This is a genomic window from Acinetobacter sp. 1542444, from assembly GCF_000581835.1.
GTDB classification, from domain to species: Bacteria; Pseudomonadota; Gammaproteobacteria; order Pseudomonadales; family Moraxellaceae; genus Acinetobacter; species Acinetobacter pittii.
On record NZ_JEYA01000004.1, the window covers coordinates 403,701 to 461,371 of the forward strand.

The window sequence follows — 57,671 nt, forward strand, 5'->3', positions numbered from 1 at the left end:
TTGAAATTAAATGCGTGGTTCGTGAAACAATCCAGTCGCTATCCCTGTCTCCATACGGGACATATTTCGAGTCAGCGAAATAGATAATATCTTCATTCGGAAGGGCCTGCCGAATATGCTTAAAGAGAGACAACCCACCTAAACCAGAATCAATCATTCCAATCGGGTTGTTATTGTTATTCATGGTTTGTCCTGCATTTCATATATTTAGAAAAATTCTTTCATGGTTGCCAAGTCATTGAGCACGACTTTGGGCTGAATGGTTTTTAATTTTTCGGCCGATGTATAACCCCAACCTACCGCAGCAAAATCAATACCTGCTTTATGTGCAGCTTCGCCATCAGTGGTTTGGTCGCCGACATAAATTGCTTGGTTTTTACTTACATCTAAAATATTGAGAACACGCTTAATTCGTTTAGCTTTGCCAAATATAGACGAGCCACCATCAATATGGCTAAAAAGTTCACATAGTTCTGTACCGAGAATACTTTGACAGTTTTCTTTAGAGTTTGAAGTAATAATTGCGAGCGTATATCCCCGATTATGTAGTTCAATTAAGTGGTCCCGCATGCCTTCAAACATGTAAACTTCTTGGTCTCTTTCTTTCATTAAACGAATGAAATCTTTGGCAATCCAAGGCAGTTTCCATCTGGAGACTTTCATCTCTTTCATAATTTCTTTTGGTGAAAGATGTTTGTACTGCTCTACTTCATGTAGCTCTACAGATTTAAATTTATACTTCTTGGCAAGCTGATTTAAAGCACCTAAAAAGAAGCTAAAGGAGTCGACTAAAGTACCGTCCATATCAAAAATAATAGCTTGGTATTCTTTTAAAGATTTTTCCATTTTAAAGTTCTGAAATAAAATATATTTTTTATAATTATATTCTGTTTTCTATTGGTTTTTAAATCAGGCCCAATGAGGACCTGACCTAAATTTCGATTTTTGTTTTAAGCTGCCACTTTTTGTTCCTTTATCCAATTTTTAATACGTGCATCCAGAATATTTAAAGGCAATGTTCCTGCATTTAAAATCATGTCATGGAATGCTTTGATATCAAAACGATCTCCAAGCTCATGTTTCGCGAGCTCCCGTAGCTCTAAGATTTTTAACTGGCCCATTTTATAGGCTAATGCTTGGGCAGGAATAGCAATATAGCGATCTGTCTCTGCCTGAATATCTGGTTCATCTAAAGCAGAATGTTCTCGCATAAAATCAATCATTTGCTGACGGGTCCATTTTTTATAATGTACCCCAGTGTCAACCACTAGACGACAAGCACGGAACAACTCACTCGATAGTCTTCCATAGTCTGAAAGCGGGTCTTTATAGAAACCAACGTCTTTGCCCAGTTGCTCTGCATAAAGTGCCCATCCTTCAATATAAGCTGTATGGTTGGGTTGCTTTCGGAACATCGGTAAATTTGGCAGATTTTGGGCAATATCAATCTGCATATGGTGCCCAGGAATCGCCTCATGATAAGCGGTCGCTTCCATTGATATTTTGGAACGTTCAGAGAAGTCGCCAGTATTTACATACACCTGTCCGGGACGTGAACCATCAGGCGTGCCTTGGTGATACTCCGCACCTGCCGCTTCTTTTTCTCGATATTGCTCTACAGGTAAAACTTCGACTTTATTTTTTGGTAATAAACCAAAGAGCTTCGGCAACTCTGGCTGCATTTGGGCAATATATCCTCGATAAATCTCTAAAATTTCTTCACGGGATTTTGGGAAAACAGCGGGATTTGTTTTTAAGGATTGTTGGAAACTTTTTAAGTCATTGAAACCTTTCGCTTTGGCAATTTTCAGCATTTCCGCTTCTATACGAGCAACTTCTTTTAACCCAAGCTGATGAATATTTTCAGGGCTTTCAGAGGTTGTCGTATTGTTTTCTACATAAAAGCGATAAAGCTCGTCACCGTTTGGCAAGCTCCATATACCCTCATGTTGTCGGCCATGGGGTAAGTAATCTTTCTGAATAAATGTTCCAAGTTTTTGATAAGCAGGGCGAACATTCTGATCTATGGCCTGTAGGATTTCGCGGCTTAAACGTTCTTGTTCTGCTTTCGAAATGTTGTTTGGAAATTGCTTTAATGGAGAAGCAAAAACACTGTCTGTCCCTGCGGGAGTTGCAATGCTATTAATCTGCTTTGCCACCTTTTCAATTAAATATTTGGGTGGCATCAAACCATCTTTTTGGCCTTGTTTCGCTAACTGAATACCTTGATCAAGAATAAGAGGAATTTGTTTTAAACGAGAAATATAGTCTTGATATTGCTTAGCATTATCAAATGGAATCGAACTAATAAATCCCGGAAATTGCAAATGTAGCCCCCACATTTGATTAAAAGGCATCTCATACAATTTCAAATCATAATTTTTAAGTGTTTCTTTCAACTGATAAATCATTAAATCTTTATTTAATTGATCAGTTGCTGAAAACCCAGTGCTATCAATTGCTTCAAAACGTTTTAAAAAATTTTGCGTACTTTTTTTATCTTTCTCGATCTGATTTTTTGAAAGCTCAGTCCATCGATTGTTGTAGCGTAAATCTCCTAAAACGGTTGCAGTTTCAGGACTATTTTTCAAAGTATATTCCCACTGTTCCTGTAAAAGTTGGTTTAAAGCTTTCACCCGAACAGAGACATTACTGTTTTGTTTAGATTGTGATTTTTCGATGCTATTTGTATTTATTTCGGGGGATGCAGCATTAGAAGAATGAGACATCCAAAATAAAACACTGATACAAGCCAATTGTAAGGTTCTGTTTTTCATTTAATTATCCAGAAATATTTAACAAAGGTTAAAATAAAGACAAAACAAATTACGTGCCAAACAGCATATAAAATGGTGTAAAAATCGAGTATTTTTTTAACTCAATGATTTTATAAATTAATTTTCTTTTTAATTATATTATTTATAGTTGCTATCTATATTCCACATCTGACTTTAATAGACCAAGAACTTAAAAAAGTGCACATGAACGATCTCAGTGCACTTTTTAATTTTTACATTAAAAATTGTTTCTCAAGAAAACAAATATTGATAAACAATATAGGCAGCCAGTTTTGCTGTTCTATTGTCTAAATCAAATTTTGGATTGCATTCAGCAATATCTAAAAGTTTAATTTTTCCAGTCTCTTGAATATGCTTAAAAATTGCTTCAAAAGTCGCTAAATCAATTCCTTTTACAGCAGGTGCACTGACTCCCGGTGCAACCGCAGCCGTGAATACATCTAAATCAATCGTAACGTACAAACAGTCTACTTTTTCAATAAAAGCATCAACCGCCGCGAGCACATTGTTTAGGTTAAAAATATTAACCTCATGATCGCGTAAATATGAACAATTCAGCGCATCGGCTGTATCAAACAAAACTTTAGTATTGGCATGGTTGGCGACCCCAATACATAAATAATTAAATTGTTTTTGATGCTGTTCTGAAAGTCGAGCTGCCTGTAAAAATGGTGTTCCAGAGGTGGCATGTTCAGCTTCACGCAAATCAAAATGGGCATCGAAATTAATAATGCCTATTTTTTTATCTGGCGCGTGGGTTTGTACATATTGGAACAGACCGCTAAAGCTGCCAAATGCAACCTCATGTCCACCACCAAGTACAATCGGTTTTAAACCATTTTGTAGGCTAGTTGCGACTTGCTCCGCCAACTCAGTTTGGGCTTGCTCTAAATTGTCATATTCGCAAGTCACTGTACCCAAATCGACAATACTGACTGGACGATGAATCGGTAAGTTGGCAAGCTGATTACGGATTGCATCTGGTGCATCGGCAGCACCGACTCGGCCTTTATTACGTTTCACGCCTTCATCCGAGCTAAAACCAATCAACGCAAATTCAGCATGTTGGGTTTTATTCATAATATGGTGAATACGTTGGTGTGCTTCACCCTCGCCATCATGTCGGCCTTGCCATTTAAATGTGTGATTCATGTGCCACCGTCTAAAAAATAACTTCTTGTCCATGCTGAACGACACGCTTAGGCAAATCTCCGCCCAGCCAGTAAACAATTTCAGATGGATGCTCAATATCCCAAGCCACAAAGTCAGCGACTTTACCCTGCTCCAAACTACCGTGTGTTTGCTCTAAACCGAGCGCTTGTGCAGCATGAATAGTGACACCTGCTAATGCTTGCTCAGGCGTTAAACGGAATAACGTACTGCCCATATTGAGCATTAAACGTAAAGAAAGTGCTGGAGATGTACCCGGATTTAAATCACTCGATAGCGCAATATGCACGCCATGTTTAATCAGGCTTTCAATCGGTGGGTATTGTGTTTCACGCAATAAATAAAACGCACCTGGTAGTAACACTGCAACCGTGCCCGACTCTGCCATCGCTTTAACATCATCTTCGGTCATGTACTCTAAATGGTCAGCCGACAAAGCATGATAACGTGCTGCCAAACTTGAACCACCTAGCGATGAGAGCTGCTCAGCATGAAGCTTAACGGGCAAACCTAATGATTGTGCCATTTTAAAAACACGTTCAACCTGAGCTGGTGAAAATGCCAAATGCTCGCAGAACGCATCTACAGCATCGACTAAACCTTCAGCATGTAGTTTAGGCAACATCTCTGTACAGATATGCTCGATATAAGCATCGCTTTGGTCTTTGTACTCTGGCGGTAACGCATGTGCAGCCAAGCAAGTGCTTTTTACCGTCATTGGTAAAGCTTCACCAATTTGACGGATCACACGCAGCATCTTGCGCTCATTTTCGTAATTGAGTCCGTAGCCAGATTTGATCTCGATGGTTGTAACGCCGTCTTGTTGCATACAGCGAATACGCTTAAGAGCTGATTTCAGTAATTGTTCTTCGCTGGCTTCACGCGTTGCACGTACTGTACTGGCAATGCCACCACCGCTTGCTGCAATTTCAGCATAGCTCACACCTTGCAAGCGTTTTTCAAACTCAACACTACGGTTGCCACCAAAAACACTATGCGTATGACAGTCGATCAACCCCGGGGTTACCCAAGCGCCATTTAAGTTAACTGTTTCGGAATAAGTGTCGGCAGGAAGTTGTTGTTGTTTTCCAATCCAGTGAATCAGATGCCCTTCTGTGACTATTGCTGCATCTTCAATATAGGAATATTGCCCATTTTGCATGGTCGCAATGTGGCAATTTTGCCAAAGTTTTTTCATTCGCCTTTCCTCAAAACTGCCCAACAGTAAAGCTATTGGGCAGTTGACTTGTTAGCTTTCTATCTCGATATTTTGCGGAATTGAATTATTTTGCTTTCCCGAATTTTGCTGAGGTTTGACCCAAATACGATAAGCGATCATTAACAGAACAAGCCATGTGATTCCCACATAAATTGCAGGGCGTGAATCTGGGAAATAACCCATCATGACTAAAATGAATACCATAAAACCAATTGCAAACGCAGGAGCATACGGCCAACCAATAACGGGGAAATCCAATGCCTTAATTTCAGCAGTAGACAACTTACGGCGCATCGCGACTTGCGAAAGCAAGATCATGAGCCACACCCAAACGGTTGCGAAAGTTGCAATTGAGGCAATGATCATGAATACATTTTCAGGAATCAGGTAGTTCAGCACTACACCAATTAATAGCACGCCAGCCATAACCACTACAGTCATCCATGGCACACCATTACGTGATAATTTCTGGAAAACTCGAGGCGCTTGACCACGGTTTGCCATGCCATAAAGCATACGACCAGCACCAAATACATCACTATTAATCGCTGAAACAGCAGCAGTAATCACGACAATATTTAAAATTGTAGCTGCTGATTGAATGCCCAAATTCTCAAAAATCTGTACAAATGGACTACCTTGGCTACCAATTTGATTCCATGGGAAAATCGACATCAGTACAAAAATGGTCAACACATAGAAAAGTAAAATACGTACTGGAACTGCATTAATTGCTTTAGGTAAGGTGGTTTTCGGATCTTGTGATTCACCAGCTGTAATACCAATAATTTCGATACCACCGAAAGCAAATACAACCACAGATAAACATGCAACTAAGCCTGCAATCCCATGCGGCATAAAGCCATCATAAATCCATAAGTTTTGAATACCCGGTACCACACTGCTATGGTCAGCATGGAAGCCGTAGAACATTAAACCGATTCCACCTAAAATCATGGCAACAATAGCGCTCACCTTGACAATAGACAGCCAAAACTCGAGTTCGCCAAAGACTTTAACGTGAATGAGGTTAATTGCACCCAAGAACATAATCAGGGATAAAATCCAGATCCACCGTGGTACATCGGGATACCAGAACCCCATATAAATACCAAAAGCAGTGACATCAGCCAACGCCACAATGATCATCTCAAAAACATAAGTCCAGCCTGTCGTAAAGCCAGCCAATGGACCAATGTACTGTGAAGCATAGTGGCTAAATGAACCAGAGACAGGGTTTTGGACAGCCATTTCACCCAATGCGCGCATAACGATATAAATTGCAATCCCTGCAACGATATACGCCAGTAATACTGAAGGCCCTGCCATTTTAATTGCAGTTGCCGAACCATAGAAAAGCCCAGTTCCAATTGCTGAGCCCAATGCCAAGAAACGAATATGGCGGGTGTTTAAACCCCGCTGTAGTGTGGAGTTTTGTGACATTATAATCTCCAATCCTTGAGGATATTTAGTTAGATTCGGCCACTCCATGTGACCGTTTTATCAATCACACTTCAGATAAACTAGGGAGTAGTTTTGGAATAATTAACTCGTTTAAGCAGCCGCTTGAGAGTAATTCACTTGCTTGCTCAATATCAGGAGCAAAGAAACGGTCTTCACTGTAGTAAGGCACTTGAGCGCGCAAGATTTTACGAGCTTGTTCAAGTTTAGGCGAGCTTTTTAGGCCTTCACGGAAGTCTAGACCCTGACAAGCGCCTAACCATTCAACAGCTAAAATGCCACGGACGTTGTCAGCCATATACCAAAGACGTTTACCCGCATTCGGAGCCATTGATACATGGTCTTCTTGGTTGGCAGAAGTCGGTAAGCTATCAACACTTGCTGGATGAGCAAGCGCTTTGTTGTCACTTGCAAGAGCAGCAGCGGTTACCTGAGCAATCATAAAGCCCGAGTTAACACCACCATTTGCCACCAAGAACGGTGGAAGTTGCGACATGTGACGGTCCATCATCATTGAAATACGACGTTCAGACAATGAACCAATTTCTGCAATTGCTAATGCTAAATTATCAGCCGCCATTGCAACAGGTTCTGCATGGAAGTTACCACCAGAAATCACGTCACCTTGTTCAGCAAAAACAAGCGGATTATCAGATACAGCATTTGCTTCAATTTCTAATACTTCAGCAGCCTGACGGATTTGGGTTAAACATGCGCCCATCACCTGTGGTTGGCAACGTAAAGAGTATGGGTCTTGAACTTTGCTACAGTCTTCGTGTGAATGTGCAATTTCACTCGAGTCTGTTAATAGATCACGATAAGCCGCAGCCACATCAATTTGGCCACGTTGACCACGTACTTCGTGAATACGAGCATCGAATGGTGCACGTGAACCCAGCATTGCTTCAACGCTTAAGCCACCACAAACTGTTGCAGCTGCAAATAAATCTTCCGCTTCAAATAAGCCGCGTAAAGCATAAGCGGTTGAAACTTGTGTACCATTTAAAAGTGCTAAACCTTCTTTAGCTGCTAAAGAAATCGGTTCTAAGCCTGCAACTTTTAAAGCTTCAACTGCTGGTAACCATTCACCTTTATAACGCGCCTTACCTTCACCAAGTAACACTAAAGACATGTGTGCAAGTGGTGCCAAGTCACCTGAAGCACCGACTGAACCTTTAAGTGGAATGTGTGGGTAAACTTCGGCATTAATTAAGGCCAACAAAGCATCAATCACTTTACGACGAATACCAGAGAAACCACGCGCCAAGCTATTTGCTTTCAATAGAATAATTAAACGAACCATTGCATCATCGAGTGCTTCACCAACACCTGCGGCATGTGAAAGAACCAATGAACGTTGTAACTTTTCTAAATCTTCAGGAGCAATTTTGGTTGAAGCAAGTAAGCCAAAGCCTGTATTAATGCCGTAAGCTGTACGTCCTTCATTTACAATTTTCTCAACGCAAGCCACGCTTGCATTAATTGCAGATGAAGCACTTTCATCTAATTTAACTTTGATCGGGTTGAGGTAGGCTTGACGTAAATCGGCTAAGGTCAGTTTTCCCGGTTGGATTAATAATTCCATGTTGGCTTCCTAATTTTTTGCACTATATTCTGCTGAGACGGTGCTTTTCACAATTGCAAAAAGCACCGCTAGTTCTTCCGTGTATTTTTATTGCGTGATCATTGGCAAGTGTAGGCCTTGCTCTTTCGCACAGTTAATCGCAATTTCATAACCTGCATCGGCATGACGCATAACACCTGTTGCAGGGTCATTGGTCAGTACGCGAGCAATACGTGCAGCAGCTTCATCTGTACCATCACACACAATCACAACGCCTGAGTGTTGAGAGAAGCCCATACCTACACCACCACCGTGATGTAAAGACACCCAAGTTGCGCCGCCTGCCGTATTGAGCAACGCGTTTAATAAAGGCCAGTCTGATACTGCATCTGAGCCGTCTTGCATTGCTTCAGTTTCACGGTTTGGACTTGCAACCGAACCTGAGTCTAAATGGTCACGACCAATCACAACTGGAGCTGATAATTCACCGCTACGAACCATTTCGTTAAATGCCAAACCAAGTTTTGCACGTAAGCCTAAACCAACCCAGCAAATACGCGCTGGTAAGCCTTGGAAGCTAATACGTTCACGTGCCATGTCTAACCAGTGATGTAAATGTTCATCATCAGGAATTAACTCTTTAACTTTGGCATCTGTTTTATAAATGTCTTCTGGATCACCAGAAAGCGCTGCCCAACGGAATGGACCAATACCACGGCAGAACAATGGACGAATGTATGCAGGTACGAAGCCTGGGAAATCAAAAGCGTTTGCTACACCTTCTTCTTTCGCCATTTGACGGATGTTGTTGCCATAGTCAAATGTTGGAACACCCATTTTTTGGAAATCAAGCATCGCTTGTACGTGCTTCGCCATCGACTGTTTTGCAGCTTTTACAACAGCTTCTGGTTCAGTTTTCGCACGTGCACGGTATTCATCCCAAGTCCAACCTACTGGTAAGTAGCCATTAAGGGGATCGTGCGCACTTGTTTGGTCAGTCACCATGTCTGGACGTACACCACGGCGTACAAGCTCAGGTAAAATTTCAGCAGCGTTACCATGAAGCGCAATTGAAATTGCTTTACCTTCTTTTGTATAACGGTCAATACGTGCTAAAGCGTCGTCTAAATCAGTCGCTTGTTCGTCTACATAACGGGTACGTAAACGGAAATCGATACTTGCTTGTTGGCATTCGATGTTTAAAGAACACGCACCTGCAAGTGTTGCAGCTAAAGGCTGAGCGCCCCCCATACCACCTAAACCTGCGGTAAGAACCCAACGGCCTTTTAAATCACCGTTGTAGTGTTGGCGGCCTGCTTCAACGAAAGTTTCATAAGTACCTTGTACAATACCTTGGCTACCAATGTAGATCCATGAACCTGCTGTCATTTGACCGTACATCGCCAAAGCTTTTGCATCTAATTCGTTGAAGTGTTCCCAGTTTGCCCAGTGCGGTACAAGGTTTGAGTTTGCAATTAAAACGCGTGGTGCATCTTTATGAGTTTTAAATACACCTACTGGCTTACCTGATTGAACTAATAACGTTTCATCAGTTTCAAGATTTTTTAAAGTATCTATAATTTTGTCGAAACATTCCCAGTTTCGTGCTGCACGGCCAATACCACCGTATACAACCAACTCTTTCGGGTTTTCTGCAACGTCCGGATCAAGGTTATTCATCAACATACGTAATGGAGCTTCAGTTAACCAACTTTTAGCCGTCAATTCAGTGCCGCGTGGCGCACGAATTTCTACATCACGAAATTTTGTTGTCATTGTTGTCACAGGCGGACTCCTTCCTTTGAGCTTACATCAGCAGAACATCACTTGTTTCTGCATTTGTATAGTAATGTATTAACTTGTATATACATCCATATACTACACAAATATTTTTCGGCGTGAAGAGGGTGACTGATATTTTTTTAATAAAATTGAATAAGCTTATGAATTAAATTAGTTTATTTTTATATCAAGCATAAAAAAAGCACATATCTTTTCACGAGACATGTGCTTTTGAATAAGCAAATTACTTAAGTTTTAACGTTGAATTAGCTCCATGACATAGCAGCTTTTGAGTTGTTTTTTGGGAAAACTAATCGATGTCACGCCAGCGTTTTTCTCAATTTTTAGTGTTTCTTGAGCAGCAAGCTGAACGGAATGATCATCAACGTTCACTTCCGTTTCACTACCCTGATTAAAAATGAAAATCAGGTCTGCCGAACTGATAAATGCCTGCTCCGCTGTATCATTCAACCACTGAAAACGAGCATGAAACTTTGCAGGATCATAAATTAAATTTAAATCTCGAATTGCACCGTCGACCAGTTCACTTTGGACCTGACTCTCGCCATGGAAAGCAAAAATATCACCTTGGTTCAGCGTTTTGGCAGGAAGATCATCGACATGCAATACCATACCCTGTCCATCGAGTACGCTAATAATGCGCTGCTTATTGGGAAATAGCGAAAATGGCCCAGAAGTGGTCACATCTGCCATCGAAATACGCCAATCGAAATCAGCTTCACCTTGGCTTCTGGCAATTTCTAAAGTAAAACCTGCACCATTTTTCCAAAGCATTTTTGTATATTGATCGGCCCTGATCAATTCAATCATGGGTTAAATTTCCCTTCGAGATAGTAGCGGCTACCCGGATAAATCAGACGCGCACTTGAAATGAGTTGTTTGTTTGACCATGTACGGCGACGGATCAGTAAGCATGGTTCAGCTTTGGTAATCTTTAACCACCTACACTCTTGAGGAGATGCTAAAACTGCCTCAACAATATGCTCACCTTCTGACACAGGTGCTTTTGCCATGAGGTAAGCATTCGGGGTAATGGTTTTAAAATCTTGTTCTAAATAATCTGGAATCAGTGCTGCATCAACTAAACGATCTTCGACCTGAACAGGTACATCATTTTCATAATGCACAATAATCGAATGAAATAATCTTTGCCCTTCACGAGTCTGCATTAACACGCTTTGCTCTGCATTTGCATAAATTTGTTCTAAGACTAAAACTTCAGCGTGGTGCTTATGGTTTCGTGCAATAATCTCATCGGCAATATTATTAATTTGAAAAAGTGCAGTTCGGCCTTGCCCTTCAGCTACGAAAGAACCAACGCCCTGAATTCGAACGAGTAAGCCTTCTGTTGTTAACTCACGTAGCGCACGGTTTACCGTCATACGGCTACAGCCAAGTTGATTAACTAGTTCACTTTCCGAAGGAATTTTTTTATTTACAGCCCACGAGCCTTCATAAATCTTTTGTGAAATCAGCTGTTTTACGCGTTGATATAAAGGAACTGGACTATCAGCTTCAATCGAAAGCTCAGCATGTTCTTGTTTTGATGTTCTGGGCATAACAAATACTCAAAAAGGCGGCAGGCAAAAAAGTATTTTAGTTGACATGCTATGTATATACAACCACATACAACATGTTAATTTATGAAATAAATAGATTGTAAAAGTTTAAAAAATAAACATAGTTCGTAAGAGCTAATTTAAAGTTTTATGTAGAGAAATTCAAATATATTAGGATTTTATCAATATTTATTTAATAGTTGTGTCTGCTAAGCCTGTGCCCTATCCAAGAATATAAAAATATTATCCTTTCGGGTTTACGAAATGATGCTTAAAATTTTTATTTAAAATAACTGATCGATAGTATTCTTCTGCCACACAGTATATTAATAAAACTGGAAGCACATCGAATGCGTAATTATAAAATAGATATTCTTCGAGGAATCTCTATCCTTTTGGTTCTTTTACATCATTTTAATATTCCCTATAAACTCAAAGATACATGGTTAGGTTTTGACTTCTTAGGTGAAGCATTTAGCACAGTCATCGCAAGAAACGGAAATTATGGCGTGACCATGTTTTTTGTAATTTCGGGGTTCTTAATTACTCATCACACCTTAAAAAGAGATAAACAATTTTCCGCAATTAACCTCAAGCATTTTTATATCCGACGCGCAGCGCGTATTTTACCGTGTCTGATATTACTTATTTTAGGGGTAAGCATACTTGGTTCATTTGACTTAAAACCCTTTATGAACCAAGCACCGAATGGCATTGAGGTCTCTTATCCTTTAACCATATTTGCAGCCTTAACCTTCTGGATGAATATCCTGATTATTAAATTTGGTTGGGTAAACTACGCTTTGGGAGTGCTGTGGTCGCTCTCTGTAGAAGAAGTTTTTTACTTTGTTTTTCCATTATTGTGCTTACTTACGCGTAGTAATAAGGTCTTTGTTGCTGTACTAATTGGCGTAATTTTATATGGGCCTTATTTTAGGTCTTTGCATTTTGGAGAAGAAAGCGGTGCCTACTTATATCATTATTTTTCAAGTTTTGATGGTATAGCAATTGGCTGTTTAACTGCCATTTTCTCTCATAAATATCAGCCAAATTGGCCCTATAAAAAACCTCTTTCATGGTTAATTATTTTGAGTATGACCGCTCTATATTTATATGCACCAATTAAAGAAGTCAGTACATGGGGTATCAGCTTATTTGCTTTTGCTACAGGTCTACTCATTTTGTGTTTTCAGCATCCTTCCGAAACGCAAGCGCATAACCTATTTACCAAAGTGATGGTCTGGTTAGGGCAAAGAAGTTACGAAACTTATTTGTTTCATCTGGTTGTATTGGGCCTTATGAAGGTTGCTTTTATTCCGGCCCAAACCGACTCTAGCATCAAAATTATGCTTTTAATTGGCTATTTGGTTCTGACTTTTATCATCAGCGCAGCGATTGAAAAATATTATTCCACACCGCTTAACAGCTACATTCGAAAGGTTTTTATTAAAGACAAATCATAAAAATAAGCCCCTTTAAAATAGGGGCTTATTTAATTAAGCGATCAACATGGTTTCATCTTCTTGTTTAAAAGGATTAGGCCAGTTCTGCCAAACTTGTGGTCCTAAAGCCATTTCTTCATCACTTAACAAGCAGCGATCCAAGCGTTGTATTAAAGCTTGCTCATCCATTTGCATACCAATTAAAACCAGTTCCTGACGTGCATCTCCTGTGCGTGCATCCCAATTTTTCTTAATTTCTTCAATGCTGGCTAGGTCACTCGGCCAGTCTTCTTCTGCAACGGCGGCCCACCAATAACCTGCCAAGCCGTGTCGAGCCATTGCACCTGCTTGTGACCATGAATAGGCCAATGTCGGTTCGGCAGCCAACCAGAAAAAGCCTTTAGAACGCACGACTCCCGGCCATTCAGCCTGAACCAAATCATAAAAACGCTCTGGATGGAAAGGTCGACGCGCACGGTAAACAAAGCTACTGATTCCATATTCTTCAGTCTCAGGGGTATGCTCGCCGCGTAACTCTTTTAACCAACCTGGTGCTTGTGCAGCTTCATCAAAATCGAAGAGCTGTGTATCTAAGATTTTATCTAAGGCAATCTTTCCAAATTGAGCAATTTCAATTCGGGCACGCGGATTTAATGTTTTTAAAATTGCGATAAGCTGGTCTTGCTGAGCCTGATCAATCAAATCAATTTTATTCAGCACGATTACATCACAAAACTCGATTTGATCAATAAGAAGATCGACTACAGTTCTTTCATCTTGCTCACCTAATGATTCGCCACGTTGTTGTAGGGAGTCAACTGAACTGTAATCTTTAAAGAAATTAAAAGCATCGACTACCGTGACCATGGTGTCGAGTCGAGCGAACTCATTGAGTGAGTTTCCATCTTCATCTTCAAAGGTAAACGTCTCTGCCACAGGTAACGGTTCAGAAATGCCTGTCGACTCAATCACCAATTGGTCAAAGCGCCCTTCGTCAGCTAAACGTCTCACCTCAACCAATAAATCTTCGCGTAACGTACAACAGATACAACCATTGCTCATTTCAACCAGCTTTTCATCCGTTCTTGAAAGCTCTGCCCCACCTTCGCGTACTAATGCCGCATCAATATTCACCTCAGACATATCATTGACAATCACGGCAATACGGCGGCCTTCGCGATTATTTAAAATATGGTTGAGTAATGTGGTTTTTCCTGCACCCAAAAAGCCTGATAAAACAGTGACGGGAAGCTTGGCAAATGAGTTGGCGATTGCAGTGCGCATGGCTTGATCTCTTCGAATAATATTTAAACTGATCATGGCTGGCCATCTAGGTATGGCCAGATCACAGGCGTAATCTATTTCTAAACCAAAATAATGTTATGTTATAACATAACTATTGATCAAGTTTTTATTTCGCTTTTATTTAAATCAATTTACTTAGTCGTTGAAAAAATTGCTTTTATAGTCCCTGACAAATTGAGGTTTTGTAGTGATGGTCAGGCCCCCATGCACGGAATCCTTGGCTATCAATATGGATTTGTCCTGAAGCATAAACACCTAGTCCCATATTAAGCGCTTGGCCTTTTGTGGCCCAAAACTGACAAAGTTTGGTTTTGGTTTGTTGAATATTAAACTGGTCTAAATCACTCGGCTGTTCTGGGCCAATTCTAAAATCAAGCGCTGCATTAAAGACATGTCGGGAAGCATCAGCACCACCTGCACAGCGGTTTAGAGACAACGCCCGGTAGACCGAAGTCACTTCAAAATCATTAATTACGCCATCCTCAACTAACGCTTTTAAAATACTAAGCGTCGGAACAATATTGGACCAAATCTCCCGTGGTGGCACCGCATAAGGCTCAACTCCACATTTTTGCCAATCTCGAGCTGAGCTTAATAATTCATGGTCTGGCACTAAATCTGCAAGTCCCTTTTGCTTAAGAAATTGCTTGTAAGCTTGTACAGCCTGTCGATGGTCTGCTGAAGCTAACCACGCAACATACGCCTCGGGTTGAGACTTTATTTTGACCACTGGTTTTGTAGGTTGAGGTAAAGGTGTTTGGGTATGCAGAGGGGTTGTTGGCTTGGGTGTTTGAGTGCTACATGCTGTGAGAGATAATAAAATTAAACCGAAATAACGCTTCATAAATATGCTCTATCTTCACCAAAAATGGGAAAATTGCTCATCATTAAATTAATGAAATGTTATATTATAACAATAATAAAATCCTTTAATTTCTGTTGCTAAATTTTAAAAATAAAAAAAGGACGCCTGTCAGACGTCCTTTTTAGATACAACTCAATAATTTATTAAATATCTGCTTCTAAGGCAGGTACAGACTGCTCAGCTTTTAATTTTCGGCGTTTAAATTGGTAAGCCACCATCAAACACAAGATCCAGCCAGGAATCATCATGACCGCAACACGCATATCTGGTGTTAAAGACATCACGATCAAAATGCCAAGCATAAATAATATGCATAAATAGTTGCTAAACGGATACATAAAGCTTGGGAACTTCGTTGTTTGCCCTTGGCGCTGCATATATTTGCGGAACTTTAAATGCGTCCATGAAATTACTACCCAGTTAATTACAATCGCTGCAACCACGAGCATCATGAGTAAACCAAATGCTTTTTCAGGGAAAATATAGTTTAACAGTACACATAAAATAGTGACTGCCGCTGAAAGGATCACTGCATTGGTTGGAATACCACGTTTATTAATACGTGCAAATACTTTTGGTGCATTTCCTTGTTGCGCAAGGCCTAACAACATACGGCTACTGCAATAACTTGTGCCGTTATAAACTGAAACCGCTGCTGTCAAAATGACAAAGTTCAATAACGTTGCAATGCCTTGGCTATCTAAAGAAGCAAATACCATCACAAAAGGGCTTCCGCCTTGTGCCATTTGGTTCCATGGGAATAGCGAGAATAAAACAAAAAGCGTCGCAATATAGAAAATCAAAATACGGTAAATAATTTGATTCACAGCTTTAGGTAAAGTTTTATCAGGGTCACGTGCTTCAGCTGCAGTAATACCGAAAAGCTCAATACCACCGAAAGCAAAAATAATGACTGCCATTGCCATTACTAAGCCTTCAACACCAAATGGGAAGAAACCACCAAGTGCCCAAAGGTTCGAAATGCTTGCCTGTGGACCTGCTGTACCTGTTGCAAGTAAATATGAACCAAAGCCAATCATTGCAAGAATTGCTAAGATTTTGACAATAGAAAACCAAAATTCCATTTCGCCAAAAAACTTAACGTGTAGCAAATTAATGCCATTAATTAAGACAAAGAAGGCTAAAGCAGACGCCCACGTCGGAATTTGCGGCCACCAATATTGAATATAAAGACCAATTGCGCTTAGTTCTGCCATACAGACGAGTACATTGAGTACCCAATAGTTCCATCCTGACATGAACCCTGCAAATGGTCCCCAATATTTGTAGGCAAAATGACTAAAAGATCCACTGACTGGCTCTTCTACCACCATTTCGCCAAGCTGACGCATCATTAAAAAAGCAATAAATCCTGCAATGGCATAACCGAGGATGACCGATGGACCTGCTAATTTAATCGATTGTGATATACCAAGAAAAAGCCCTGTGCCAATCGCCCCACCCAATGCAATAAGCTGGATGTGCCGATTACTCAAACCATGTTTCAGGTTTCCTTGCTCTTGTGCTGACATATGATTATTCTCATCCGTGTCACGTAATTTTTTTCCAATAAATTACGTATATCATAAATTGATCAGATTTTCATAGAGATTCATGAAAAAAATAATTGCGTGACTTTTCTCATAAGCGCGAATGAAAACAGAAAATACAAGAAATGACAATTATTATGAAATGTGTAATTAAATTATGTATTGCGTAATTTGATGAATTCAGTATTATAGAGACTTGAAGCAATTGGTTGTGCTCGGTCTATATCAAACTCATAAGACAAAAGATGATCTAAGCAAAGGTTAAAACTTATTGAGTAGCTCAGTCCTAGACCGAACTTTTATTTGTATAAGACCCGAGATAAAGACAAGGAAGCGAAAATGGAACAAAAACTAAACTCTTTTATTGAAGTTTCACCTCAATCAGATTTCACTATTCATAATTTGCCTTACGGTGTTTTTAGCAGAGCTAACGAAAGTGAGCGTCAAGTTGGTGTAGCTATTGGTGATTGGGTGATTGATCTCGCTGCTCTTGAAAAGCACGGTCTTTTAAAACTTTCAGAACAAGACACATATTTTAACCAGCCAACACTCAATAAATTTATCGAGTCTGGCAAAGCCAACTGGTCAAAAGTTCGTAAGACACTACAGTCTCTTCTCTCGGTTGAAAATTTAACGCTTCAAGAAAATGAAGCATTGCGTCAGGAAGTTTTGGTTAAGCAAGACAGCGTTACGTTGCATTTACCACTTCAAGTACCTGGTTATACCGATTTCTATTCTTCTAAAGAACATGCCACCAATGTAGGCTGTATGTTCCGCGATCCTAAAAATGCTTTACTGCCAAACTGGACTGAATTGCCTGTTGGTTATAATGGTCGTGCTAGTTCTGTGGTAGTCAGTGGCACTCAAGTCGTGCGTCCATCTGGACAAATTAAACTTCCAAATGAAGAGCGCCCAGTTTTTTCTGCATCGCGTAAACTCGATTTTGAACTTGAAACAGCATTTGTTATTGGTAAGCCAACGGCGCTTGGTCAACCGATCTCGATTGAAAATGCGTGGGATCATATTTTTGGAATGGTATTACTCAATGACTGGTCAGCACGCGATATCCAGCAATGGGAATATGTGCCTCTAGGTCCATTCAATTCAAAATCATTTGCCAGTGCCATCTCACCTTGGGTAGTCACACTTGAAGCACTTGAGCCATTTAAAGTTGAGGGTCCAAAACAAGAGCCTAAACCTTTAGCTTATTTACAAGAAAATATCGCCAACAGTTACGACATTAATTTGAGTGTTGAAATTCAAAGCCCGAAATCGGCACAAGCTGACGTGATCTGCAAAACCAATTTTAAATATATGTATTGGTCTATGGCTCAACAGCTTACTCACCACACCATTGGCGGCTGTAATGTTCAGGTTGGCGATTTAATGGGTTCAGGTACCATTTCAGGTTCTACACCAGATTCGTATGGTAGCTTGCTTGAGCTTACATGGAACACCACCAAGCCTTTAACACTTGCCAATGGCGAAACTCGTGGTTTCTTGCAAGATGGCGATACCCTGATCATGAAAGGTCATTGTGAGAAAAATGGTATTCGCATTGGCTTCGGTGAAGTTCGAAATACAGTCCTTCCTGCATTAAATTTCGATTTTGCAGAAACTTCGGAGCCTGACTATGAAGCTGTATAGTTACTTTCGTAGCTCTGCAGCCTACAGAGTACGTATCGGTCTAAACATTAAAGGTTTAGCTTATGAGACTGTTCCAGTTCATCTGGTGAAAAACGAACAGCAAAGCGAAGACTATTTAAAGTTAAACCGTAGTGCTCTAGTTCCGACTTTAATTGACGGCGATTTAACCTTGTCTCAATCGTTAAGTATTTTGGAATATCTAGATGAGCAATATCCAGAAACCAAACTACTTCCAAGTGATGTGCAAGAGAGAGCAAAAGTTCGCGCTTTTGCCCAAGCAATCGCTTGTGATATTCACCCGTTAAACAACTTACGCGTACTGAAATATTTAAAAAATGACTTAAATGTTTCAGATGAGCAGAAAAATTATTGGTATCAGCACTGGATTATTGAAGGCTTTCAAAATCTCGAGCAGCAACTTCAAGATTCAAATGGACAATTTTGCTTTGGACAACAAGCAACAATTGCTGATTGCTGCCTGATTCCACAAGTCTACAACGCGAAACGCTTCAAGATTGATTTATCTGCGTTTCCAAAAATTGAATCGATTTATCACCATTGTTTGTCTATCCCAGCCTTTTATAACGCGGCGCCAGAACAACAACCAGATTGGGAATAGTAAAAAGGAGTTTTAATATGACATTTGCCATTAAAAAAATACATCACGTTGCATATCGTTGTAAGGATGCGAAAGAAACTGTTGAGTGGTATAAAAAAATGCTCAATATGGACTTTATTTTAGCTTTTGCTGAAGACCATGTGCCGTCAACTAAAGCCTTTGACCCATATATGCATTTATTCTTAGATGCTGGTCAAGGCAACGTTTTGGCATTTTTTGAATTGCCAACTCAACCAGAAATGGGCCGAGACGAAAATACGCCTCAATGGGTACAACATATTGCTTTTGAAGTTGAAGACTTAAATGCGCTGATGGCTGCCAAGCAACATTTAGAAGAAAATGGCGTGAAAGTCTTAGGTGTGACTAACCATGGCATTTTCCACTCAATTTACTTCTTTGACCCAAATGGCCATCGTTTAGAACTGACTTATAACGATGCTCATGCTGAAGAAAAAATTGCAAAAATTACTGAAGAAATGAAAACTGAAATGCTAGAGGAATGGAGCAAAACCAAACGCGCTCCGCACCATACTCATTTCTTGCATGAAGAAGAGTTAGGAACCTAATTTTTAAAGAGCACACTAAAAAATCGGCATTGATTAGAATTGTTTTAAGAGCAGTTCTATATCAATGCCGATTTATATTATTTAAAACCGCTAAATTTCTAGAAAATTGCGCTATAAATAAGAGCATAGTGATTTTAGAAAATTGTTGGTTATTAAACATGTCAATTTCGCTAATAGAAAAAGGTGATTTCTATTTTTCACTAGGCTCAGGCATGATGTAAAACGCGCCAATTTCAATTTATGTTTTGATCGTCACTGTTTAACAGCTGAAGTAAATTTATTAAGGGTATTTAAATGATTGAAGAAAAAGTATCTGGGGGGGTTCAATCACTTGAAGTCGGTTTATCTGTACTAAACGCCCTTTTGGAACACAATCAACCTATTATTCTCAAAGATCTGTCTAGCAAGCTAGAAATGCATCCTGCCAAGGTTCACCGCTATCTGGTTAGTCTTATTCGAATGGAATATGCAAAACAGCTTGATGATGGACAATATGCTTTAGGTGATCAGGCATGGCGCTTAGGTCTCAACTGTGTTCAGCATAGCGACACACTACAGCTAGTACAGCATTTAATTTACGACCTACAAAACAAAATTGGTTGCGGCATACAAATTAGTAAATGGTCGCCTAAAGGCCCTGTCGTGGTACAATCGATTGAATCAAACCACCCTATTTCGATTGTGACTAAAGTCGGCTCGATTATGCCTTTAGTCAATTCTGCTGCGGGACGTCTATTTGCCTCTTATCTACCAGAACATTTCGTTCGTCCCTTAATGGAAGCAGAATGGCAAAAGCATCAAGAACTTGGTCTGCACATCGCACCACAAAACTGGCAAGCATTTACAGAGCTTAAAGACACCATTCGCCAGCAACAAATGTCGGCAGCGAAAGGTGATTTACTGACGGGAATTAATGCGGTAGGTTTACCTGTATTTAACTCAAACCAGAGCATTGAGTTTTGTATTGTCGCACTGGATAGTGAAATGTTTTTACCAGTCGACCCTCACAGTAAAACGATTGAAATCTTGAAAAATGAAGTGCAGCTCATCAATCAATATATTAAAAGCCGCTAATCAATAGCCATAAAAAAACCAAGAGATCAAACTCTTGGTTTTTTAAGATCAGGAATAAAGCTCAGCTTATTTATTTAGTTTCTAAAACACCACGGCGAATCTGGTCACGTTCAATCGACTCAAATAATGCCTTGAAGTTACCTTCACCAAAGCCATCATCATCTTTACGTTGAATAAATTCAAAGAAAACTGGACCAATCATGTTTTCAGAGAAAATTTGCAATAACAGTTTCTTCTGACCATCTTTAGTGTTGCCATCTAACAGAATACCACGCTGTTTTAACTCTTCAGTCGGCTCACCATGATCAGGTAAACGTTCTGGTAGCATTTCATAATACGTATTTGGCGGCGGTGTCATAAATTTCAGACCAAGACCTTTTAACTTATCCCAAGTCGAGATTAAGTCATCACAAATAAACGCGATATGCTGAATTCCTTCGCCATTAAAGTCAGATAGAAACTCTGCAATTTGGCCGTTTCCTTTGTCTGAATCTTCGTTTAACGGAATACGGATCTTACCGTCTGGCGCTGTTAATGCTTTAGACGTTAAACCGGTATATTCACCTTTAATATCAAAGTAGCGAATTTCTTGGAAGTTAAAGATTTTTTCATAGAAGTTTGCCCAATACTCCATACGGCCTTTGTAGACGTTATGAGTTAAGTGGTCAATCTCGTTTAAGCCGGCCCCTACTGGACGTTTCTCAGCATCATCAAAGAAAACAAAGTCATTTTCATAAATATCACGGTCAACTAAAAAGATTGGCATACCACCAATACCTTTAATTGCCGGAATGTTGAGCTCCATTGGCCCAACTTTTGAATACATTGGTTCAGCGCCAAGCTCTACTGCTTTTTGGAAAGCTTTTGCTGCATCACGTGTTTTAAAACCCATCGCACAAGCAGATGGACCATGTTCATTAAAGAAGAATGAAGCATAAGATTCTGGCTGATAATTCAGGATAATATTGATATTTCCTTGACGCCATAAGTACGCTTCTTTCGATTTATGCTTGGCTACTTTTGAAAAGCCGATTGTTTCAAAAACTGGATCTAATTCATTTTCTTTTGAAACAAACTCAATAAATGCAAAACCGCATAATTCTAATGGGTTCTCTAAAATATCCATCTAGTTTCCCTCTGGTGATTACCTGTTCCGTTTATCTCTATTGCTGATGAACTCAGCTCCTTTCTCTATAGAATACGTTGCTATTGGGTGAAGACTTGAACCGTCAAATTGGCTTAACCCAACGCATCCTATGAGAAAAAAACGAGTCATTAAAACGAAGATATGATGAGCGTAGAGCCTTTAATGATTAATTTCCGTTCCATGTGGTGTTTGTTTTCCATACACACTGTCCTTTGTTATCTAAAAGTACGATTGAGATTTTTCAATAAACCCTTAAAAATCGTCTTTTCCTAAAAATCATTTATAGATTTATGGAGACCAACATCCTTGTTGAATCTCCAATGGCCATTTACCTTGAATTAGATGCTACTAAAAACAATTAAATTATGCAATACATAATTTAATTATGAATTGCATAATTTTAGTAATCTTTTAATTTGCCTGTTTTTTAAAATCAATTGTCATATTCGATATTCTGTTTATGATGCTTTATCTTCAAAAATCTCTCTTGCTTTGAGTTTGGAAAACTATGCTTTTAGTCAGCGCATGTTTAATTGGTGAACCTGTTCGATATGATGGTAAATCCTGTCCAAATACTTTACTTAAGCAGCTATTAATCAATAAAAAAGCCCAAGCATTATGCCCAGAGCTATTAGGTGGTTTTACCACTCCCCGTTTACCCGCAGAAATTGTGGGAGGAACAGGTCAAGATGTGCTTGATGGCAAGGCAAGAATTACTGATTCATCTGGTTTAGATGTGACAGAGTTATATTTAAAAGGTGCTTACCGCACCCTAGAAGTTGCGCAGCAAATAAAAGCGACTTGTGTGGTTTTAAAAGAGAATAGCCCATCTTGTGGTAGCCAAAAAATTTATAACGGTACTTTTCAAGGTGAGAAAATTACGGGAGTTGGAATCACCACGGCGCTTTTGCAGCGCCACGGCTTTGAAGTAATTTCTGAAAACGAGATTGAAGATTGGGTAGTAGAACATCCTCTTTAAGAGTGTGTTGATCTACCTAATCAAAAACCTCTTAATTGTTTTCTAAAATGGAAACAGATGGCACTAAATAAAAAAGCCACTAAATAACTTATGGCAGCCATCCACCAGAAACCATAAATTCCCATCGCAGAAATCGAGATATCCTGCCAATACAGTCCTTTGTAGGCCATCCACCAACCACCGCCTAATCCGAAACATAACACCACGACCAAGAAAATCAGCATTGGTAAAATCGACACATCCCAACAACGCAGCAAAGAGGTCAATAACGTCATTAAGCCATCTAGAAAGTGAGACATACAGACAATCAACAGCAGTGATGCGGCCAAAATCTGCACAGCCAAATCATCAGAATAAAAGGTGACAATTAAGTCCCGCTCCAACCATAAACACAGGGATAGACTGCCACTCACTGCCATAATCACCCATATACTTTGTCTGGCAATTTTGTTTGCTTCTTCCATGTTCCCGCTGCCCATAGATCGTGACACCAAAATGCTATAAGCCGAGGCAATTGACGAAGGAAAAATAAACATGAAGCCGCCAGTACTCGCGACAATTTGATGTGCCGCTGACACCACACTCCCAAAAGGCAAAATCAGAATAGCAACCGAACAAAATGCAACAACGTCCATCAACGCCATGATCGCAGTCGGTATACCTATTTTTAAAATCATCCGCAGACTTTCTCGGCTATCTTCAACTGACCGTTCGGGATGCTCAATAAAGATGTATCTTTTCTCCAGAAAAAACAGGTAGTAAACAGCCAACATAAACCACCGTACAATGAGAGTGGCTAATAAAGCCCCTATGGCACCGAGTGGCGGAATTGAAAATAAAGCGACGCCATAAATCAAAAGATAGGACAAAATAATTTTAAAAATGAAGAAAACACTATCTGATAATAAAACCTTATGCGCATTTTCAGTGACTTGGGACAAAGCTGTAAATAAACGCATCAGTAAATGCGCAGGTAAAATAAATACCAAAGCCCACATACAGTTTTTAGTAATTGAAACGACATGTTCAGATGCACCAAATAATTTTGGTAAATCACGGAACAAGTAAAGCAAGCCAATACTAACCAATGCCGAACATAACATCAGCCAAATGCCTTGAATAAAAATTTGACGAATATGGGGTATGTCATGGCAACCATAAGCTTCCGAGAGCTTGAGGATCACACCTTGCAGAATACCCATCCCAATGACATAAATCACTGTATATAAAGATAAAGTCACCGATAATGCTGCTACATGATCGTTACTAAAATGCCCTACATAAGCAATATCAACCAATCCACTTAAAACTAGAATTAAATTGCTTGAGAGCATGGGAATAAATAATTTAAAAATCTGGTTCATCAAGGAAATGCCTTATTTTTCTTTACGATTTATACTCATATTCACGTTATTTTTAGTGCATCAATTCAAAGCAAAAGACATACCAGTTCTACCTTTAGCTCCCATAAAATGTGCTTTAAATGAAAAGGCCAAACTATTCGTTTGGCCTTCTTTCCTAATGAATGTTGTTTATACAGTTATTCTTGTTTATGTTTACTTGCCCAATAAGTCGCAAGTGCAGGCCCAGAAATATTATGCCAAAGACTGAAAATCGCGCTTGGTACTGCTGTAATTGGAGAAGCAGCAAAATGGACTGCTGCAAGTGCAACACCTAAGCCTGAGTTTTGCATCCCCACCTCAATAGCAATGGCCTTACTGTCCGCATAAGGTAGTTTAAAGAAACGTGCCGCGGTAAAACCTAATAAATAGCCAAGCCCGTTATGTAAGATCACTACGGCTAAAATGAGCAAGCCCGACTGTAAAATTGCTGCTTTGCTTCCACCAATAATCGCGGCCACAATCGCTACAATTGCAATGACCGAAACTAAAGGCATGACTTGAATATAAGATTCGACCTGACGTTTAAGCCATGTTCTTAAAATCAAACCAATCACAATAGGCAGTAGCACCACCTGCGAAATCGAAATAAACATTGAAGCTGCATCAATCTTTAGCCATTGGCTGGCAAGCAGATAGAAAATCGCAGGGGTTAATACAGGTGCTAAAAGTGTTGATACCGATGTGCAGGCTACCGATAACGCCACATTGCCTTTGGCCATATAGGTAATCACATTTGAAGCGGTTCCTCCTGGGCAACAACCTACCAAAATGACCCCAACCGCAATTTCAGGCGGTAAATTAAATAATTTACATAGAACATATGCCAAGCCAGGCATCACCACAAACTGCGCAACCACCCCAATCAATACCGCTTTAGGGCTTTGTAATACCCCTTTAAAGTCATCGACGGTCATGGTCATTCCCATACCAAGCATGATAATGCCCAAAATCCATGGAATGTATGCTTTGAGCCAGACAAAAAGTTCAGGCTGCCATAGCGCTAGCGCTGCAAAAACAATCACCCATAGAGCAAAAGTTTTTTGAATAAATTGGGTAAAGCGTAGGAATGCAGCCATACTTTCTATCCCTAAAAATTAAAATATAAAAGTAAAAACTAGAGCAATATACTTAGTGCTTACTCAACAGATCAGTCGACTGAATACAGACAACACCTTGCTGCTGCATGGTTTGCCAAGCTTGTTCTAACGAACCATTCAGATTAATCCCTTTACAAGCATCTTCAACCACTAAAGTTTTAAAACCTTGTTTAACTGCATCCAAAGCAGTCCATGCCACGCAAAAGTCCGTGGCAATTCCGACCACATAAACCGTATCAATACCGCGCTCTTTTAGATAACCCGTTAAACCCGTCGTTGTAGAGTGATCAGCTTCTATAAAAGCCGAGTAGCTATCAATATGAGCGTGAAAGCCTTTTCGGATAATCAGTTGAGCTGTCGGAATATTTAAATCTGGATGAAACTCGGCATCTTGAGTACCTTGTACACAATGCTTAGGCCAAAGCACCTGTGGTCCATAGTCGAGTTCAATGGTTTCAAATGGCTGCTTGCCAAAATGATTGGCTGCAAAAGAGATATGATTATCCGGGTGCCAGTCCTGAGTCAGGACGACATTTTCAAAACAACCAGCAAGTTGGTTAATCGTTGGAATAATTGTATCGGCGTCGGCAACTGCTAAATTTCCACCCGGTGTAAAACCATTTTGTACATCAACTACGATTAAAACCGCATTTTGTGGTTGTTTATTCATTTTCATGTCATCTTCAATCCCAACTGGGAAATTGCATTCTATCTTGCCACAAAAAAAGCCCATATTAAGTAAGGCTCAGTCGAATCAAGCCGTATTGTTAAGTTTACTGGGTATTCTTAGCGCGCAATAATGAAAACATCCTATCTTTTCCTCAAGTTTACATCGCGATTATCCGTTAGGCGTATTGTTCTTATGCGTCTGATCAGTCATAATTTGCATAATTGTCATTCAACAATCTGTTATTGTTAGAACTGGACAATCAAAATACTGCAACCATCCCACATTTTGTTTTTCTTACCTCAGATTCGGATGGATAAATAGGATATTTTTAAAAATGACTCAGCAAGCACAGACCATTCAAGGCTCAATCGTCGCAATCGTCACACCCATGTTGAAAGACGGCGGTGTAGATTGGAAGGGTCTTGAGAAGCTGGTTGAGTGGCACATAGAACAAGGTACAAACAGTATTGTAGCCGTCGGTACAACCGGCGAAGCCTCAACATTGAGCATGGAAGAGCACACACAGGTTATTAAAGAAATTATTCGTGTAGCCAATAAACGTATTCCAATTATTGCCGGTACTGGTGCAAACTCAACCCGTGAAGCAATCGAATTAACTAAAGCTGCTAAAGACCTCGGTGCTGATGCAGCTTTACTTGTAACGCCATATTATAACAAGCCAACCCAAGAAGGCCTTTACCAACACTATAAAGCGATTGCTGAAGCTGTTGAATTACCGCTTATTCTCTATAACGTACCTGGTCGTACTGGCGTAGACCTTTCAAACGACACAGCTGTACGTTTAGCAGAGATCTCGAATATTGTTGGCATTAAAGATGCAACAGGTGACGTACCTCGTGGTAAAGCTTTAATTGAGGCATTAAACGGCAAGATGGCTGTGTACTCAGGTGATGATGAGACAGCATGGGAACTTATGCTTCTTGGCGCTGACGGCAACATCTCAGTTACTGCAAATGTTGCACCTAAAGCAATGAGTGAAGTATGTGCTGTTGCGATTGCCAAAGATGAACAACAAGCGAAGACGCTTAACAATAAGATTGCAAATTTACACAATATTCTATTTTGCGAATCAAACCCAATTCCTGTGAAATGGGCACTACATGAGATGGGACTGATTGATACTGGTATTCGTTTACCACTCACTCCTCTCGCTGAGCAATATCGCGAACCTCTCCGCAATGCCCTAAAAGATGCGGGAATTATTTAATAAGAGCAATTTATGATGCAATTACGTCTTGGTTTAGTCCTTGCAGTTTCAGCCTTAAGTTTAGCTGGTTGTGGTCGCTTCGCAATTAATAATCACTCTTTAGATTATAAAAATGCCAAGCAACTCGCCCCGCTTGAATATCCTGCCGATGCAACTGTACGACCAGCGACACCTTTGTATCCTGCACCAACTGTAGAACAGCGCGCTATCGATAACGCACCGAAGTTTGAAAATAAGCGTGGCAACCGTTATGCCTTGCCACGCCCTGAACAAACCCAAGGTAATGCGACACTAGATGCCTCTGCTCAAACGACGACTGCGCTTGGACGTCCTCAGCTTGTGACTGACGGTAATAAAAACCCGTTGTTAAAAGTTGATGGAAATACAGCCGAGATCTGGCAATACACCAAAGCAACTTTAAGTACTTTAAATTTCAACATCATCGCTCAAGGCAGTAATCAAGCGACGATTAAAGTAAATGACAATACTTATGTGCTTAAACTTACTGGTGTAGGTTCTAGTCATACTCTTGCTCTATTTAATGTAGATAACACTTTTGCAAGCCCAGATGTGGCTGCTGAAGTGCTAAACCAGATTTACCAAAATTGGCCAGCCTAGTCGTTTACTAGGCATTTTTTTTAAAAAGGTTCCCTCATGTTAAAACAAACCTTGCTCTATACTGGTAAAGCAAAATCTGTATATGAAACAGACAATGCCGACCATCTGATTTTAGTCTTTCGTGATGATGCCTCTGCGTTCAACGGCGAAAAAATCGAACAACTAGATCGTAAAGGCAAGGTGAACAACCGTTTTAACGCCTTCATCATGGAAAAACTTGCTGCTGCGGGTATTGAAACGCATTTTGAAAAATTGCTTTCTCCAACTGAAGTGCTTGTTAAAAAACTTCAAATGATTCCTGTTGAATGTGTAATTCGTAACTACGCAGCTGGTTCTCTATGCCGTCGCTTAGGTGTAGAAGAAGGTAAAGAGTTAACTCCTCCTACATTTGAATTGTTCTATAAAGATGACGGTCTAGGCGACCCAATGGTTAACGAATCTCAAGCGATTGCTTTAGGTTGGGCGACTGCTGAACAGTTAGAACAAATGAAAGTTTTAACTTATAAAGTAAACGATGTATTAAAAGCATTATTTGCTGAAGGCAACATGATTTTGGTGGACTTCAAGCTTGAATTCGGTGTTTTCCATGACCGCATCGTGCTTGGTGATGAGTTCTCTCCAGACGGCTGCCGTTTATGGGATAAAGACTCTAAGAAGAAACTCGACAAAGACCGTTTCCGTCAAGGTTTAGGCGGTGTTGTTGAAGCTTATGAAGAAGTTGCTGCTCGTTTAGGCGTAGATTTATCTGACATCTAATCAGTAAAACTTCATAAAAAAACCGGGCTTTAGCCCGGTTTTTTTATATTCAGCGCCATGCGCCCCAAACAATGTAGACAGATTTGTCTATTTCAATAAATTAACACTTGCATAAGCTTAATTTAAAACACTAAAATCTAAAAAAACACAAAGCACTTCACAATAATTAAATTTAAAAACTAGGATAAACCTATGGAATTATCTAAGCTTGAAAAGAGATTAATGAATCATCCAATCCATTTTGGTGAAAATCCTTTGGTCTTATTAAACAACTTTAGCACTTCTGCCTTAAAACAAGGATGGAGTCAGGCAGAGGTTGAATCTGTTATTGCTAAAGCCTCTCAAGGCGACTATATGGCGCTCATCCGTACTTTAAGAGCTTATACTTTTCTTTAATCTTGTTATTGATGATCCAGCCATTGTGCATTCAATTTATAAAAAGACACATAAAGCTGTTATGAATAGACTAGATTTATCCTGAACACTGCCTTAACAATAAATAAAACAATAAATATAAGATATTTATTCAGTGAGGAGTAAACCTGATGGACCATGAAATAGAGGAAAAGAAAGTCGAGAAAACTTTAAGCTGGCGTGAAAAAATGGCAGTCGAAGAACATGAGAAACTGTCACCCCGTCTGGTTTATGAAATTATCCGCCGTGATGGTGCCGAAGAGCTTGATCGTCCAACAACTGCACTGATCTTTTCAGGGATTGCCGCGGGTTTAGTCATCAGTTTTTCATTTGTATTTAAAGGGATTATTGATGCTTATCTCCCAGCTGATGCAGTCTGGACCGATTTAATCACTAATGTTGGTTATACCATTGGGTTCTTGATCGCTATTTTGAGTCACATGCAACTCTTTACCGAGAATACTATCACCACAGTTGTGCCTTTATTTAATCCCTTTACTTTCGATAAATTACGAGCAGTGGGCCGCTTATGGGGCATTGTGATTCTATGCAACATTATTGGAACAGCTTTGGCGAGTTTATTTTTCCTAACTACTCACCTGTTTACTCCGGATATTGATAAAGCACTAGACGAACTCGCACATCATGTAGGTTCCTTTTCTGCCACTCAGAATCTGCTCAAAGGCATTATGTCAGGGCTGTTAATTGCTGCCTTGGTCTGGATGATGCCTTCAGTCAGTAATAAGTTTCTGCTCATTTTTTTCATGACGTATTTGATAGGACTGGGTGACTTTACTCATGTAGTGGTTGGTTCTACAGAAATGTCCTATCTAGTCTGGCAAGGAGAAGCTTCTATTAGCAAGTATCTGTTTACTTTCCTCATCCCAACCACTATCGGCAATATTATTGGCGGTACAGGCGTGTTCACGCTACTGATTTATGGTCAGGTCACTAAAGAGCTGGAATAGCATAAAGCAGGAACTATTGTTCCTGCTGCCATCTGCGTTGCTGCAAACGCTCGCCTTCAACCTCACGCTTATTTCTTGCAGACTCATAGAGTTTGGTCCCTTTTAACTCAGGCGGCAAATAGTCTTGCAGCACAAAGTGCTCAGGGTAATCATGAGGATAGAGATAATTAATACCATAGCCCTGCTGCTTCATAAGCTTGGTCGGCGCATTTCTCAAATGTAAAGGCACAGGTAAATTTGCTGTTTTTTCAGCAAGTTCAAGAGCCTTATTAATCGCTAAATAAGTACTATTACTTTTTGCACTCGTTGCTAGGTAAACTGCTGTTTGGCCTAGAATAATTCGAGCCTCAGGCATACCTACAGCTTGTACAGAGCGGAAACACTCACCTGCAAGCAATAGCGCATTTGGGTTGGAGTTTCCGATGTCTTCTGAGGCTGCAATCAACATACGTCTTGCAATAAAAACCGGATCTTCTCCGCCTTTAAGCATACGTGCCATCCAATATAGCGTTGCATCTGGATCACTGCCTCGAATTGATTTAATAAAGGCAGAAACAAGGTCGTAATGCTGCTCGCCCGATTTGTCATAACGCGCAATATTTTGCTGAGCGACTTTCACTACTACCGCATTGGTAATCGTGTTTTCAATTTCTGGTTCAAAAGTACTTGCGATCAAGTCCAGTAAATTAAGCGCTTTACGTGCATCACCTGCTGCGAACTGGATGAGCGCATCATATTCTTCTATATGAATGTAACGTTCTTTTAAGAATCTATCGCTTTGAAGTGCATTGTTGAGTAGTGTCTGAATTGCCTCACTGTCTAAACTATTTAAGGTATAGACCTGACAGCGTGATAAAAGCGCGCTATTCACCTCAAAAGACGGGTTTTCAGTTGTCGCGCCTATTAACGTAATTTTGCCTTTTTCAACAGCACCCAATAAAGCATCTTGCTGTGATTTATTAAAACGATGGATTTCGTCAATAAAAACTACAGGTGTCAGTAAATCACCACTTTCTGCAATCACTTCACGTAATTCTTTTACGCCCGTATTCAGCGCAGACAAGCTCACAAATGGACGGTCTATCGCCTGTGCCAAAAGTAAAGCAATCGTTGTTTTACCAACGCCTGGTGGTCCCCAAAAAATAATAGAAGGCAAATGTCCCTGATCAATCATTTGACGTAAGGGCGCATGTTCACCTAATAAATGATCTTGCCCAATAATTTCAGACAAGTCTCTTGGGCGCAGGCGTTCGGGAAGTGGAATATGGGTGTCTGACATCTCAAATGGCTTTATCGTCTTTTCACTATAGTCTATTGTGTCTCACAGAAATCTACAATTTGAATCTATGAGACACGTTCTTTATTTACAGGCTCTTGCTTAGCATTAAGAGGGTTTCTTACTCAGCTTGAGTAAACGCGCATTTGAGCCATCTTCAATCACCCAAATCGAACCATCTTGTGCTTCATGCAACCCACGAATACGTTTTTTCATATCCAATCTTTGCACTTCTTTCACGGGCTTATGCTCTAAATCCACCACAATAATCGCTTCGGAAGATAACCCGCCAATTAAGGCTTTATTTTGCCATGCAGGAAATTGTTGTCCGCGATAAATGATCATACTCGATGGAGAGATAACAGGAGTCCAGTCAATTTCGGGTGCTTTAAACTCTGGCCGAGTGTGATGATCTGGAATAGGTTGGCCCGAATAGTGGTCTCCATTTGAAACGATTGGATAACCATAATTTTCACCTTTGGTAATAATATTAAGCTCATCACCACCTTTAGGCCCCATCTCAACCACCCACAGCTGTCCTTGGCGGTCAAAAGCCATACCTAACGGGTTACGGTGTCCCAGTGACCATATTTCAGCAGTGACCCCGCCTTGCTTATAAAAAGGGTTACCTACAGCCGCGGTGCCATCCTCATTTAAACGCAAGATTTTACCTAAGTTACTTTTCATGTTTTGGGCAGGATCAAACTTTTGTCGCTCACCTGAACTGACCCACAGCTTACCATCTGTACCAAAAAGCATGCGATGTCCATAATGGCCTTGTCCCGAGACTTTAGGTACTTGCTGCCAAATCTGCTTTATATCGGTGAGTTTTGGCTGATTAGGATGAGATAAATCTAGTTTCGCACGTGAAATCACTGCGCCAGATCCACCTTGCCCTTTTGTAGCATAGCTGAGATAAACCCAATGATTCTTGGCAAAGTCAGGGTGTAAAATGACATCTCCTAAACCACCCTGTCCTCCATAGTTCACCGCTGGAACACCTTGCACGTCCAACATTTGCTTATTTTTAGGGTTAAAAATTTTTAATTTACCTTGCCGTTCAGTCACTAATAAACGCTGATCAGGCAGACTGGTCACAGCCCAAGGCTCATTAAAATGTGCGACTGCTTCAACCTGATAAGTTTGTTTGACAGCAACAGACTGATCTGCTTTTGCAGCCGTATTTTGTTCAGGATTTTTTGAATTGGTATTATTAGACCCACAGGCCATTAACAAAAAAAAGCTACTACATAATAAGGGGGCTGCTAATCGTCTCATCATTTTTATCTCCTTTTGTTTTTATTGTTATATTACGGAGATGAGCAAAAAAATTACGATAAAAGTGTTACTTTATTATACGCTGTAATCAAACATTCTCTTTTAAGACTAAATTAGCGCACCCACCGCACAATATAATCTTCAAGATCATCTTCATGGACATCAACCTCAGAAATACAACGTCCTGCAACTGACTTTTTCGCCTTAACCACGCTTTGTCTCGAACCCGTATTTAAATAATGCCAAGAAGGTAAATTCTTTCCTTCATTCAAGCGCTTATAGGCACAGCTTGATGGCAACCAGTGGATTGTTTTTAAAGACTCTACCGTTAATTGCAGGCAGTCAGGTACTTGCTGCTGACGATTCGGATAGTCCGTGCAACGCCCTGTACCACAATCAAGTAACTTACAGGCCACCTTGGTATAAGCCACCTCATGCGTATCTTCATCTTCTAGTTTTACCAGACAGCATAAACCACAGCCATCACATAAAGCTTCCCACTCAGCCTGAGTCAGTTGCTCTAAGGGATAGTTTTTCCAAAAGAGTGGTCGAAGTGAGGTCTCGGTAGACATAATCTTTTAACAGCTGATGAGATAAAACGATGTATCAGTATAGCATTGAAGTGGTCTGTACTAAAAAAGAAGCTGTATTTATGACATCACAAAATGATTGTTTAATATACATTTCAACCACATAAACGACACATTCCGAGTAAAAAACACGCTATATAGTTAAATGACAATGAAAAATAAGGAGGACAGCATTATGTTCCGTTGGGCGATAATTTTTGCAGTAATTGCACTCATTGCCAGTCTATTAGGGTTTGGTGGTGTTGCAGGGCTATCTAAAGACTTTGCCGTGATTTTATTAGTTGTAGCTGTAATTCTAGCTGTAATTGGGTTCATTTCGCGAGGCCGAACTTAATTTAATCATGATCACATAAAAAGAAGGAACTGGTTTCCTTCTTTTTTATTGCTTATAGTTTTGTATCTTTTTCTTTTGATGTAGATTTTTACATAGTTATTTATTTTACTTCTTAATTTTTATGCTTTAATCAAGCGTATTTAAATCGATTTAAATTTCAGGATTAATGTCATGAGTACTGCAATTAAAACCCGTGAAATTCAATATACTGCACCAGATGGTAGCCATTTAATTGGTTACTTTGCGGCTCCAGATAGCGAAACACCTGTTGCGGGTGTGATTGTTGCTCCTGAGTGGTGGGGACGTAACGAATATACAGAGCAACGCGCACGTGAACTTGCTGAACACGGGTATGCAGCTCTTGCTATTGACATGTATGGCGATAAAAAAGTCACGACAACAGCAGCTCAAGCCTATGAATGGATGATGCAGACATTTGAAGATTTAGACACGGTGACTGATCGTGCCAATGCAGGGCTTCAAACTTTAGCTGCTCAGCCGGAAGTAAACAGTGAGAAAATTGCTGCTGTAGGTTATTGCTATGGTGGTAAAGTCGTATTAGATCTTGCGCGTTCAGGTGCCCCACTAAAAGCAACTGCAACTTTCCATGGCACATTAACACCTAAAGCTCCTGCTCAAAAAGGCGACATTCAAGGTGAAGTTTTAGTTCTACATGGTGAATTAGACAGTATGGTCACCTTAGAAGATGTTGCTAATTTTGAAAAAGAGATGCAAGCTGCTGAGGTTAAACACGAAGTAGTGGTTTTAGAAGGTGCTAAACATGGCTTTAGTAACCCGCTTGCCGATGAAAGAGCTAAAGCGAACGGTGTAGACCTTGGCTACAATAGCGAAGCGGAAAAACAAGGCCTTGCTAAAATGTACGCTTTATTAGATCGTACTCTAAAATAAAAGAAGCAAATTTGGAGCAAATGGTTTTTTTGCATTTGCTCCGTTAAATGTTTATGACTTTGCAATATTTTTACTGTATTTTTTAAACCATACTTCAATAACTATATTCCCGTTGAGCTAGAGCAAAGCCTAGTCTTATTTCCCGCACTCGGGGTTTAATGGAATAACATGAGAGGATACAACAATGACTGACAAGAAATGTCCGTATTGCGAATTTGATGAATATGACATCATTGATAAGAATGAATTTGCCGTAATTTTGCCTGATTCTAATCCATTATCTAAAGGTCATTGTGTAGTGACACCGCTACGTCACGTTCGTTCGTTCTTTGAGATCACATCTAAAGAGCATCAAGGCTTGCTTACACTTCTTGAAATTGCCCGTCATGAGACACAGCTTCGTCATCAACCAGATGGCTTTCATATCGGTTTTAATGATGGTGAAGTGTTCGGACAAAATTCAGATCATTTCCACATTCATGTCATTCCTTACTACAAAAATCAGCCGTTGAAACTTGATCAACGTTGGGGCATACAAAAGGATTAATCCTTTTATCTGATTAAAACAGAGATTGCTATTTCCCAAGGTCATCTCTGTTTTAATACCCTCATTTTGATTGTCTGCTTTAAACAAAATTTCATCTAAATTTCAGCTATAATTTAGCCCTTACTTTTCTTCTATAGCTGTTCATGCCTGACTTTTCTTTTTCTGATGCCCTCTTAAACTGGTTCGATCAACATGGTCGTCACGATTTGCCTTGGCAAGTTGCCGATGATCCGTACAAAGTTTGGGTTTCTGAAATTATGCTACAGCAGACTCAGGTGAAAACGGTTTTGCAATATTTTGACCGCTTTATGGAGCGCTTCCCAACGGTAGAAGCTTTAGGTCATGCAACTTGGGATGAAGTAGCACCTTATTGGGCTGGCCTCGGTTACTACGCTCGTGCACGCAATTTGCATAAAGCGGCTGGTCTTGTCACGCAGCAAGGTAAATTTCCTGAAACGCTAGAAGAATGGATTGCGTTACCTGGCATTGGTCGCTCGACCGCAGGTGCGCTCATGTCTTTAGGTTTACGTCAGTACGGTGTCATCATGGATGGCAACGTGAAACGCGTCTTAGCTCGTTTCTTCGCTATTGAAGATGACTTAAGCAAACCACAACACGAACGTGAAATGTGGAAACTGGCTGAAGAGCTTTGCCCTGCACATCGCAACCATGACTATACTCAAGCGATTATGGATCTCGGCGCAACCATTTGTACACCTAAAAAACCGCTATGTTTATATTGTCCAATGCAAGCTCATTGTCAGGCTTATCAGCAAGGGTTAGAACAAGAATTACCTTTTAAAAAACCGAAAAAAACACCGCCTGTTAAAACAGCAGATGTTCTTATTATTCAGTGCGAAGGTGAATGGTTCTGGCAACAACGTCAAGCTCATGGTCTATGGGGCGGTTTATTCTGTTTACCTATTTTAGAAAATGAACATGAACGACTGAGCATAAATCAGCAATATAAATTACAGCCTCAAGCACAAACTTTTCAGATCAGCCATAGCTTCACTCATTTCACATGGTTACTTAATGCTCACGTGTTCCACGTGGAACCTGATCAAAAAGAACATCTGGCTATTGAACTTGAAGGTCAATGGTTGAGTCCGGAACAAGCCATTGCCAAAGGTGTTCCAACCGCGATGAAAAAATTGATCTCGACAAGCCGTTCATGACATAGTGAGTAAAATAATTTTGATATGGCTGTGACAGGGAGTATTTTGTGCGACGTTTTGTTTCTCATTTCTCACTTGGTTTTCTGATTATTCTATTGGCGGCCTGTGCCAGTGCACCTAAAAAACCTGCCCCACTTCCACCCGCTCAAGTCATCAAACTCAAAAGTATGCAGCTTCCAAGTCGACTACCTGTACCTGTAAAAGGTATTGACCGCGATGAATTAAAAGACACATGGGGAGCTGCTCGGAGTCAGGGTCGTAGTCACGAAGGAATTGATATTTTGGCTCCACGTGGAACCAAAGTGTACAGTGCAACTGAAGGACTCGTTGCAGATCTTCGTAATAACAACTTAGGTGGCAAAGTCATCTGGATTTTAGGCCCGGCAGGAACATGGCATTATTATGCTCATCTTAATGGACATAAACGTGGCTTAAACGTAGGCGACTATGTCAAAAAGGGCGACCTCATTGGCTATGTCGGCAATACGGGTAATGCACGTTATACTTCACCTCATCTTCATTATGGTCTTTACTTAGATGGTAAAGGTCGTGGTGCTGTTAATCCTTATTCATATTTACGCTAGGAACATTTTATGTCGGAAGCGCTGATCAATCGCTTAGTAGAGTTTGCCGAGTCTGGTAACCAGCAAAAGATCGTTTTAAATGGCAATAGCTATCAAGGCTGGATCATGGAAATCAGCGATGATGCCCTACTGATCAGTACTGGTTTTTCAGACAAAGTTGGCAAAGACTTTTGGCTAAAGTTTGAAGACTTAACACAAGCAGAACTGTATTATTGGGATACTCGCCCGAATGAATGGGTGTTATTTAATCTTTAAAATTCTAAGATAAATATAAGGAGCATTATCATGAAAACTCAACGTTGCGGATGGTGTTCCGACGATCCACTCTATATTGCTTACCATGATGAAGAATGGGGTAAACCCGAACACGACGAAGCACGATTATTTGAAATGCTCTGTCTTGAAGGTCAGCAAGCGGGCCTCTCATGGATTACCGTACTGAAAAAAAGAGAAAGCTATCGTCAGCATTTTTTTAATCATCCGATTGCAGACATTGCTTCATTTACAGATGATTTTCTAGAACTAAAATTATCTGATGCTGGCTTAATTCGTCACTTAGGTAAACTCAAAGCCATTCGTGATAATGCTATTGCTTGGCAAGCGCTCAAAGCACAAGTCGGTGATGTTCCTACATGGCTTTGGCAGTTTGTAGATGCAGCTCCACAAAACAATGATGTTGTAGATTATCGTAAGGCCCCTGCTCAAACCGAACTGAGCGTAAAACTTTCCAAAACTCTTAAAAAGAATGGTTTCAAATTTGTTGGCCCAACCACCTGCTATGCTTTTATGCAAGCAGTAGGTATGGTCGATGATCATGAAAACGATTGTCAATTTAAAGCTTCATAACCCACCAGAACGGTTCAAAGCCGCTTAAGGAGTTTCCGATGAGCAATAATACGATTCAAGCTTATGCTGCAATGCAGGCAGGTGAAAAACTGGTCCCATACCAATTTGATGCAGGTGAATTACAACCGCATCAGGTTGAGGTAAAAGTTGAATACTGTGGTTTGTGTCATTCTGATATTTCTGTTTTAAATAATGAATGGCGTTCAACCGTGTACCCTGTAGTTGCAGGCCATGAAATTATTGGACGAATTGTTGCTTTAGGCTCAGAAGCCAAAGGACTACAAATTGGGCAACGTGTCGGTATTGGCTGGACCGCCGAAAGTTGCCAAGCCTGTGATGAGTGTATTGGCGGTCAGCAAGTACTTTGTACGGGCGGAAGTGTTGCAACAATCGTAGGACATGCGGGTGGTTTTGCTGATAAAGTTCGTGCAGGCTGGCAGTGGGCTATTCCCCTCCCTGAAGATTTAGACGCTGAAAGTGCTGGTCCTTTACTTTGTGGCGGAATTACCGTTTTTGACCCACTACTCAAACACAAAATTCAGGCAACGCATCATGTCGGTGTAATTGGTATTGGTGGTTTAGGCCATATAGCCATCAAGCTACTTAAAGCATGGGGCTGTGAAATCACTGCTTTTAGTTCTAACCCAGATAAAACAGAAGAACTCAAGGCAATGGGAGCGGACCATGTAGTGAATAGCCGCGATACAGAGGCAGTAAAAGCTCAAAAAGGTAAATTCGATTTATTGCTAAGTACCGTGAATGTGACTCTAAATTGGTCTGCTTTTATTGCAACACTGGCACCAAACGGAACCTTACATTTCTTAGGTCTTACGCTTGAGCCTGTTCCTGTTTCTGTTGGCTCTCTTATTGGTGGTGCTAAGTCAGTGACTGGTTCACCTACGGGTTCACCTGCTGCACTACGTCAGCTTTTAAAGTTTGCTGCACGTAAAAAAATTGCGCCTCAAATTGAGCTATTTCCAATGTCACAGCTCAATGAAGCAATTGAACGTCTACACTCGGGTCAGGCACGCTACCGCATTGTGCTTAAGGCAGACTTTGCAGAGTAAGACTAACTCACTGTTTTAATCTGTTGCCGTGACCAGTCCGCCAAATCTTTAATGGCTTGGCGGACATCTGCTGTTAGCTCATGACCTGCATTTAAACGAATAAAATGCCGATAGCGTTCATCCTCACCAAAAACATGCCCGGGAACTACGGTAATTCCGTGAGATTTTGCAGTGTAATAGAGCGCCAAACTATCTACAGTTTTAGGTAACTGCATCCATAAGGCATAACCCCCTTCTGGTTGGCTCAATGCAATTGGTATACCTTCAAAGGCATTTAAAATACAACTACGATACTCCTCGACTTGCCGCATCAAATTCGGTCTTAACTGCTCTAAATGCTCTCGATAACCACGACTATAAATAAAATCAGCTAGGCCTAGTTGTAGCGGTGTATTAACCCCAATATTACTGGCTACCAGCTCAAGCCTTAAATGCTGTAGCTTCGCGCTTAAACAGAACCATCCTACGCGATACGCACTCGACAAAGACTTAGAAACCGACCCACACCAAATTACATAGCCTTCACGGTCCCAATAGCGAATAGGTAATGGTCGCTCACCGCTGTAACCACACTCTCCATAAATATCATCTTCAATAATAAAGCACTGATACTTTGCTGCTAATTCGGCAATCTTTTGCTTTTCTGCATTACTTAAACAATATCCCAATGGGTTCTGATAGTTGGCTGTCATTAAGCAAACCTTGGCTAAACCCTGCTTCATAAATGATTCTAAGCGCTCAAGATCGATACCACGATGATGCGCTGGAATTTCAATAATCTGCCGTTTTAAACTTGCTATAAGCTGTAATTGTCCATTAAAAGTAGGTGTCGGAATTAAAATACTATCGCCTACTTCTGTTAGATGTTGAATCACCAAAGACAAAGCAGGCATGCAGCCATTGGTAATAAAAATATCTTCTACTGCGATAAAAATCCCATCTTCACGCCAATGATCAGATAACGCTTTTCTTAATTGCTCATGTCCTTGTTTATTACAATAAAGAAAGTCTTGAGGCTGACAATTTTTTAAAGCCCGTTGAATAGAACGACGTAAACCTTCCACAGGAATAAAATGAGGCGTTAACTGAATAGAGCCTAATGGTACAAGATGGCTTTGTAAGGCAGCTTCCTGAATTTGATTATGCAATTCCAGATTTGAAACTTGTCGAGGTAAAGACAAGAAATCTGGACTTTCAGGAATGGGGCCCGATTGTGCACGAGCAACCACAAAATAACCTGACTTCGGCTTTACATAAATAAGCCCCCTCGCCTCAAGTAACTCATAACAACTTTTTGCTGTACTTAAACTAATGCTGTGCTGACGAGCAAAATCTCGTAAAGAAATAAGTTTCTGATGAGGTTTAAGCTCATCTTGATAAATACGATGTGCTAATTGATTGGCAAGAACCTGATATTGGAAAGTCATTCTGTGCTGCTTTTTTAAAAATTTCTGTATCTGTACTGGTTTATAGAACACCTTTAGGCTATAGAAATCAACTCAGAAAGTAGCAAGGTCATGAAATTAAAAGCTATATTGTTATTTACTATTGTTTTAGCTGGTTGCCAACAACAACCAAAAGATGAGCAGTACAGACATACTGTTTGCCAAAGTCTCATAGAAGGTTATTTAAAAATGACAAATCAACAAGACTATAAAATGGAGCAACGCACTGATGAAAAGACCATTACGATTTCTCATTATCAATATAAACGGAATAGCTCAAATGAAGTTGTAATGGTGAACTCGGTTTATTCGACTTTGTATTTTAGCTGCCGAGAACATCAAAAAAGCTATTTTCTGTCTCAACATTCATCACAAGGACAAACGACCCCACTTTTAGAAGTTCATTTTCCAACTGACAGTTACACTACTTTTAGAGAGCGTTTTTAAAACCGTCTTTTAACTGTTCTGCCAAAAACTCAATAAATAAACGAATTCGTTTTGGTAGATGCTCTTGTTGATAATACACAGCATGGATGCTTTGATATTGATGTTCAATTTGGTCTTCAAATAAGGCAATCAATCGCCCTTCTTCAATATCTTTCCAAATTTCAAATTCAGATAGTCGTGCAATACCATGTCCTCTAATCGTCAGCTGACGTACCGTTTCTCCACTCGATGCTTTAATTTTTGATTGCGCAAAAAAATATTCATCACCAACTTTAATCGGCCAACTATTGATATATGCAGGCCTGGTAAAACCAATCAAATCGTGTTGTTCAAGCTGTTCAGGTTGTGTCGGTGTACCCTTAATTGCTAAATACTCAGGGCTTGCAACGATAAATAAGCGACTTTTACATACTAATTTGGCATGAAGACTTGAATCATTAAGTTCTCCGAATCGGAATGCAACATCGGTTTTATGTTGCAGTAGATCAATCACCTGATCATTACTATTTAACTCAATTTCAATGTTTGGATAGCACTCACGAAACTTATGCATTAATGGCGCAATGACGTGTAAGACAAACGGCGTTGCTGAATCAATGCGAATGAGTCCCGCAGTCCCCTGATCAGATTTTTGTAGTTCTTCTTCAGCCGCATTTAGCTCATTTAAGATTTTACGGGCCTTTACCAGAAACTGTTGTCCTTCTTGAGTGAGTTTCAATTTACGTGTCGTTCGTTCTAATAAGGTCACATCTAACTTCGCTTCTAGGCGCGTTAAAGATCGACTGACTCCTGAAGGCGTTTGTTTTAAATGTTCTGCCGCCGCAACAAAAGAGCCCGTATCAACGATTGCGATAAACGCGACCAGCTCTTCAATTGTTGATTTCATGTCTTATTCCATTATTGACTAATGATCAAAGATATTTTGCTTATTCATCTATTTTTTCGCAACAATAAAAAAAGCAAAATGCACATCAAGTTAAATGATTATTCAAATTTAGGTAAACACATGAATATCCCACGTTTTGGTCTAGGAACTTTCCGTCTTAAAGAACAAGCAGTTATTGATTCTGTTAAAACTGCTTTAGACGTAGGTTACCGTGTCATTGATACTGCTCAAATTTATGACAATGAAGCAGCAATTGGTCAAGCGATTGCCGAAAGCGGTGTATCACGTCAGGACTTATTTTTAACCACAAAAATCTGGGTAGATAATTTTGCTCAAGATAAGTTTATTCCAAGCTTAAAAGAGAGCCTACAAAAGCTTCGTACTGACCATGTTGACCTCACTTTGATCCATTGGCCAGCACCAGATTTAGGCGTTTCGATTCCTGAAGTTATGAAGCTTTTACTTGAAGCAAAACAACAGGGCTTAACTAAACAAATTGGTATTTCAAACTTCAATATTGCACTTACCCAACAAGCAATTGACACAATTGGTGTTGAGCATATTGCAACCAACCAGATTGAGTTAAGCCCTTATCTTCAAAACCATAAGCTTGTGAATTTCTTACAAGAGAAGAATATTGATGTCACTTCATACATGACTCTTGCGTACGGTAAAGTGCTTCAAGACCCAGTTCTCGCTGAAATTGCAGCAGCGCATAAAGCAACAACAGCACAAATTGCACTAGCGTGGGCATTGCAACGTGGTTTTGCAGTCATTCCATCTTCGACTAAACGTGAAAACCTGATTAGCAACTTAAAAGCACAGGATATCGAGTTAACTTCAGCTGAAATGCAAATGATTGCTGAACTCGACCGTAACAGTCGTGAAGTTAGCCCAGAGCCATGGGCACCAGTTTGGGACTAAACTCATGAACACTCAATCAAATACGGCGTTCTCGTTATTGGCATTGGCAATAGGTGCCTTTGCCATTGGCACCACTGAATTCTCACCAATGGGATTGTTGCCGAATATCGCTAATGATTTAGGGATTTCAATTCCAACGGCTGGTATGTTAATTACAGGTTATGCACTTGGTGTCATGCTAGGTGCCCCATTCATGACCCTATGGTTCGGTGGTTTTGCACGCCGTAATGCACTTATTTTGCTGATGGCGATCTTTACGGTCGGTAACCTAATCGCAGCGTTTTCACCAAGCTATATGAGCTTATTAGGTGCACGTCTCATCACAAGCTTGAACCATGGTGCTTTCTTCGGGATTGGCTCTGTTGTAGCGGCAAGCATTGTACCCGCGCACAAACAGGCCAGTGCTGTAGCCACCATGTTTATGGGTTTAACCATTGCCAATATCGGTGGTGTACCGTTAGCAACATGGGTTGGGCAGAACATTGGCTGGCGTATGTCTTTCCTTGCGATTTCTTTGCTTGGTGTGATTACCATGCTCGCTTTATGGAAAGCGCTCCCACAAGGTATGGTTGCCCAAAAACCAAATGTGAAAGCTGAGTTGAAGGTATTAACGCGTACTCCTGTGGTCCTTGCGCTACTCACCACCGTACTCGGTGCAGGTGCAATGTTTACGCTCTACACCTATATTGCGCCAAGTTTGACTGAGTTTACCCATGCTTCACCTACCTTCATTACGTTCATGTTGGTGCTGATTGGTGTCGGTTTCTCAATTGGTAACCATTTAGGCGGACGTTTTGCAGATTTGTCCATTAATAAAACTTTGATTGGTTTCTTGGTTCTGTTGATTGTGATGATGGTGACTTTCCCAATTCTTGCACAAAGCCAGATTGGAGCAGCCATTGCATTAGTGATCTGGGGTGCAGCAACCTTTGCTTTAGTACCACCTTTGCAAATGCGTGTAATGTCAGTCGCTCATGAAGCACCGGGGCTTGCCTCTTCAGTAAATATTGGTGCGTTTAACTTAGGCAACGCAGTAGGTGCAGCAGCAGGCGCGTTAGTACTCGATTTAGGTTGGGGTTATAGCGCAGTATCTTTTGCTGGAGCATTACTGGCTGGATTAGGTTTATTATTGGTTTTATTTCAAATCAAACGCGAAAGTAGCCCTGCACAAGCTTTACAGCAGTGTTCAGATTAATAAAAAAAGCGCCTGATCTCAGGCGCTTTTTTTTAAACTATTTATTTTAAAATATCTGGTAATTTAGGGTGTTCATAAATTGGACTAGTCACTTCCCGCTTCATTTTCAGCAACATCTGGTAAGGTTGCTGTTGAACAAACATATTTACAAAGCTCAACGGAATTGCACCAGCAGGGTCAGCGTAACCACTGGTGGTTACTTTCACCTTATTATTTGCAAGTTTCTGGAATGTCCAATCCCCTTCATAGCGTGTTAAGCGCACTACATCAGGTTGTATCGGATAATTTCCGCTAATTGCAGTATTTTTAATTGTCACAACGCCATTTGCAGCCTTGCTCATTTTTCCTTTTACAACCACATCGCGATCTTTCAAAGGAAACGGAAAATCCAACACCATATACAGTGTGAACTCACCTTTTTTCTCATCTTGAGACAACATTTCAACTTTGCCCATATAAGGCACCCACTGGTCAGCACGATTTACATCTAAAATCACAGCAACAGCGCGTTCAAGTGGCACATCAAATGTGGTTTCTGCTTTATATTGAAAGACTGGATTATCAGTTTTTTGATAGGTCCAGACTTTAATATTATTGCGGTCTAAGCTGAGTTTAGCTTTTTCTGTAGAAGCAGCCCCCGTCCAGAGGCTGCTTAAGCAAAGAAGAGTGGTCAAGACAATTTGTTTTTTATTCATGTTCTGCTCTATCTTGTTTTTCTCGCTACACATGGAATACGGACAGGGTTTTATACCTGTACGTCGTTCAATCCTAAAACATCTTTCATGTCATATTTACGCGCTTCACGGCCCACAACCCACGCAGCAGCTCGCACTGCACCAGCAGCAAAGTTCATACGGTTAGTGGCTTTATGAGTCACTTCAACTCGCTCCCCTTCACCAATAAACATCACAGTGTGTTCGCCAACAATATCGCCACCGCGAATGGTTTCAAAACCAATCGTTTGACGATCACGTGGGCCCGTATGCCCTTCACGGCCATACACAGCAACTTCTTTTAAGTTACGGCCTAAAGTATCTGCAATTGCTTCGCCCATCATTAACGCTGTACCTGATGGCGCATCCACTTTATGACGGTGGTGAGCTTCAATCACTTCAATATCTACTGTATCGCCAAATACTTTTGCTGCAAGCTCAAGTAACTTGATTGATACATTTACGCCCACTGAATAGTTCGCAGCGTAAACCACTGGGGTATGCGTAGCAACTTCGTCTAACTCAGCTTTTTGCTCATCTGACATACCTGTTGTACCAATAACCATGGCAACCCCAGCTTCACGGCAAAGCTTTAAATGCTGAGCCGTTGCAACTGGTGCAGTAAAATCAATGATTACATCGCAGTCTTTAAGAACTTCTGCCAAGTTTCCTGAAACCTTCACACCCACTGAACCAATACCAGCAAGCTCACCTGCATCAGTGCCCACCAAACTACTTTCCGGACGCTCTACCGCGGCAGCTAATTGATAGCCTGCCTGTTGAACTGCTTGAATAAGCGTACGGCCCATACGACCGCCTGCACCTAAAATACCAATGCGTGGAGCTGCTGACATAATCTTCCCAATCTTCGGTTTTACGTAATTTACCTACTATATCAAAACTCTTTGCTCATCTTAAAAAGTAAAAATTATTTTTTGAGTTAGGACGAAATTTAATCTGTTTTCACAAAAGTTAAAGAATTGATCGGCAGACTACGGAGCCACGAATGAGAAAAAGATGACTATAAGGAGTTCAGCATGCATTCGAGAATTATTGGTTTTACAGTAATGATGGGGATTATGAGTTCAGTGGCATTTGCAGAGCCTGCAATCCAGCCAGGAGACACATTAGAAAGCTTATCTAAAGCGCGCATTACAACAAACGTAAATACTCAAACAGCAACGCCTACAGCTCAAACAAGCGATGCCAATGCTGACGTTAAAGTTGAAGATATTGACCCAATTATTGGCGAAAAAACAGCAGAAGCACCGAAAGTAGCTGTACAGGCAGAAGCAGTAGCCGCACCAGTGATCGAAAATGCTCCTACTCTTGCTTCTAGCGAACCGACTGTAAGTGTTGACGATATTGATGTTGCTCATCCTACAGAGTAAGCAGATGTAATTTTCTTTTAAGCAGAATAAAAATAATAAGATGAATCAGCGCAATAAAAAGGCGGATATTTTATAAATATCCGCCTTCTTTTTAATTTCTTATCTAATCAAGTATTAATCGAACAAACGATCAAAGAATGATTTTTTCTTCGGTGAAGAAGCGCTGTCTTCGCCATCAAAAGAAGCTTGCAACTCTTTAAGTAATTCACGTTGGCGAGAATTTAAGTTGACTGGTGTTTCTACCACAATACGGCAGAGTAAATCACCCACCATGCTACTACGTACTGGACGAACGCCTTTGCCACGTAAACGGAATAATTTACCTGTTTGAGTACCCTCAGGAATTTTCAGGCTAACACGGCCTTCCAAAGTTGGGATTTCAATTTCTTTACCAAGTGCAGCATCAGCAATGCTCACTGGTACGTCCATATAAAGATCGGCACCGTCACGTTGGAAAATTTCGTGTTCACGAACGACGACTTCAACGTACAAGTCACCTGATTGGCCATCACGAATTGCTTCGCCTTTACCACTCAAACGAACGCGGTCACCATTATCTACACCCGCTGGAATTGTAACTTCCAACGTTTGCTGGCGATCGGCAACACCTGAACCATGACATGCCTGACAAGGGTTTTTAATAATTTTACCTTGACCACGACACGTACCGCATGTTTGTTGTACAGAGAAGAAACCTTGCTGCATACGAACTTGTCCTGAACCATGACAAGTTTTACAGGTTTCAACATCTTTTGGATTTTTAGAACCTTTACCATCACATACATCACATGGTGCTGGAGCAGTAAAGGTAATGGTTTTTTTAACCCCTTTTACAGCTTCTTCAAGGGTAAGTTCCATTACATAGCGTAAATCTGATCCGCGACGTTGACGCTGTTGACGTCCACCACCACCGAATGCGCCACCGAAGATATCACCGAACTGGCTAAAAATATCTTCTGCACTAAATCCGCCGAAGCCACCACCGCCCCCGCCAAAGCCACCTTCGAACGCATTATGTCCCATGCGATCGTACATGCTACGCTTTTCGCTGTCCGATAAAACTTCATAAGCTTCAGCAGCTTCTTTAAATTTCTCTTCAGCTTCGGCATTGTCAGGGTTTCTATCAGGATGATATTTCATCGCCAATTTACGGTAGGCTTTTTTGATCTCATCATCACTTGCGGTTTTTGAAACGCCTAAAACCTCATAATAATCACGTTTAGCCATTTTTGGCGGTGCTCCTCACGGAATTTTATCAATACTCTATTGCCGACTAAATGGGGGGCTTTAGCCGAATTTACAAGGGGGAAATGTTTAAAAAATAGATATATTAAAAAACTGCCTTATTTTTTAAATATTTAGACAAGCCTTTTAACCATGCATTTAATAGAAATAACCACGCAATAGCGCTAAAAACTACGCCAGCAACCGTAGAGGCGGTGACCCAAAGATTACTATCCCATGCAAAGAAGAAGAGCGGAATAAACCAGACAACAGCAAAAATTGCCATAAATAGAAATAGAATCGCATTGCGCATAATCCATAGCGCATGCGCATGAATCCAAACTTCTGCATTATCTACAACTGCCACTTTACGAGCGACCAAATAAGCAAAGGCCGCAAAAATAACCGTAAACAATGCAAGAAACATGAACGCATAAGAAATTACTATATAGCGGCGATGCTGTTCGATATGGTCTTGCCCCATCTGTATTTCACCTCAATTCACTGCATTTTGCCTATTTTTTATGCAGTGAAATAATCCTGTATTTTTTGTGTAAAGACAGGTGCTACTATATTGGAGTTTTCAATATTTCGCACCTTTATTCACAAAAAATTTATGTATTTTATGCGGTTTTTTTCACCTTAAACCACGCTGCGTAGAGTGCAGGTAGGAAAAATAATGTCAGTAGGGTGGCAATAATCAATCCGCCCATGATCGCAACAGCCATCGGACCAAAGAAAATACTTCGAGAAAGTGGAATCATGGCCAGAACAGCGGCTAAAGCAGTCAAAATAATTGGACGGAATCGACGTACTGTCGCTTCAATAATTGCTTCCCAAGTTGGATGTCCCGCTTGTCGGTCCTGCTCAATTTGATCAATCAAAATAAGCGAGTTACGCATGATCATGCCAGAGAGCGCAATTGTGCCTAACATGGCCACAAAGCCAAATGGTTTGTTAAATAACAGTAAGAATAAAACAACACCAATTAAACCCAGTGGAGCTGTTAACAACACGATGGTCGAGCGAGACAAGCTTTTGAGCTGAATCATCAGTAATGTCATGACCACTGCCAAGAAGAGTGGCATACCCGCATTCACAGAATCTTGCCCACGTGCAGACTCTTCTACGGTTCCACCCACTTCAATGAGATAGCCACTTGGCAATTCAGCACGTAACTTATCCATTGATTCAGCTAACTCACCCACAACGGTAGCAGGCTGTAAATTGGTACGAATATCTGCGCGAACAGTAATCGTCGGTAAGCGGTTACGATGCCAGATCAAACCATCTTCAAACTTATACTCAATCTTCGCGATTTGAGCTAAAGGTACAGTGGTTCCATTGTTCGTTGGCACAGCTAAGCTTGCCAGTGAAGCCACTTCAACGCGCTCTGCTTGGTCCCCGCGTAAGCGAATTTCAATGAGTTCACGTTTTTCACGATATTGCTCAATCGCACTACCAGTAATTGATGCATTAATGAAATTCGCTAAATCCAGACTAGAGACACCCATTTGTCGAGCACGGTCTTGATCAATTTGAATCGAAATGATCTTACTTGGCTCGCCCCAATCTAAATGCACATTGGTGGTATTCGGGTTTTCACTCATTACTCTAGCGACTTGCTGCGCTTCTTTACGTACCAGATTTAAATCTTCACCTGACACACGATATTGCAATGGATAACCCACAGGTGGGCCATTTTCGAGTAATGACACACGAGTACGGACTTGTGGGAGTAACTGCTTAATTTGTGTTTCTAACGAACGACGAATGTCATCACGATCATCAAGTGATGATGCGAGTACAACAAACTGAGCAAAGCTGGCTTGCGGTAATTGCTGGTCTAAAGGTAAATAAAAACGTGGTGAACCTGTACCCACATAGGCCACATAGTTATCAATACCTTTTTGTTTCGACAAGAATTTTTCAACCTTTTTCACAGCTTGTTCTGTTGCTGTTAAAGAGGCGCCTTCTTCAAGTTTTAAATCGACTAAAATCTCGGCACGGTTTGAAGGCGGGAAAAACTGCTGAGGTACCATCTTAAACATGAGTACAGAGAGCACAAAAATCCCCACCGTCGTTGCAATCACGGTTTTACGATAGGTCACACAAAACTCGACCATCTTTCTAAAGCGTAAATAGAAACTAGATTGATAAGGATCGTAATGATGGTCCTGCGAAATTGCCACAGTTTGCGGTTGCGGTTTTTTCGTTAATCTTGCCCACAAACGGACATACCAAGGGGCCTGATGTCCTAACTTGGTAAAATCTGGTAATAGCTTTTCACCTAAATAAGGCACAAATAAAACTGCCGCGATCCAAGACACCAATAAAGCAATGGTCACAACCTGAAAGATAGAGCGTGTGTATTCACCTGTACTAGACTGAGCCGTAGCAATCGGTAAAAAACCTGCCGCGGTAATCAATGTTCCCGTGAGCATCGGAAATGCGGTAGTTTTCCACGCAAATCCGGCGGCTTTAATCCGGCTATAGCCCTGCTCCATCTTAATGGCCATCATCTCGACGGCGATAATGGCGTCATCGACTAACAGACCTAACGCCAAGATCAGAGCACCAAGTGAAATCTTATGCAGTCCGACATCGAATAAACTCATACCGGCAAAGGTCATTGCTAAAACTAAAGGAATAGAAAAAGCAACCACTAGTCCTGTACGGAAACCTAAAGAGAAAAAACTCACTAACAAGACAATAATGACTGCTTCAGCGAGTACCTTCACAAACTCATGAATACTGCGTTGTACTGCTACAGGTTGGTCAGAAACTTTCTGCAATTTCATGCCGAGTGGCAAGGTCTTTTGCAGTTGGGCAAATTCTGTTTCTAGATTTTTACCAAGGGCAATAATGTCACCGCCTTTACGCATCGAAACGGCAATGCCAATACCATTTTCACCCATGAAACGCATACGTGGTTGAGCAGGCTGACTAAAACCACGATAAACATCAGCAACGTCACCAAGCTGGATGGTTTTATCACCAACCAATAAAGGTGTTTTTTTAATTTCATCAATGTTTTGTAGATGACCACTTACTCTAATTTGAATACGGTCTGTACCCGTTTCAAAAAAGCCCGCACTTGCCATACTATTTTGCTTTTGTAAGGCTTCTTGAATCGCTGTAACTGGAATTCCGAGCTGTACCGCTTTAGTGTTAGAAATCTCAACCCAGATTTTCTGATCTTGCAGACCAATTAATTCGACCTTACTGACATCTTTGACTCGTTGAAGCTGTAATTGCAAACGATCTGCATATTCTTTCAAAAGTGCATAGTCAAAGTCTTTGCCTGTCAGTACATAAATATTACCGAAAGTGTCCCCAAATTCATCGTTAAAAAATGGGCCTTGTACACCGTTTGGCAGTTCATGGCGAATATCATTCACCTTCTTACGAACGTTATACCAAACGTCAGGGATCTGTGCCGATGTCAGCGAGTCCTTGGCAACAAACGTAACCATCGACTCCCCCGGGCGGGAGTAAGCCATGATCTTGTCATATTGACCTGTGGTCATCAGTTCCTTTTCGATACGGTCAGTCACCAGCGTTGAAACTTCTTTCGCTGTTGCTCCCGGCCAATAGGTTTGTACGACCATGACTTTAAAGGTAAATGGTGGGTCTTCACTTTGTGAGAGTTTTGAATAAGAGATCGCACCGATAATGCCAAGTAACAGCATAAAATAAAGGACAATACCTTTATTATTTAATGCCCATTCCGAGAGATTGAATTTCATGGCTGGTTTGCTCCCTGAATTTTCACCGCACGGTTTTCACGGTCAATCGGGTGAATCTTCTGCTTATCACGTAGCAAATGCACACCACCTATCACCACCCAATCATTTGGCGTTAAACCAGATAGCACGGGTACACTGTCTCTGCCATATGCACCAACCGTTACAGGTACTTTGCGTAAAGTCTGATTCGCATTAACAACCCAGACATAAGGCTGATTATCTGTTGCTGAAACGCTCGAAAGTGGCACACTCATCACGTTGGTTTGAGTTGAGGTAAAAAATACGCGTGCACTTTGTCCAAGTTGGATAACAGACTGCCCCTCTTTGAGTGCAACTTTCACTGTAAAGGTACGAGACTGATCCGCTGCCGGAGAAACTTCGCGTACATATCCGGCAAATTTTTCATTCGGTTTAGACCACAAAGTGATCCAAGCGGCTTGACCAACTTTAATCTCGGTAACAGCTTGTTCAGGAACACCAATAACAACTTCACGCTCTCCATCAATTGCCAGTTGATAAGCAGCTTGTCCTGCTGCAACGACTTGTCCAATTTCTATGTTTCGCGCAGTAATCACCCCGTTTTTATTAGAAACGAGTTGGTTATAACCAGTTTGGTTTGCAGAAACTTCATAGTTAGAACGCGCTTGTTGTAGAGCCGCTTGTGCCGCGTCGTATTGATTTTTTACCGTATCAAATTGTGAACGGCTCACTGCATTAATAGGGAGTAATTGTTGAAAACGTTTAAGTTCATCTGCTGCTGTTTTTGCTGAAGCTTGTGCATTATCCAATTGGGCTTTAGCAGCATTTAATTGTAACTGGGCATCTGCCACATCGAGTTTTGCTAATACTTGTCCAACTTTAACTCGGTCGCCTACATCCACATAGCGCGCCGTAACTTGTCCACCAACCCGAAATGCCAAAGCCGTTTGTTGTCTAGCCTGCACATCCCCTGCATAGCTTTTTTGTTCATTGAGTGTGGTTAATGGCTGCGCCACCATCACATAGGGTATTTCTTCTGTTTTGGGTGCTTCTTTACTGCATCCCATTAATGTGACCGTACAAACAATCACCATACTCATGATGAGAGGTTTTAACAGATTCATATCTTATCGCTCTTATTCAAACTGATTTTTTAAGGCACAATATGCTTGCATCATAGTTTGTTTGTTTTTTAATTAATATACTCATGGGTACATTAATTAAAGAAAAATGTATAAGTGTTTATTTTTTAAAATTATTATTTAGAGGGTTTTGTGCAAACAGTTAATCAAAGTGGTCGCCCAAAAGATCTAGAAAAACGTGCTCGTATCTTACAAGCCGCTAAAGCTATATTTTTGAAATCTGGCTATCACGGTACCAGCATGAACCAGATTGCACAGGAAGCAGGTGTAACTAAACTGACGGTCTATAATCACTTTCAAGACAAAGCCAACTTATTTATCTGTGCGATTACAGAAACCTGTGAAGAGACACTGTGTACTAAACAATTCGAATTAGATGCATCGGCAGATTTTTATCAAGCACTCTTTATTGTGTGTTCACGCGCCTTGCAAATTATTTACTCACCTGAGGCGCTTAAACTTGAACATGTTTTATTTGAACTTGCAGCAGAACAAAGTCCACTCGCTCTACAGTTTTTTGATGCATCTCATACTCGACTGCAAAATCAGTTAACCGAGTTTTTGCAAAAAGCAGCTCAATTAGGTTTTATTCAAACCGATGACCCAACCTATCAAACCGAACTTCTTTTGTCCTTATTGCTTGGTGTACGTCACCAGAAGGTTTTACTTAGGATTATTGCTGTACCCAATGCGCACGAGCTTGAACAAATTATTCAAGATGCAATTCATTTATTCTTGCTCAAATACCAGAATTAAACCAAAGTCCGATTGTCAAAAGTTGTGCTGAGTGCATGTCATCTTTTCAGCCTCAACATGCGAATTAAATGTTATTTTTTAAGCAAAAATTCACATTTTCTTACGCTCAAAGCTTGGAATGTTCGCTAATCGCGCTATATTCGATAAGAATAAGAACAGGAGAAAAATAGCATGGTTCAGCAAATCGATGCGCCACTGCGTGAGGATGTCCGCTTACTTGGCAACTTGTTAGGTGAAACCCTAAAACAACATGCAGGACAAGAACTGTTTAATCAGATCGAGCAAATCCGTGCTCTTGCCAAAGGTGCACGTGATGGTCAAGCTGAAGCCGAAAAGCAACTAGAACAATTATTTTTAGAACTGCCCGATGAAGAGTTACTTCCTCTTACCCGCGCGTTTTCTCATTTCCTAAATTTTGCCAATATTGCTGAGCAATATCATGTGGTGCGTAGTCGCAGACAGGCAGAGTTTGATTCGGATGCAAACTCACCGAACCCGCTTGTTCACTTATTTCAAAAATTTAAAGATAAAAGTATTTCGACGGAAAAACTGTTCCAGCAAATTTGTGATCTTAAGATTGAATTGGTACTTACGGCGCATCCGACAGAAGTGAGCCGTCGTACCCTGATCCAAAAATATGATGATATTAATGCTTGTCTATCGCAGCTTGATCAGCAAAAACTCACGCCACGCGAACGTCAAAATGCACTTGCGAACTTAAAGCAACAAATTAGTTCGGCATGGCAAACAGATGAAATCAGACAGCACCGTCCTACTCCAGTCGATGAAGCAAAATGGGGTTTTGCCACAATTGAACAAACTCTTTGGAATGCTGTACCTAAATTTATTCGTGAGTTAAATGAGTTGGTTCAAGATAATTGCCAACAAAACTTACCACTCAATATTGCACCGGTACGCTTTGCTTCTTGGATGGGCGGAGACCGCGATGGCAACCCAAATGTTACTCACCAAATTACCCAAGAAGTACTGTGGTTATCTCGCTGGCAAGCTGCTGACCTTTACCTAAGAGATATCGAAAACTTACGTTGGGAACTTTCGATCCAAACCTGTTCTGAAGAAATGATTCAGGCTATTGGTAACCAACATGCAGAGCCTTATCGTGAATATTTACGTGCTACACGCGAACGCTTAAAAGCGACTCGCCACTGGTTAGCGCAGCGCCTACAAGGCTTAGAAGCAGACGACAGCAATGTCATTAAAAGCAAAGATGAACTCTTACAGCCTTTATTGCTGTGCTATCGCTCTTTAATCGACAGTAACTTACCTGAAATTGCGAATGGTCAGCTCCTGGACTTTATCTACCGTGTGAATTGTTTTGGTATTGAACTACTTAAACTCGACATTCGCCAAGAATCAGGACGCCATCGCCAAGCGATTTCAGCAATTACCGAATATTTAGGTTTAGGTAATTTTGAATCGTGGACTGAACAAGCGCGCCAAAATTTCCTCATTCAAGAATTACAAAGTAAACGCCCGCTTTTACCGAAATATATTAATGAGCCTGAAGGTAGTTTGATTGGTCATCCAGATGTTCAAGAAGTATTTTCAACCATGCGTACTTTGGCAGACCAACCACCTGAGTCTTTAGGAGCATATATTATTTCGATGGCTGAATATCCAAGTGATGTTTTAGCTGTGTTGTTATTGCAAAAAGAAGCAGGTATTCAGCATCCTTTACGTGTAGTTCCTCTATTTGAGACTTTAAAAGACTTAGATGGCGCTGCAACTACCATGAATACGCTGTTCAATATGCATTGGTATAAACAGCACATTCAGGGTAAACACGAAGTCATGATCGGTTACTCCGACTCAGCAAAAGATGCAGGTTTCATGTCTGCCAACTGGGCGCAATATCGTGCTCAAGAAGAGCTGACTGCAATTGCTCAAACACACGGCGTACAGTTGACCCTATTCCACGGTCGCGGCGGATCAATTAGCCGTGGTGGCGCACCAACCCAACAAGCTCTATTCTCACAGCCGCCGGGTTCGATCTCTGGTGCAATTCGTGTCACAGAACAAGGTGAAATGATCCGCTTCAAATTCGGTCTAGAAGGCATTGCGATGCAAAACCTTGAGATCTATACCGCAGCAACACTTGAAGCGACCTTATTACCACCACCAGAGCCTAAAGCCGAGTGGCGTGAACTCATGAACCGTATGACTGATCATTCTGTTAAGGTTTACCGTCAAACTGTTCGTGAAAACCCTCACTTTGTGAAATATTTACGTACCGTCACTCCTGAACTTGAATTACAAATGTTGCCATTAGGCTCGCGTCCTGCAAAACGTAAAGTGAGTGGCGGCATCGAGTCTTTACGTGCGATTCCATGGGTATTTGCTTGGACACAAATTCGTTTGATGTTGCCTGCATGGCTAGGTACAGGTGCTGCCATTAATGAAGTGATTGCCGATCAGCAAAAAGCAACACTTGATGAAATGCTCCAGCAATGGCCTTATTTCCAGACGCTGATTGATATGCTGGAAATGGTATTGTCTAAAGCCGATGCCAACATTGCACTCTATTACGAGTCTCATTTGACTGAAGATGAAGATTTGAAAGTTCTTGGTAACCAATTACGCCAACGACTAAAAGATGCTGTACAAACTTTATTAACCTTAAAAGATGAATCAAAGCTTCTGAGTAATAATGATGTTCTTGATCAATCCATGCAGGTTCGTAAACCATACTTACTTCCTTTGCATCTTTTACAGGCTGAACTCATGAAGCGTCGTCGTGATTATCTTGCTGAGCGTCAGGCAGAACACACCCCTGTTGACCATGCACTTATGGTGAGTATTGCGGGTATCGCTGCTGGTTTACGTAATACAGGTTAAGCTGATTTTACCGATTGTTTTATAAAGCAGTGCATCTCGATGTGCTGCTTTTTACTTGCAAAGTTCTTTATTTTTCTTAAATTTTCTCCGATTTTCTATTTTTTTGAATATTTTTTAAAAATCATAAAATTAATCTTTATAAGAAAAAAATAACTAAATACGCATATTTAGTTTTTTTAAAATTATACCAATCGTTAAAAAATAATTACTTTTCACTCATATACTTCTCTCTAGAGATTAAATGCACTCCCAAGAAAGAGTATCATGGCAGCAATTAAAGAATAATGAGCTTATTTTATGTCCAATTGGTTTCCAAAATGGCAGCCTTACCAAGGTGATATTGACCATCGGCCAGTCTCTACCAATGAATATCTCCCGCCCGTTCAAAGTGCTGTTTTGGGTATTCAACATGCATTTGCTATGTTTGGAGCGACTGTTTTAGCACCCTTACTCATGGGTTTTAATCCTAACCTTGCTATTTTAATGTCTGGAATCTGTACCATTCTGTTTTTCTTAATTACAGGTGGTCGTGTTCCAAGTTACTTAGGATCAAGTTTTGCCTTTATTGGGGTGGTTGCAGCTGCAACTGGGCATATTACAGGTTCAGGTGCCAATCCAAATCTATCTATGGCTTTAGGTGGAATCGTAGCATGTGGTGTTTTTTATGCCATCATCGGTTTTATCGTGATGCTTACTGGTACACGCTGGATTGAAAAACTCATGCCGCCTGTGGTGACTGGTGCCATTGTGATGATTATTGGTCTGAACCTTGCACCTGTTACGATTAAAGGTGTTGCAGGCCAACCATTTGAAATGTGGATGGCCTTAATTACCGTACTTTGTATGGGTAGTATTGCAGTCTTTACTCGTGGCCTGTTGCAACGCTTGCTTCTGTTGATTGGTTTGATCTTGGCCTATGTGATTTATGCCATTACCACCAATGGACTAGGTTTAGGTAAACCAATCGATTTTAGTCAGATCTCACAAGCCGCATGGTTTGGGATTCCAAGCTTTTCGCATCCTACTTTTGACACGAATGCTATGCTAATTATTGCACCAGTTGCACTTATCTTAGTAGCAGAAAACCTAGGACATATTAAAGCTGTTGGCGCGATGACTGGTGAAAACCTGACTCCACAATTAGGTAAAGCATTTGTTGCAGATGGTTTGGCAACAACATTATCTGGTAGTGTTGGCGCTCCAGGGATGACCACTTACGGCGAAAACATTGGTGTGATGGCAGTCACTCGCGTGTACTCAACGATTGTTTTTGTGATTGCTGGTGTCTTCGCAATTTTCTTAGGTCTATCTCCAAAATTTGGCGCGGTAATTAGTACGATCCCAAGCGCAGTTTTAACAGGCGCGTCTATTGTTGTGTTTGGTTTAATTACCATTGCTGGGGCCAAAATCTGGATCGAAAACAAAGTCGATTTTTCTAACAATAAAAATCTGATTGTGGCCTCAGTAACTATTATTTTGGGTGCTGGTAACTTTGAATTATTGTTTGGTAATTTCAATTTAGGTGGTATTGGTACCGCAACTTTTGCAGCCATTATTTTAAATTGGCTGTTTAGTTTAAAAGATAAAACCTAAATTCAAAAAGGCAGCGCAAGCTGCCTTTTTTTATTACGATTTAGTATGATGACTTTTTAGCCTTCAATACGTTCCCTGTCATGCGTTTTGATTTTTTTGATTTACAGCTAGTACTTCATATTGTCTCTACGGGTAGCCTAACCAAAGGTGCTGACCGCTCTGCAATTTCACTTCAAGCTGCCAGCGAACGCATTAAAAAACTCGAACAATATTTTGAAACGCCCTTATTTATTCGCCACACGACGGGAGTGGAGCTCACCACAGCAGGACACGCTTTTGTAGAGCATGCTCGTCAGCTTATGACACAAAAAGAGCAGCTTGAACAAGAAATGCAGCGTTTTAGGCCGCCTACAACAGAGTCATTAACGCTTTGGTGTAACTCTTCTGCTCAAAGCGAATATTTGCCTCCGTTATTACCGCAATATTTGGTGCTTCATCCCGAAATGAACATTGATTTACACGAGGCAGAAAGTTCAGAAATTGTAGAGGCATTAACGCAAGGAGTTGCAAATCTTGGGCTGGTCTCAAGTTTTTTTGATACCAGACATTTGCAAACTAAAGAATTTGCTAGTGATCCATTAGTTCTGATTTGTCCTCCTACTCACAATTTAGCTCAACACCAAGAGCTGAATTTGGTAGAGGCTTTAAGTTATGGTTTTATTGGTCTTAAACCCCACCATTCGTTGCAACAGTCCATCGAAACTCAAGCTAAGCTATTGGGCTTTAACATACAGTACCGTTTGCGCTTACCTAATTTTGGCGCGATTGCTGAGGTAGTCGCCAAAGGCGTCGGAATTGCAATTATGCCGGCTCGTGCTGCCCAGCGTTTGCAATCGGACT

Annotated in this window: 55 protein-coding genes (2 of these 55 cut by a window edge); 27 read left to right on the forward strand and 28 right to left on the reverse strand. The window is 40.7% G+C overall.

Annotation, left to right across the window (positions count from 1 at the left end):
* The 10 genes from murI to hutC all read right to left on the reverse strand — a co-directional run.
* On the reverse strand, nt 1-184 hold the 5' portion of the coding sequence (murI, locus tag J580_RS17030; protein WP_032005038.1) for a glutamate racemase. Its footprint begins 617 nt before the window's first position; the window shows 184 of its 801 coding nt (coding positions 1-184); its start codon is at nt 182-184; its stop codon lies beyond the left edge, outside the window.
* Nucleotides 185-207: 23 nt separating this feature from the next.
* Entirely contained in the window at nt 208-846 is a 639-nt protein-coding gene (locus J580_RS17035) for an HAD family hydrolase (protein WP_032005039.1), read from the reverse strand.
* A gap of 104 nt (nt 847-950) precedes the next feature.
* Entirely contained in the window at nt 951-2,777 is a 1,827-nt protein-coding gene (locus J580_RS17040; protein WP_032005040.1) for a DUF885 domain-containing protein, read from the reverse strand.
* 252 nt (nt 2,778-3,029) lie between these two features.
* The gene (hutG, locus tag J580_RS17045; protein WP_032005041.1) at nt 3,030-3,950 is read right to left on the reverse strand and encodes a formimidoylglutamase; all 921 of its coding nucleotides are present in this window, start codon (nt 3,948-3,950) and stop codon (nt 3,030-3,032) included.
* A 10-nt stretch (nt 3,951-3,960) separates the two neighbouring features.
* Nucleotides 3,961-5,166, reverse strand: a complete 1,206-nt coding sequence (gene hutI / locus J580_RS17050) for an imidazolonepropionase (RefSeq protein WP_032005042.1) — start codon at nt 5,164-5,166, stop codon at nt 3,961-3,963.
* A gap of 51 nt (nt 5,167-5,217) precedes the next feature.
* A complete protein-coding gene (locus J580_RS17055) occupies nt 5,218-6,630 on the reverse strand; it encodes an amino acid permease (RefSeq protein ID WP_005804358.1) in 1,413 nt (470 codons plus the stop codon).
* 64 nt (nt 6,631-6,694) lie between these two features.
* The gene (gene hutH, locus J580_RS17060) at nt 6,695-8,233 is read right to left on the reverse strand and encodes a histidine ammonia-lyase (protein WP_000421598.1); all 1,539 of its coding nucleotides are present in this window, start codon (nt 8,231-8,233) and stop codon (nt 6,695-6,697) included.
* Nucleotides 8,234-8,320: 87 nt separating this feature from the next.
* A complete protein-coding gene (gene hutU, locus J580_RS17065; RefSeq protein ID WP_081403692.1) occupies nt 8,321-9,988 on the reverse strand; it encodes a urocanate hydratase in 1,668 nt (555 codons plus the stop codon).
* Between the two features lie 261 nt (nt 9,989-10,249).
* Nucleotides 10,250-10,825, reverse strand: coding sequence for a HutD family protein (locus J580_RS17070; RefSeq protein ID WP_032005044.1), 576 nt, complete (start codon nt 10,823-10,825; stop codon nt 10,250-10,252).
* Nucleotides 10,822-11,574 carry a histidine utilization repressor gene (gene hutC, locus J580_RS17075; protein ID WP_032005045.1) on the reverse strand — a complete coding sequence of 251 codons (753 nt, stop codon included), beginning with the start codon at nt 11,572-11,574 and terminating at the stop codon, nt 10,822-10,824. Before hutC ends, J580_RS17070 begins: the two co-directional genes overlap by 4 nt.
* Nucleotides 11,575-11,924: 350 nt before the next feature.
* Here hutC and J580_RS17080 point away from each other — a divergent pair, with 350 nt between their 5' ends.
* Nucleotides 11,925-13,037, forward strand: a complete 1,113-nt coding sequence (locus J580_RS17080; RefSeq protein ID WP_032005046.1) for an acyltransferase family protein — start codon at nt 11,925-11,927, stop codon at nt 13,035-13,037.
* A gap of 33 nt (nt 13,038-13,070) precedes the next feature.
* Here J580_RS17080 and zigA read toward each other — a convergent pair whose 3' ends face one another.
* The 3 genes from zigA to J580_RS17095 form a co-directional block, all read right to left on the reverse strand.
* Complete coding sequence (gene zigA, locus J580_RS17085) at nt 13,071-14,336, reverse strand: zinc metallochaperone GTPase ZigA (protein WP_081403693.1); 1,266 nt, start codon at nt 14,334-14,336, stop codon at nt 13,071-13,073.
* A 142-nt stretch (nt 14,337-14,478) separates the two neighbouring features.
* A complete protein-coding gene (locus J580_RS17090; RefSeq protein ID WP_002119139.1) occupies nt 14,479-15,165 on the reverse strand; it encodes a D-Ala-D-Ala carboxypeptidase family metallohydrolase in 687 nt (228 codons plus the stop codon).
* Nucleotides 15,166-15,329: 164 nt separating this feature from the next.
* Nucleotides 15,330-16,718 carry an amino acid permease gene (locus tag J580_RS17095; RefSeq protein ID WP_017481869.1) on the reverse strand — a complete coding sequence of 463 codons (1,389 nt, stop codon included), beginning with the start codon at nt 16,716-16,718 and terminating at the stop codon, nt 15,330-15,332.
* 357 nt (nt 16,719-17,075) lie between these two features.
* On the opposite strand from J580_RS17095, the gene fahA reads away from it, so the two are divergent.
* The 4 genes from fahA (at nt 17,076) to J580_RS17115 (ending at nt 20,642) form a co-directional block, all read left to right on the forward strand.
* A complete protein-coding gene (fahA, locus tag J580_RS17100) occupies nt 17,076-18,383 on the forward strand; it encodes a fumarylacetoacetase (protein WP_032005048.1) in 1,308 nt (435 codons plus the stop codon).
* Nucleotides 18,370-19,002 (forward strand): maleylacetoacetate isomerase, encoded by a 633-nt coding sequence (gene maiA, locus J580_RS17105; protein ID WP_014207986.1) that lies wholly within the window; start codon nt 18,370-18,372, stop codon nt 19,000-19,002. The genes fahA and maiA overlap by 14 nt, the downstream gene beginning before the upstream one ends.
* A 17-nt stretch (nt 19,003-19,019) precedes the next feature.
* A complete protein-coding gene (locus J580_RS17110) occupies nt 19,020-19,568 on the forward strand; it encodes a VOC family protein (protein WP_002119119.1) in 549 nt (182 codons plus the stop codon).
* Between the two features lie 294 nt (nt 19,569-19,862).
* A complete protein-coding gene (locus J580_RS17115) occupies nt 19,863-20,642 on the forward strand; it encodes an IclR family transcriptional regulator (RefSeq protein ID WP_032005049.1) in 780 nt (259 codons plus the stop codon).
* Nucleotides 20,643-20,712: 70 nt separating this feature from the next.
* Here J580_RS17115 and hppD read toward each other — a convergent pair whose 3' ends face one another.
* The gene (gene hppD, locus J580_RS17120) at nt 20,713-21,768 is read right to left on the reverse strand and encodes a 4-hydroxyphenylpyruvate dioxygenase (protein ID WP_017398971.1); all 1,056 of its coding nucleotides are present in this window, start codon (nt 21,766-21,768) and stop codon (nt 20,713-20,715) included.
* A gap of 529 nt (nt 21,769-22,297) precedes the next feature.
* Between hppD and J580_RS17125 the strand changes: the two genes are divergently transcribed.
* Nucleotides 22,298-22,768 (forward strand): DUF523 domain-containing protein, encoded by a 471-nt coding sequence (locus J580_RS17125; RefSeq protein WP_032005050.1) that lies wholly within the window; start codon nt 22,298-22,300, stop codon nt 22,766-22,768.
* 20 nt (nt 22,769-22,788) lie between these two features.
* On the opposite strand, the gene J580_RS17130 is transcribed toward J580_RS17125, so the two are convergent.
* The 3 genes from J580_RS17130 to pncA form a co-directional block, all read right to left on the reverse strand.
* Nucleotides 22,789-24,132 (reverse strand): MATE family efflux transporter, encoded by a 1,344-nt coding sequence (locus J580_RS17130; protein WP_032005051.1) that lies wholly within the window; start codon nt 24,130-24,132, stop codon nt 22,789-22,791.
* 176 nt (nt 24,133-24,308) lie between these two features.
* Nucleotides 24,309-25,247, reverse strand: a complete 939-nt coding sequence (locus J580_RS17135) for a bile acid:sodium symporter family protein (protein WP_017481874.1) — start codon at nt 25,245-25,247, stop codon at nt 24,309-24,311.
* Between the two features lie 52 nt (nt 25,248-25,299).
* Nucleotides 25,300-25,944, reverse strand: a complete 645-nt coding sequence (gene pncA, locus J580_RS17140; RefSeq protein WP_032005052.1) for a bifunctional nicotinamidase/pyrazinamidase — start codon at nt 25,942-25,944, stop codon at nt 25,300-25,302.
* A 328-nt stretch (nt 25,945-26,272) separates the two neighbouring features.
* Between pncA and dapA the strand changes: the two genes are divergently transcribed.
* The 5 genes from dapA (at nt 26,273) to J580_RS17165 (ending at nt 29,922) form a co-directional block, all read left to right on the forward strand.
* Nucleotides 26,273-27,166 carry a 4-hydroxy-tetrahydrodipicolinate synthase gene (gene dapA, locus J580_RS17145; RefSeq protein WP_017386188.1) on the forward strand — a complete coding sequence of 298 codons (894 nt, stop codon included), beginning with the start codon at nt 26,273-26,275 and terminating at the stop codon, nt 27,164-27,166.
* 15 nt (nt 27,167-27,181) lie between these two features.
* Entirely contained in the window at nt 27,182-27,784 is a 603-nt protein-coding gene (locus J580_RS17150) for a hypothetical protein (RefSeq protein ID WP_002119179.1), read from the forward strand.
* A 36-nt stretch (nt 27,785-27,820) separates the two neighbouring features.
* Nucleotides 27,821-28,540 (forward strand): phosphoribosylaminoimidazolesuccinocarboxamide synthase, encoded by a 720-nt coding sequence (gene purC, locus J580_RS17155; protein WP_002119240.1) that lies wholly within the window; start codon nt 27,821-27,823, stop codon nt 28,538-28,540.
* A 192-nt stretch (nt 28,541-28,732) separates the two neighbouring features.
* Nucleotides 28,733-28,936 carry a hypothetical protein gene (locus J580_RS17160; RefSeq protein WP_005804340.1) on the forward strand — a complete coding sequence of 68 codons (204 nt, stop codon included), beginning with the start codon at nt 28,733-28,735 and terminating at the stop codon, nt 28,934-28,936.
* 149 nt (nt 28,937-29,085) lie between these two features.
* Nucleotides 29,086-29,922 (forward strand): formate/nitrite transporter family protein, encoded by an 837-nt coding sequence (locus J580_RS17165; RefSeq protein ID WP_032005053.1) that lies wholly within the window; start codon nt 29,086-29,088, stop codon nt 29,920-29,922.
* Between the two features lie 13 nt (nt 29,923-29,935).
* Here the strand turns inward: J580_RS17165 and J580_RS17170 are convergent, their stop codons facing one another.
* The 3 genes from J580_RS17170 to J580_RS17180 form a co-directional block, all read right to left on the reverse strand.
* On the reverse strand, nt 29,936-31,201 hold the full coding sequence (locus J580_RS17170) for a replication-associated recombination protein A (protein WP_017402866.1): 1,266 nt from the start codon (nt 31,199-31,201) through the stop codon (nt 29,936-29,938).
* A 105-nt stretch (nt 31,202-31,306) separates the two neighbouring features.
* Nucleotides 31,307-32,479 (reverse strand): PQQ-dependent sugar dehydrogenase, encoded by a 1,173-nt coding sequence (locus J580_RS17175; RefSeq protein WP_032005054.1) that lies wholly within the window; start codon nt 32,477-32,479, stop codon nt 31,307-31,309.
* A gap of 110 nt (nt 32,480-32,589) precedes the next feature.
* Nucleotides 32,590-33,048, reverse strand: a complete 459-nt coding sequence (locus J580_RS17180) for a YcgN family cysteine cluster protein (RefSeq protein WP_002119281.1) — start codon at nt 33,046-33,048, stop codon at nt 32,590-32,592.
* Nucleotides 33,049-33,241: 193 nt separating this feature from the next.
* Here J580_RS17180 and J580_RS17185 point away from each other — a divergent pair, with 193 nt between their 5' ends.
* From J580_RS17185 to ahr, 8 genes are all read left to right on the forward strand, one after another.
* Nucleotides 33,242-33,400, forward strand: a complete 159-nt coding sequence (locus J580_RS17185) for a DUF1328 domain-containing protein (RefSeq protein WP_002053759.1) — start codon at nt 33,242-33,244, stop codon at nt 33,398-33,400.
* A gap of 171 nt (nt 33,401-33,571) precedes the next feature.
* Nucleotides 33,572-34,309 carry a dienelactone hydrolase family protein gene (locus tag J580_RS17190; RefSeq protein WP_032005055.1) on the forward strand — a complete coding sequence of 246 codons (738 nt, stop codon included), beginning with the start codon at nt 33,572-33,574 and terminating at the stop codon, nt 34,307-34,309.
* Between the two features lie 184 nt (nt 34,310-34,493).
* Nucleotides 34,494-34,856, forward strand: a complete 363-nt coding sequence (locus J580_RS17195; RefSeq protein WP_032005056.1) for an HIT family protein — start codon at nt 34,494-34,496, stop codon at nt 34,854-34,856.
* 143 nt (nt 34,857-34,999) lie between these two features.
* A complete protein-coding gene (gene mutY, locus J580_RS17200; protein WP_032005057.1) occupies nt 35,000-36,034 on the forward strand; it encodes an A/G-specific adenine glycosylase in 1,035 nt (344 codons plus the stop codon).
* A gap of 47 nt (nt 36,035-36,081) precedes the next feature.
* Nucleotides 36,082-36,618 carry a M23 family metallopeptidase gene (locus tag J580_RS17205; protein WP_017399448.1) on the forward strand — a complete coding sequence of 179 codons (537 nt, stop codon included), beginning with the start codon at nt 36,082-36,084 and terminating at the stop codon, nt 36,616-36,618.
* Nucleotides 36,619-36,627: 9 nt separating this feature from the next.
* Nucleotides 36,628-36,873 carry a hypothetical protein gene (locus J580_RS17210; RefSeq protein WP_017399449.1) on the forward strand — a complete coding sequence of 82 codons (246 nt, stop codon included), beginning with the start codon at nt 36,628-36,630 and terminating at the stop codon, nt 36,871-36,873.
* A gap of 30 nt (nt 36,874-36,903) precedes the next feature.
* On the forward strand, nt 36,904-37,464 hold the full coding sequence (locus J580_RS17215) for a DNA-3-methyladenine glycosylase I (RefSeq protein WP_005066585.1): 561 nt from the start codon (nt 36,904-36,906) through the stop codon (nt 37,462-37,464).
* A 38-nt stretch (nt 37,465-37,502) separates the two neighbouring features.
* Entirely contained in the window at nt 37,503-38,531 is a 1,029-nt protein-coding gene (gene ahr / locus J580_RS17220) for an NADPH-dependent aldehyde reductase Ahr (protein ID WP_032005058.1), read from the forward strand.
* A gap of 2 nt (nt 38,532-38,533) precedes the next feature.
* Here the strand turns inward: ahr and J580_RS17225 are convergent, their stop codons facing one another.
* Entirely contained in the window at nt 38,534-39,958 is a 1,425-nt protein-coding gene (locus J580_RS17225) for a PLP-dependent aminotransferase family protein (RefSeq protein WP_032005059.1), read from the reverse strand.
* A 90-nt stretch (nt 39,959-40,048) separates the two neighbouring features.
* Between J580_RS17225 and J580_RS17230 the strand changes: the two genes are divergently transcribed.
* The gene (locus J580_RS17230) at nt 40,049-40,423 is read left to right on the forward strand and encodes a hypothetical protein (protein ID WP_032005060.1); all 375 of its coding nucleotides are present in this window, start codon (nt 40,049-40,051) and stop codon (nt 40,421-40,423) included.
* Here the strand turns inward: J580_RS17230 and J580_RS17235 are convergent.
* Nucleotides 40,407-41,309 (reverse strand): LysR family transcriptional regulator, encoded by a 903-nt coding sequence (locus J580_RS17235; RefSeq protein WP_017386200.1) that lies wholly within the window; start codon nt 41,307-41,309, stop codon nt 40,407-40,409. The genes J580_RS17230 and J580_RS17235 overlap by 17 nt on opposite strands.
* A gap of 120 nt (nt 41,310-41,429) precedes the next feature.
* Here J580_RS17235 and dkgB point away from each other — a divergent pair, with 120 nt between their 5' ends.
* Together dkgB and J580_RS17245 are read left to right on the forward strand one after the other, a co-directional pair.
* Nucleotides 41,430-42,233 (forward strand): 2,5-didehydrogluconate reductase DkgB, encoded by an 804-nt coding sequence (gene dkgB / locus J580_RS17240; protein WP_032005061.1) that lies wholly within the window; start codon nt 41,430-41,432, stop codon nt 42,231-42,233.
* A gap of 4 nt (nt 42,234-42,237) precedes the next feature.
* Complete coding sequence (locus tag J580_RS17245) at nt 42,238-43,428, forward strand: MFS transporter (protein ID WP_005066574.1); 1,191 nt, start codon at nt 42,238-42,240, stop codon at nt 43,426-43,428.
* Nucleotides 43,429-43,469: 41 nt separating this feature from the next.
* Here J580_RS17245 and J580_RS17250 read toward each other — a convergent pair whose 3' ends face one another.
* On the reverse strand, nt 43,470-44,123 hold the full coding sequence (locus J580_RS17250; RefSeq protein WP_032005062.1) for an START domain-containing protein: 654 nt from the start codon (nt 44,121-44,123) through the stop codon (nt 43,470-43,472).
* Between the two features lie 50 nt (nt 44,124-44,173).
* A complete protein-coding gene (gene dapB, locus J580_RS17255) occupies nt 44,174-44,995 on the reverse strand; it encodes a 4-hydroxy-tetrahydrodipicolinate reductase (protein ID WP_002119175.1) in 822 nt (273 codons plus the stop codon).
* Between the two features lie 183 nt (nt 44,996-45,178).
* Between dapB and J580_RS17260 the strand changes: the two genes are divergently transcribed.
* Complete coding sequence (locus tag J580_RS17260) at nt 45,179-45,532, forward strand: hypothetical protein (RefSeq protein WP_032005063.1); 354 nt, start codon at nt 45,179-45,181, stop codon at nt 45,530-45,532.
* 114 nt (nt 45,533-45,646) lie between these two features.
* Here J580_RS17260 and dnaJ read toward each other — a convergent pair whose 3' ends face one another.
* The 4 genes from dnaJ to J580_RS17280 form a co-directional block, all read right to left on the reverse strand.
* Nucleotides 45,647-46,759: a molecular chaperone DnaJ gene (gene dnaJ, locus J580_RS17265; RefSeq protein ID WP_002119101.1), complete on the reverse strand. Its 1,113-nt coding sequence runs from the start codon at nt 46,757-46,759 to the stop codon at nt 45,647-45,649.
* Between the two features lie 103 nt (nt 46,760-46,862).
* The gene (locus J580_RS17270) at nt 46,863-47,240 is read right to left on the reverse strand and encodes a membrane protein (RefSeq protein ID WP_002119294.1); all 378 of its coding nucleotides are present in this window, start codon (nt 47,238-47,240) and stop codon (nt 46,863-46,865) included.
* A 139-nt stretch (nt 47,241-47,379) separates the two neighbouring features.
* A complete protein-coding gene (locus J580_RS17275) occupies nt 47,380-50,505 on the reverse strand; it encodes an efflux RND transporter permease subunit (protein WP_032005064.1) in 3,126 nt (1,041 codons plus the stop codon).
* A complete protein-coding gene (locus J580_RS17280) occupies nt 50,502-51,608 on the reverse strand; it encodes an efflux RND transporter periplasmic adaptor subunit (RefSeq protein ID WP_032005065.1) in 1,107 nt (368 codons plus the stop codon). Before J580_RS17280 ends, J580_RS17275 begins: the two co-directional genes overlap by 4 nt.
* Nucleotides 51,609-51,758: 150 nt before the next feature.
* Here J580_RS17280 and J580_RS17285 point away from each other — a divergent pair, with 150 nt between their 5' ends.
* From J580_RS17285 to J580_RS17300, 4 genes are all read left to right on the forward strand, one after another.
* Nucleotides 51,759-52,382 (forward strand): TetR/AcrR family transcriptional regulator, encoded by a 624-nt coding sequence (locus J580_RS17285; protein ID WP_032005066.1) that lies wholly within the window; start codon nt 51,759-51,761, stop codon nt 52,380-52,382.
* 171 nt (nt 52,383-52,553) lie between these two features.
* Complete coding sequence (gene ppc, locus J580_RS17290; protein ID WP_032005067.1) at nt 52,554-55,238, forward strand: phosphoenolpyruvate carboxylase; 2,685 nt, start codon at nt 52,554-52,556, stop codon at nt 55,236-55,238.
* A gap of 297 nt (nt 55,239-55,535) precedes the next feature.
* Nucleotides 55,536-56,831, forward strand: coding sequence for a solute carrier family 23 protein (locus J580_RS17295; protein WP_002119102.1), 1,296 nt, complete (start codon nt 55,536-55,538; stop codon nt 56,829-56,831).
* A gap of 80 nt (nt 56,832-56,911) precedes the next feature.
* On the forward strand, nt 56,912-57,671 hold the 5' portion of the coding sequence (locus J580_RS17300; RefSeq protein ID WP_032005068.1) for a LysR family transcriptional regulator. It continues 131 nt past the right edge of the window; the window shows 760 of its 891 coding nt (coding positions 1-760); it begins with the start codon at nt 56,912-56,914; its stop codon lies beyond the right edge, outside the window.

Excerpts from the sequence above, each read along its gene's own strand:
- mutY (WP_032005057.1), top strand. The coding sequence starts at position 35,000 with ATGCCTGACTTTTCTTTTTCTGATGCCCTCTTAAACTGGTTCGATCAA.
- J580_RS17195 (WP_032005056.1), top strand. The coding sequence starts at position 34,494 with ATGACTGACAAGAAATGTCCGTATTGCGAATTTGATGAATATGACATC.
- J580_RS17095 (WP_017481869.1), bottom strand. The coding sequence starts at position 16,718 with ATGTCAGCACAAGAGCAAGGAAACCTGAAACATGGTTTGAGTAATCGG.
- purC (WP_002119240.1), top strand. The coding sequence starts at position 27,821 with ATGTTAAAACAAACCTTGCTCTATACTGGTAAAGCAAAATCTGTATAT.
- J580_RS17165 (WP_032005053.1), top strand. The coding sequence starts at position 29,086 with ATGGACCATGAAATAGAGGAAAAGAAAGTCGAGAAAACTTTAAGCTGG.
- J580_RS17125 (WP_032005050.1), top strand. The coding sequence starts at position 22,298 with ATGCTTTTAGTCAGCGCATGTTTAATTGGTGAACCTGTTCGATATGAT.
- J580_RS17225 (WP_032005059.1), bottom strand. The coding sequence starts at position 39,958 with ATGACTTTCCAATATCAGGTTCTTGCCAATCAATTAGCACATCGTATT.
- J580_RS17275 (WP_032005064.1), bottom strand. The coding sequence starts at position 50,505 with ATGAAATTCAATCTCTCGGAATGGGCATTAAATAATAAAGGTATTGTC.
- hutC (WP_032005045.1), bottom strand. The coding sequence starts at position 11,574 with ATGCCCAGAACATCAAAACAAGAACATGCTGAGCTTTCGATTGAAGCT.
- J580_RS17230 (WP_032005060.1), top strand. The coding sequence starts at position 40,049 with ATGAAATTAAAAGCTATATTGTTATTTACTATTGTTTTAGCTGGTTGC.
- fahA (WP_032005048.1), top strand. The coding sequence starts at position 17,076 with ATGGAACAAAAACTAAACTCTTTTATTGAAGTTTCACCTCAATCAGAT.
- J580_RS17040 (WP_032005040.1), bottom strand. The coding sequence starts at position 2,777 with ATGAAAAACAGAACCTTACAATTGGCTTGTATCAGTGTTTTATTTTGG.
- dapB (WP_002119175.1), bottom strand. The coding sequence starts at position 44,995 with ATGTCAGCAGCTCCACGCATTGGTATTTTAGGTGCAGGCGGTCGTATG.
- ppc (WP_032005067.1), top strand. The coding sequence starts at position 52,554 with ATGGTTCAGCAAATCGATGCGCCACTGCGTGAGGATGTCCGCTTACTT.
- J580_RS17110 (WP_002119119.1), top strand. The coding sequence starts at position 19,020 with ATGACATTTGCCATTAAAAAAATACATCACGTTGCATATCGTTGTAAG.
- hppD (WP_017398971.1), bottom strand. The coding sequence starts at position 21,768 with ATGGATATTTTAGAGAACCCATTAGAATTATGCGGTTTTGCATTTATT.
- hutU (WP_081403692.1), bottom strand. The coding sequence starts at position 9,988 with ATGACAACAAAATTTCGTGATGTAGAAATTCGTGCGCCACGCGGCACT.
- J580_RS17185 (WP_002053759.1), top strand. The coding sequence starts at position 33,242 with ATGTTCCGTTGGGCGATAATTTTTGCAGTAATTGCACTCATTGCCAGT.
- J580_RS17235 (WP_017386200.1), bottom strand. The coding sequence starts at position 41,309 with ATGAAATCAACAATTGAAGAGCTGGTCGCGTTTATCGCAATCGTTGAT.
- dkgB (WP_032005061.1), top strand. The coding sequence starts at position 41,430 with ATGAATATCCCACGTTTTGGTCTAGGAACTTTCCGTCTTAAAGAACAA.
- maiA (WP_014207986.1), top strand. The coding sequence starts at position 18,370 with ATGAAGCTGTATAGTTACTTTCGTAGCTCTGCAGCCTACAGAGTACGT.
- J580_RS17295 (WP_002119102.1), top strand. The coding sequence starts at position 55,536 with ATGTCCAATTGGTTTCCAAAATGGCAGCCTTACCAAGGTGATATTGAC.
- J580_RS17210 (WP_017399449.1), top strand. The coding sequence starts at position 36,628 with ATGTCGGAAGCGCTGATCAATCGCTTAGTAGAGTTTGCCGAGTCTGGT.
- hutH (WP_000421598.1), bottom strand. The coding sequence starts at position 8,233 with ATGGAATTATTAATCCAACCGGGAAAACTGACCTTAGCCGATTTACGT.
- pncA (WP_032005052.1), bottom strand. The coding sequence starts at position 25,944 with ATGAAAATGAATAAACAACCACAAAATGCGGTTTTAATCGTAGTTGAT.
- J580_RS17190 (WP_032005055.1), top strand. The coding sequence starts at position 33,572 with ATGAGTACTGCAATTAAAACCCGTGAAATTCAATATACTGCACCAGAT.
- J580_RS17250 (WP_032005062.1), bottom strand. The coding sequence starts at position 44,123 with ATGAATAAAAAACAAATTGTCTTGACCACTCTTCTTTGCTTAAGCAGC.
- zigA (WP_081403693.1), bottom strand. The coding sequence starts at position 14,336 with ATGATCAGTTTAAATATTATTCGAAGAGATCAAGCCATGCGCACTGCA.
- J580_RS17080 (WP_032005046.1), top strand. The coding sequence starts at position 11,925 with ATGCGTAATTATAAAATAGATATTCTTCGAGGAATCTCTATCCTTTTG.
- hutG (WP_032005041.1), bottom strand. The coding sequence starts at position 3,950 with ATGAATCACACATTTAAATGGCAAGGCCGACATGATGGCGAGGGTGAA.
- dnaJ (WP_002119101.1), bottom strand. The coding sequence starts at position 46,759 with ATGGCTAAACGTGATTATTATGAGGTTTTAGGCGTTTCAAAAACCGCA.
- J580_RS17245 (WP_005066574.1), top strand. The coding sequence starts at position 42,238 with ATGAACACTCAATCAAATACGGCGTTCTCGTTATTGGCATTGGCAATA.
- J580_RS17170 (WP_017402866.1), bottom strand. The coding sequence starts at position 31,201 with ATGTCAGACACCCATATTCCACTTCCCGAACGCCTGCGCCCAAGAGAC.
- dapA (WP_017386188.1), top strand. The coding sequence starts at position 26,273 with ATGACTCAGCAAGCACAGACCATTCAAGGCTCAATCGTCGCAATCGTC.
- J580_RS17180 (WP_002119281.1), bottom strand. The coding sequence starts at position 33,048 with ATGTCTACCGAGACCTCACTTCGACCACTCTTTTGGAAAAACTATCCC.
- J580_RS17150 (WP_002119179.1), top strand. The coding sequence starts at position 27,182 with ATGCAATTACGTCTTGGTTTAGTCCTTGCAGTTTCAGCCTTAAGTTTA.
- J580_RS17175 (WP_032005054.1), bottom strand. The coding sequence starts at position 32,479 with ATGATGAGACGATTAGCAGCCCCCTTATTATGTAGTAGCTTTTTTTTG.
- J580_RS17215 (WP_005066585.1), top strand. The coding sequence starts at position 36,904 with ATGAAAACTCAACGTTGCGGATGGTGTTCCGACGATCCACTCTATATT.
- J580_RS17035 (WP_032005039.1), bottom strand. The coding sequence starts at position 846 with ATGGAAAAATCTTTAAAAGAATACCAAGCTATTATTTTTGATATGGAC.
- J580_RS17070 (WP_032005044.1), bottom strand. The coding sequence starts at position 10,825 with ATGATTGAATTGATCAGGGCCGATCAATATACAAAAATGCTTTGGAAA.
- hutI (WP_032005042.1), bottom strand. The coding sequence starts at position 5,166 with ATGAAAAAACTTTGGCAAAATTGCCACATTGCGACCATGCAAAATGGG.
- J580_RS17270 (WP_002119294.1), bottom strand. The coding sequence starts at position 47,240 with ATGGGGCAAGACCATATCGAACAGCATCGCCGCTATATAGTAATTTCT.
- J580_RS17130 (WP_032005051.1), bottom strand. The coding sequence starts at position 24,132 with ATGAACCAGATTTTTAAATTATTTATTCCCATGCTCTCAAGCAATTTA.
- J580_RS17055 (WP_005804358.1), bottom strand. The coding sequence starts at position 6,630 with ATGTCACAAAACTCCACACTACAGCGGGGTTTAAACACCCGCCATATT.
- J580_RS17260 (WP_032005063.1), top strand. The coding sequence starts at position 45,179 with ATGCATTCGAGAATTATTGGTTTTACAGTAATGATGGGGATTATGAGT.
- J580_RS17280 (WP_032005065.1), bottom strand. The coding sequence starts at position 51,608 with ATGAATCTGTTAAAACCTCTCATCATGAGTATGGTGATTGTTTGTACG.
- ahr (WP_032005058.1), top strand. The coding sequence starts at position 37,503 with ATGAGCAATAATACGATTCAAGCTTATGCTGCAATGCAGGCAGGTGAA.
- J580_RS17090 (WP_002119139.1), bottom strand. The coding sequence starts at position 15,165 with ATGAAGCGTTATTTCGGTTTAATTTTATTATCTCTCACAGCATGTAGC.
- J580_RS17115 (WP_032005049.1), top strand. The coding sequence starts at position 19,863 with ATGATTGAAGAAAAAGTATCTGGGGGGGTTCAATCACTTGAAGTCGGT.
- J580_RS17135 (WP_017481874.1), bottom strand. The coding sequence starts at position 25,247 with ATGGCTGCATTCCTACGCTTTACCCAATTTATTCAAAAAACTTTTGCT.
- J580_RS17160 (WP_005804340.1), top strand. The coding sequence starts at position 28,733 with ATGGAATTATCTAAGCTTGAAAAGAGATTAATGAATCATCCAATCCAT.